Annotated in this window: 51 protein-coding genes and 2 tRNA genes (1 of these 53 running past the window's edge); 18 read left to right on the forward strand and 35 right to left on the reverse strand. The window is 51.3% G+C overall.

Translation table 11 applies throughout. From position 1 onward, the window contains the following. The first annotated feature begins 14 nt into the window (after positions 1-14). Positions 15-91: transfer RNA gene (locus AC2VLR_RS06355), tRNA-Asp, on the forward strand. A gap of 141 nt (positions 92-232) precedes the next feature. Then, the gene (locus AC2VLR_RS06360) at positions 233-1789 is read left to right on the forward strand and encodes a peptidylprolyl isomerase (RefSeq protein WP_486881367.1); all 1557 of its coding nucleotides are present in this window, start codon (positions 233-235) and stop codon (positions 1787-1789) included. A 104-nt stretch (positions 1790-1893) separates the two neighbouring features. Here the strand turns inward: AC2VLR_RS06360 and AC2VLR_RS06365 are convergent, their stop codons facing one another. From AC2VLR_RS06365 to AC2VLR_RS06440, 16 genes are all read right to left on the reverse strand, one after another. After that, on the reverse strand, positions 1894-2889 hold the full coding sequence (locus tag AC2VLR_RS06365; protein ID WP_486881368.1) for a L,D-transpeptidase family protein: 996 nt from the start codon (positions 2887-2889) through the stop codon (positions 1894-1896). A gap of 148 nt (positions 2890-3037) precedes the next feature. Then, a complete protein-coding gene (locus tag AC2VLR_RS06370; RefSeq protein ID WP_486881369.1) occupies positions 3038-3958 on the reverse strand; it encodes a sulfotransferase family protein in 921 nt (306 codons plus the stop codon). Positions 3959-3969: 11 nt separating this feature from the next. Next, on the reverse strand, positions 3970-4785 hold the full coding sequence (locus AC2VLR_RS06375; RefSeq protein WP_486881370.1) for a septal ring lytic transglycosylase RlpA family protein: 816 nt from the start codon (positions 4783-4785) through the stop codon (positions 3970-3972). Further along, positions 4782-5930, reverse strand: coding sequence for a succinyl-diaminopimelate desuccinylase (dapE, locus tag AC2VLR_RS06380; RefSeq protein ID WP_486881371.1), 1149 nt, complete (start codon positions 5928-5930; stop codon positions 4782-4784). The genes AC2VLR_RS06375 and dapE overlap by 4 nt, the downstream gene beginning before the upstream one ends. A 14-nt stretch (positions 5931-5944) precedes the next feature. Next, positions 5945-6769, reverse strand: coding sequence for a 2,3,4,5-tetrahydropyridine-2,6-dicarboxylate N-succinyltransferase (dapD, locus tag AC2VLR_RS06385; protein ID WP_215843634.1), 825 nt, complete (start codon positions 6767-6769; stop codon positions 5945-5947). 34 nt (positions 6770-6803) lie between these two features. Then, complete coding sequence (gene dapC / locus AC2VLR_RS06390; protein ID WP_486881372.1) at positions 6804-8021, reverse strand: succinyldiaminopimelate transaminase; 1218 nt, start codon at positions 8019-8021, stop codon at positions 6804-6806. A gap of 47 nt (positions 8022-8068) precedes the next feature. Beyond that, positions 8069-8551 (reverse strand): GNAT family N-acetyltransferase, encoded by a 483-nt coding sequence (locus tag AC2VLR_RS06395; RefSeq protein ID WP_486881373.1) that lies wholly within the window; start codon positions 8549-8551, stop codon positions 8069-8071. Between the two features lie 4 nt (positions 8552-8555). Then, on the reverse strand, positions 8556-9539 hold the full coding sequence (locus tag AC2VLR_RS06400) for an arginine N-succinyltransferase (protein ID WP_486881374.1): 984 nt from the start codon (positions 9537-9539) through the stop codon (positions 8556-8558). A 26-nt stretch (positions 9540-9565) separates the two neighbouring features. After that, positions 9566-10903, reverse strand: coding sequence for an N-succinylarginine dihydrolase (astB, locus tag AC2VLR_RS06405; protein ID WP_486881375.1), 1338 nt, complete (start codon positions 10901-10903; stop codon positions 9566-9568). Positions 10904-10908: 5 nt separating this feature from the next. Continuing rightward, positions 10909-11307 (reverse strand): ExbD/TolR family protein, encoded by a 399-nt coding sequence (locus tag AC2VLR_RS06410; protein ID WP_486881376.1) that lies wholly within the window; start codon positions 11305-11307, stop codon positions 10909-10911. Positions 11308-11337: 30 nt separating this feature from the next. Beyond that, complete coding sequence (locus AC2VLR_RS06415) at positions 11338-11985, reverse strand: MotA/TolQ/ExbB proton channel family protein (RefSeq protein WP_215843629.1); 648 nt, start codon at positions 11983-11985, stop codon at positions 11338-11340. A gap of 36 nt (positions 11986-12021) precedes the next feature. Beyond that, positions 12022-12723, reverse strand: coding sequence for an energy transducer TonB (locus AC2VLR_RS06420; protein ID WP_486881377.1), 702 nt, complete (start codon positions 12721-12723; stop codon positions 12022-12024). A 69-nt stretch (positions 12724-12792) separates the two neighbouring features. Continuing rightward, positions 12793-13065 carry an ACT domain-containing protein gene (locus AC2VLR_RS06425; protein ID WP_215843627.1) on the reverse strand — a complete coding sequence of 91 codons (273 nt, stop codon included), beginning with the start codon at positions 13063-13065 and terminating at the stop codon, positions 12793-12795. Next, entirely contained in the window at positions 13053-14120 is a 1068-nt protein-coding gene (locus tag AC2VLR_RS06430) for a malate dehydrogenase (protein WP_486881378.1), read from the reverse strand. Before AC2VLR_RS06430 ends, AC2VLR_RS06425 begins: the two co-directional genes overlap by 13 nt. Before the next feature lie 14 nt (positions 14121-14134). Continuing rightward, a complete protein-coding gene (locus tag AC2VLR_RS06435; RefSeq protein WP_486881379.1) occupies positions 14135-14767 on the reverse strand; it encodes a MarC family protein in 633 nt (210 codons plus the stop codon). Positions 14768-14845: 78 nt separating this feature from the next. After that, a complete protein-coding gene (locus AC2VLR_RS06440) occupies positions 14846-17317 on the reverse strand; it encodes a TonB-dependent receptor (protein WP_486881380.1) in 2472 nt (823 codons plus the stop codon). Positions 17318-18244: 927 nt separating this feature from the next. Here AC2VLR_RS06440 and AC2VLR_RS06445 point away from each other — a divergent pair. The 12 genes from AC2VLR_RS06445 to AC2VLR_RS06500 all read left to right on the forward strand — a co-directional run bounded on the left by AC2VLR_RS06445 (position 18245) and on the right by AC2VLR_RS06500 (position 32097). Then, positions 18245-19888: a peptide ABC transporter substrate-binding protein gene (locus tag AC2VLR_RS06445; RefSeq protein ID WP_486881381.1), complete on the forward strand. Its 1644-nt coding sequence runs from the start codon at positions 18245-18247 to the stop codon at positions 19886-19888. 42 nt (positions 19889-19930) lie between these two features. Next, the gene (locus AC2VLR_RS06450; protein ID WP_215843623.1) at positions 19931-20893 is read left to right on the forward strand and encodes an ABC transporter permease; all 963 of its coding nucleotides are present in this window, start codon (positions 19931-19933) and stop codon (positions 20891-20893) included. Further along, positions 20886-21797 carry an ABC transporter permease gene (locus AC2VLR_RS06455; RefSeq protein ID WP_486881382.1) on the forward strand — a complete coding sequence of 304 codons (912 nt, stop codon included), beginning with the start codon at positions 20886-20888 and terminating at the stop codon, positions 21795-21797. Before AC2VLR_RS06450 ends, AC2VLR_RS06455 begins: the two co-directional genes overlap by 8 nt. A gap of 1 nt (position 21798) precedes the next feature. Continuing rightward, positions 21799-22872: an ABC transporter ATP-binding protein gene (locus AC2VLR_RS06460; RefSeq protein ID WP_486881383.1), complete on the forward strand. Its 1074-nt coding sequence runs from the start codon at positions 21799-21801 to the stop codon at positions 22870-22872. After that, a complete protein-coding gene (locus AC2VLR_RS06465; protein WP_486881384.1) occupies positions 22869-23852 on the forward strand; it encodes an ABC transporter ATP-binding protein in 984 nt (327 codons plus the stop codon). Before AC2VLR_RS06460 ends, AC2VLR_RS06465 begins: the two co-directional genes overlap by 4 nt. Positions 23853-23868: 16 nt before the next feature. Then, entirely contained in the window at positions 23869-25326 is a 1458-nt protein-coding gene (locus AC2VLR_RS06470; RefSeq protein WP_486881385.1) for a TldD/PmbA family protein, read from the forward strand. Then, positions 25323-26633 carry a metallopeptidase TldD-related protein gene (locus tag AC2VLR_RS06475; protein ID WP_486881386.1) on the forward strand — a complete coding sequence of 437 codons (1311 nt, stop codon included), beginning with the start codon at positions 25323-25325 and terminating at the stop codon, positions 26631-26633. Before AC2VLR_RS06470 ends, AC2VLR_RS06475 begins: the two co-directional genes overlap by 4 nt. A gap of 82 nt (positions 26634-26715) precedes the next feature. Next, a complete protein-coding gene (locus AC2VLR_RS06480) occupies positions 26716-28278 on the forward strand; it encodes a peptide ABC transporter substrate-binding protein (protein ID WP_486881387.1) in 1563 nt (520 codons plus the stop codon). Between the two features lie 25 nt (positions 28279-28303). After that, positions 28304-28738, forward strand: a complete 435-nt coding sequence (locus AC2VLR_RS06485; RefSeq protein ID WP_486881388.1) for a GNAT family N-acetyltransferase — start codon at positions 28304-28306, stop codon at positions 28736-28738. 62 nt (positions 28739-28800) lie between these two features. After that, a complete protein-coding gene (locus AC2VLR_RS06490) occupies positions 28801-30636 on the forward strand; it encodes an ABC transporter ATP-binding protein (protein WP_486881389.1) in 1836 nt (611 codons plus the stop codon). A 1-nt stretch (position 30637) separates the two neighbouring features. Next, complete coding sequence (locus AC2VLR_RS06495; protein ID WP_486881390.1) at positions 30638-31177, forward strand: GNAT family N-acetyltransferase; 540 nt, start codon at positions 30638-30640, stop codon at positions 31175-31177. A 32-nt stretch (positions 31178-31209) separates the two neighbouring features. Continuing rightward, on the forward strand, positions 31210-32097 hold the full coding sequence (locus tag AC2VLR_RS06500) for a DMT family transporter (RefSeq protein WP_486881391.1): 888 nt from the start codon (positions 31210-31212) through the stop codon (positions 32095-32097). Here the strand turns inward: AC2VLR_RS06500 and AC2VLR_RS06505 are convergent. The 5 genes from AC2VLR_RS06505 to AC2VLR_RS06525 all read right to left on the reverse strand — a co-directional run bounded on the left by AC2VLR_RS06505 (position 32059) and on the right by AC2VLR_RS06525 (position 36662). After that, complete coding sequence (locus tag AC2VLR_RS06505) at positions 32059-32733, reverse strand: HAD family hydrolase (RefSeq protein WP_486881392.1); 675 nt, start codon at positions 32731-32733, stop codon at positions 32059-32061. The two genes, AC2VLR_RS06500 and AC2VLR_RS06505, sit on opposite strands and share 39 nt — an antisense overlap. 18 nt (positions 32734-32751) lie before the next feature. After that, positions 32752-33426 carry a bifunctional 2-polyprenyl-6-hydroxyphenol methylase/3-demethylubiquinol 3-O-methyltransferase UbiG gene (gene ubiG / locus AC2VLR_RS06510; RefSeq protein WP_486881393.1) on the reverse strand — a complete coding sequence of 225 codons (675 nt, stop codon included), beginning with the start codon at positions 33424-33426 and terminating at the stop codon, positions 32752-32754. After that, complete coding sequence (locus tag AC2VLR_RS06515; RefSeq protein WP_486881394.1) at positions 33423-34769, reverse strand: TRZ/ATZ family hydrolase; 1347 nt, start codon at positions 34767-34769, stop codon at positions 33423-33425. Before AC2VLR_RS06515 ends, ubiG begins: the two co-directional genes overlap by 4 nt. A gap of 106 nt (positions 34770-34875) precedes the next feature. Further along, the gene (locus AC2VLR_RS06520) at positions 34876-36039 is read right to left on the reverse strand and encodes a lytic murein transglycosylase (RefSeq protein ID WP_486881395.1); all 1164 of its coding nucleotides are present in this window, start codon (positions 36037-36039) and stop codon (positions 34876-34878) included. A gap of 41 nt (positions 36040-36080) precedes the next feature. Then, the gene (locus AC2VLR_RS06525; RefSeq protein WP_486881396.1) at positions 36081-36662 is read right to left on the reverse strand and encodes a C40 family peptidase; all 582 of its coding nucleotides are present in this window, start codon (positions 36660-36662) and stop codon (positions 36081-36083) included. A gap of 151 nt (positions 36663-36813) precedes the next feature. Here AC2VLR_RS06525 and AC2VLR_RS06530 point away from each other — a divergent pair. Then, a tRNA-Val gene (locus AC2VLR_RS06530) sits at positions 36814-36888 on the forward strand. A 51-nt stretch (positions 36889-36939) separates the two neighbouring features. Here the strand turns inward: AC2VLR_RS06530 and mutS are convergent. Both mutS and AC2VLR_RS06540 read right to left on the reverse strand, forming a co-directional pair. Then, entirely contained in the window at positions 36940-39492 is a 2553-nt protein-coding gene (gene mutS / locus AC2VLR_RS06535) for a DNA mismatch repair protein MutS (RefSeq protein WP_486881397.1), read from the reverse strand. A 129-nt stretch (positions 39493-39621) separates the two neighbouring features. Next, on the reverse strand, positions 39622-40317 hold the full coding sequence (locus AC2VLR_RS06540) for a Bax inhibitor-1/YccA family protein (RefSeq protein ID WP_486881398.1): 696 nt from the start codon (positions 40315-40317) through the stop codon (positions 39622-39624). 233 nt (positions 40318-40550) lie between these two features. On the opposite strand from AC2VLR_RS06540, the gene AC2VLR_RS06545 reads away from it, so the two are divergent. Next, positions 40551-41213 carry a 3'-5' exonuclease gene (locus AC2VLR_RS06545; protein ID WP_486881399.1) on the forward strand — a complete coding sequence of 221 codons (663 nt, stop codon included), beginning with the start codon at positions 40551-40553 and terminating at the stop codon, positions 41211-41213. On the opposite strand, the gene AC2VLR_RS06550 is transcribed toward AC2VLR_RS06545, so the two are convergent. The 12 genes from AC2VLR_RS06550 to AC2VLR_RS06605 all read right to left on the reverse strand — a co-directional run bounded on the left by AC2VLR_RS06550 (position 41186) and on the right by AC2VLR_RS06605 (position 54584). Continuing rightward, entirely contained in the window at positions 41186-41827 is a 642-nt protein-coding gene (locus AC2VLR_RS06550) for a class II aldolase/adducin family protein (RefSeq protein WP_486881400.1), read from the reverse strand. The two genes, AC2VLR_RS06545 and AC2VLR_RS06550, sit on opposite strands and share 28 nt — an antisense overlap. A gap of 5 nt (positions 41828-41832) precedes the next feature. After that, positions 41833-42252, reverse strand: coding sequence for a Smr/MutS family protein (locus AC2VLR_RS06555; RefSeq protein ID WP_486881401.1), 420 nt, complete (start codon positions 42250-42252; stop codon positions 41833-41835). After that, a complete protein-coding gene (locus AC2VLR_RS06560) occupies positions 42249-42911 on the reverse strand; it encodes a YoaK family protein (RefSeq protein ID WP_486881402.1) in 663 nt (220 codons plus the stop codon). Before AC2VLR_RS06560 ends, AC2VLR_RS06555 begins: the two co-directional genes overlap by 4 nt. 14 nt (positions 42912-42925) lie before the next feature. Further along, entirely contained in the window at positions 42926-46759 is a 3834-nt protein-coding gene (locus AC2VLR_RS06565; protein WP_486881403.1) for a DUF3683 domain-containing protein, read from the reverse strand. Further along, positions 46756-47595: a pantoate--beta-alanine ligase gene (gene panC, locus AC2VLR_RS06570; RefSeq protein ID WP_486881404.1), complete on the reverse strand. Its 840-nt coding sequence runs from the start codon at positions 47593-47595 to the stop codon at positions 46756-46758. Before panC ends, AC2VLR_RS06565 begins: the two co-directional genes overlap by 4 nt. 1 nt (position 47596) lies before the next feature. Then, positions 47597-48382 carry a 3-methyl-2-oxobutanoate hydroxymethyltransferase gene (panB, locus tag AC2VLR_RS06575; protein WP_486881405.1) on the reverse strand — a complete coding sequence of 262 codons (786 nt, stop codon included), beginning with the start codon at positions 48380-48382 and terminating at the stop codon, positions 47597-47599. A 1-nt stretch (position 48383) separates the two neighbouring features. Continuing rightward, positions 48384-48989 carry a deoxynucleoside kinase gene (locus AC2VLR_RS06580; protein WP_486881406.1) on the reverse strand — a complete coding sequence of 202 codons (606 nt, stop codon included), beginning with the start codon at positions 48987-48989 and terminating at the stop codon, positions 48384-48386. Next, positions 48986-49558: a 2-amino-4-hydroxy-6-hydroxymethyldihydropteridine diphosphokinase gene (folK, locus tag AC2VLR_RS06585; RefSeq protein ID WP_486881407.1), complete on the reverse strand. Its 573-nt coding sequence runs from the start codon at positions 49556-49558 to the stop codon at positions 48986-48988. Before folK ends, AC2VLR_RS06580 begins: the two co-directional genes overlap by 4 nt. Continuing rightward, positions 49516-50820, reverse strand: a complete 1305-nt coding sequence (locus AC2VLR_RS06590) for a CCA tRNA nucleotidyltransferase (RefSeq protein ID WP_486881408.1) — start codon at positions 50818-50820, stop codon at positions 49516-49518. Before AC2VLR_RS06590 ends, folK begins: the two co-directional genes overlap by 43 nt. A gap of 24 nt (positions 50821-50844) precedes the next feature. Continuing rightward, positions 50845-52263, reverse strand: coding sequence for a polynucleotide adenylyltransferase PcnB (pcnB, locus tag AC2VLR_RS06595; RefSeq protein ID WP_486881409.1), 1419 nt, complete (start codon positions 52261-52263; stop codon positions 50845-50847). A 187-nt stretch (positions 52264-52450) separates the two neighbouring features. Further along, on the reverse strand, positions 52451-53638 hold the full coding sequence (locus tag AC2VLR_RS06600) for a mannosyltransferase family protein (RefSeq protein WP_486881410.1): 1188 nt from the start codon (positions 53636-53638) through the stop codon (positions 52451-52453). Further along, the gene (locus AC2VLR_RS06605) at positions 53619-54584 is read right to left on the reverse strand and encodes a glycosyltransferase family 2 protein (protein WP_486881411.1); all 966 of its coding nucleotides are present in this window, start codon (positions 54582-54584) and stop codon (positions 53619-53621) included. The genes AC2VLR_RS06600 and AC2VLR_RS06605 overlap by 20 nt, the downstream gene beginning before the upstream one ends. A gap of 186 nt (positions 54585-54770) precedes the next feature. On the opposite strand from AC2VLR_RS06605, the gene guaB reads away from it, so the two are divergent. Continuing rightward, positions 54771-56231: an IMP dehydrogenase gene (gene guaB / locus AC2VLR_RS06610; RefSeq protein ID WP_486881412.1), complete on the forward strand. Its 1461-nt coding sequence runs from the start codon at positions 54771-54773 to the stop codon at positions 56229-56231. Between the two features lie 3 nt (positions 56232-56234). Then, positions 56235-57671, forward strand: partial view of a glutamine-hydrolyzing GMP synthase gene (gene guaA, locus AC2VLR_RS06615; protein ID WP_486881413.1) — the 5' portion only. 108 nt of this gene lie beyond the right edge of the window; the window shows 1437 of its 1545 coding nt (coding positions 1-1437); it begins with the start codon at positions 56235-56237; its stop codon lies beyond the right edge, outside the window.

Here is a 57671-nt window from a genome sequence, read left to right on the forward strand (position 1 = left end):
ACCACCAATTTATTGGGGTGGTAGTTCAGTTGGTTAGAATGCCGGCCTGTCACGCCGGAGGTCGCGGGTTCGAGCCCCGTCCGCCCCGCCAAATGAAAAAAGGCGCCCTCGCAAGTGGGTGCTTTTTTTATGTGTCATTTTTGAAGTTGGGAACTATTCCAGTGGATTTTTTGAGAAAGAATCCGGCCCGGTAAACTCATACCCGCCGCTCCTTTTTGTGAGGATTGTAATCATGATGGATGTATTCCGTAATATGGGACAATCATTTGTTGCCAAAATAATCATGGCACTTATTGCCTTGTCTTTTGTCCTCTGGGGAGTAAGCGGATATTTTATGTCAGGGAGCTCCGGCCCCACTGCGGTAGCCGCCGTAAATGGTCATAAAATTACCGCTGCCGTCTTTCAAAAACGCCTGCAGGAAACCCAGGAGCGTTATAGTCAGGTTTTCGGTCCTGCCACAGCGGCTAAAATGGCAGAACAGCCGGGTTTTTCCGAAGACGTGCTCAATGGATTGATTGGAAATATTTTATTGGGCACCGAAGCAGCCAGGATGAGTTTGCAAGTCCCTGATGCTGCATTGGCGAAGAAAATTGAAGCCATTCCTGCCTTTCAGAAAAAAGGGGAATTTTCCAAGGCCCAATATCAGGCTGTCTTGACAAGCCATGGTATGACGCCAGCTCAATTTGAAGGTATGTTACGGGAAAGTCTGCGACTGCAGCAAATACAGGTGATTCCACAGATTGTTGCCCATGCTTCTGACCAGGCCGCTCAAGAAGTGTGGGGGTGGTCTCAGGAATACCGCGACATCAGCACAGTTACGATAGCTGATGCCCATTTTGCGCAGCAGGCCAAGCCCGATGCCGCAGCGGTTAAAGCTTTTTATCAACAGCATTTAACTGAGTTCAAATTACCTGCCCAGGTGGAAGTGCAGTATATTGTTCTAGGGCCCCAGGATTTTGTGGGAGGAGCTGCGACTCCCGAGAGTGCTGCTGCCACTGCAGATACGGCTTCCGGGGTCCATAATCAAGCGGCTGAAAATGCCTTTCAGGCACAGGTGGAAAATTTCAAGGATCGGCTTTTCAGTAGCCCGGATGGCTTGCAGTCCGTCGCCAAGGCCTATCATCTGCAGATAGCCAACAGTGGCTTGTTGACCGAAGGGAAGGTGCTTGCCAGTGGCCCCTTTGCCGATCCCAAAGCGCTGGAACTGGCCTTTAGTAAAGCTGTGCTGGCGGGCAAAAACAGTACGGTCCTGACCTTGAAGAATGGTAATCTGCTCGCTGTTCATTTGTTGCACTATCATCCGGGAACGGTACAAGCCCTGCTTGCTGTTGAGGATCAGATCATTGCCCGCTTGACGGAAGAAAAAGCGCTGCAGTTAGCCAAAGCCCGGGCGCAAACACTCCTTGCCCAGGCGCGGAAAGCCGCCAAGGTTGCGGTTTTTAGTGATGATGGTCAGTATCCGCTTCAGGTGCATTTGAATGTCACCCGAAAAGATACCCAGGGTTTACCCCCGGCGTTGTTGAATGCGGCCTTTTTGGCGCCGGCACCGCAGCATCAGGTACCTTCCATGGGTATGATTCGCGGAGATAACGTTTATACCCTTTACGCGGTTACCCGGGTCATGGCGCCTGCTCCTGCCGCCATTAATCCCAAGGTGACCGCAGAAATTCGTGCTTCTTTAGAAGAACAAAGGGGTAGATTGTTGTCGGCGGCCTACTTGAGTGACCTGCGCCAACATGCCAAGGTGAAAATCAATGATACGCAGCTTGCTCAGGCAGCCCGCCAGTGATGCCGGAAGCTGCTGCCTTGCTGCGCCTGTCGCCAGCTTGCAGATGACCTGACCCTTTATGCTATGGGGAAAAGATACTTAATCTGGCTATAGCGCTCAGGAACTCAGGGTTGAGTGGGGACAGCAGTTTCCACTAATTGCAGGTCGACGCTGCGTGCCGATGATTTGCCGGGTACTTCCCGGTAAGTCAGATGCAGGTGTTTGATATTCAGCGGCGCATGCAGATTGGTGCTGCCGGGCGGATCCCAGGGACCAATGGCAGCATGGCTGACGGTAACCGGGGTTCCGTAGTGAATAAGTCCATATATTTTCCGGGCGGCACCTTTGGGAAGTTCTACGCACCCCGCACTTTGCGGAAAGCCATAACTTGCCCGGGGATAAAAATGCACGGCACGTCCTCGATCAAAATAATTGACCCAGCGAATATCCGGATCATCATAATGCTGATACTGCACCCAGTGATGATGATAACGCGCGTAATGTACCGATTGCAGGACGTAGCCTGCCGACTTGGCAGCTTCATAAAGCCGCACCTGTGCCTTGGGAACAGGAATGGGAAAGCGGCCGATCATGGCAGTATGGGTATCCCGGGCGTAAACCGGCCAGGTCCCGTCAGGTGTAGCATGCATGACCCCGGTATTGGCCTTGCTCTGAAAAATCCAGCCATGGCCACCCATGAATAGATGAATTTCTTCCGGTCGTGGAAATTTGGTCACCAATATCCAGGTCCAGGGGTCAGGATCCTTTTTGCGGGCATGGAGCAGGGCTTTTTCAATGTTGAGTGGCAAGCCACGTATGCCCATGCTTCCTGGAACCACGGGCAAATTATGGACCGCTTCAAACTGGTACAAGGCTCCCAGGACCAGCGGATTCCAGGGGTCCTGCCAGGAGTCGGAAGCCGCTAATGCCTGAAGTGCCCGGGGAATTTTGAAGCGCCAGGCATAGTTGCGGTGAATATGACCATGCAAACCCAGAAAATCCAGCGGGATGAGGGGAAGATAGTGCAGACGTATCAGGATTTTTCGGGTTTCCCGGGCGTGTAGTAATACTTGCGGTGCACTGGATATTGTTGCAGAGGTGGGGGGGGCCGATATCAGCATAATGGTCTTTTTCCGTCCTTGGTGCTTTGCTTATAGTGCGATTTTAATCCTGTTCCTGGTTTAGTCATCCTGCTAAGCGCATTAGTTCCGGTTATTCTCGCGCTGCAGTAATGCTGGATGGGAGGAGCTTTTTTTCATCAAGGAGCTGTCAGGGTACAGTTTGGGTGTCTATTTTCCATGATTTTCTGAGCTCGGGAAGCGCCCGACCCAGTAACTGTTCCAGTTGCTGGATTTCCGGTTCGTAAAAAGTCTGTAAAAACTGGCGCGCTTCGGGGTCCATAGGGGGTTTGGGACTTTCCATCAGGAAATAGTGACGCCAGATATAATCTCCCCAACGGCGCGGAAAAAATTGTTCGCCAATGCGGCGGCTGATGGGGTGGCTGGCGAGTCGGCGTGCCCAGTTTCCACGCGGCAAACGATAGGCATTATGGATGGATTTTAGATCCATGGTATGAATGGCCTGTGAATTAATGCCCAAAAATCGGGTGATGACCATGAGAGTCTGCTCCGGGTTTTTGTGGAGATCTTCCAGCAGGCAGACAAGTACGTTCGCAGTGCCAAAGCGTTGCTGGTATCTGGCAATTTGCCCGGCGTATTGGCCGAGTTCCAGATACAACTGGGATATTCCCCAACCCTTGTCCGGACGAGTCCAGTCTTTTTGCAGTGCTTCTAAAAAGGGCAGGTCGATGACGCCTTCATTATGATCCATGAGGTATTGGGCGTAGGCGCGCTGCACCGGATCGCGCAGAATGACGATAATACGTGCATCAGGCCGGACCTGATAAATACGTTCGGCAGCTTCGGGGCACCAGAGATAGGAAGGGCTGGCATCGCCTACGCAGGAAAAGTGTTCGGATCCTCGGTATAAATGCTGGTATTCCTCCAGGCTGGATACCCGCTGGATGAGGTGATCCTGTTCGGGGGCGGGTTTGATCCGGGTAAAATAATGCGGTTCTTTCATCTCCGGCAGAAAAACCTGGGGATGCTGTTTTAAATACGCATAAAGAGAGGTGGTACCGCTTTTCACCGCACCGACAATATAAAAATTCGGCCAGATGAAGTCAGGCATGAACAAACGCCCTATTGTTCCACCGGATAAAAATCATGGAATCCCATTTTTTTCATGGCAGCGACCGCTTTGACAGCAGCAATGTTATCGGGAAGCGGGCCTACCTGTACTTTGTAATAGGTCTGACCTTTGACCAGCCCGGGGACGATCAGTACATCCCGGAAACCTGCTGCATGGAGCCGGTTGCGTTCTACAGTGGCGTGATTCAGGGACTGGAAGGCCCCGGTTTGTAAATAGGTTTGGGTCGGTTGTTCCTGGCCGTTCGGAGCCTGGTTGCCGGACGCCGGTGAGGAAACGGTCGTCCCGGTAACGATGCCGGAGGAGGGGGCCAGGGCAAAGATTTCTACCGGCGCCGTGCCTTGTTTGGTCATACCCAGAGCGGCAGCGGCACCGTAGGAGAGGTCCATGCTGCGGCCATCTACAAAAGGTCCGCGATCATTGACCAGCACCACAATGCTGCGGCCATTGCCGAGATTGGTCACCCGGGCACAGGTAGGCAGGGGCAGGACGCGACTGGCAGCCGTATAAGCTCTCGGTCGAAACGCCGTGCCCATGGATGTTGTGGATCCGGACTCCCAGCCATACCAGGAAGCTAGTCCCCGCACATGATAGCCAGCGGCACTTTGCAGTGGATGATAAAAGCGCCCATGAATCTGATACGGGCGGTTGTAGGCTGCCCGCAGGTTGGGCGCAGCGGCATTGCAGCTGGGTGCGGCGGAAGGAGATACTGCACCGGAAGGAGCCTGGTTGACTCCCGCACAGCCACCCATCAACAACGTGCCAGCACTCAGGAGAACATAACAGCTGCTTTTGACGTATTTACTCATTCAGCAATGCCTGTGTCGAGCAAATTCCGCATGATTTCCGTGTAAATCCGGGATAAGTCTTCCAGATCGCTCACTGCCACACATTCATTAAGTTTGTGAATGGTGCTGTTGACGGGACCCAACTCGACTACCTGTCCACCCAGTTGGGCAATAAAACGACCGTCGGAAGTGCCGCCGCCGGTGGATAGTTTGGCTTCATGTCCAAGGACTGTTTGCAAGGCTTGTTGAGTGGCCGCGACCAGCCGGCCAGGAGCCGTAAAAAAGGGGGGGCCGGATAGCTGCCAGTCAATCTGGTAATGGATCTGCGCAGCATCCAGAATCTGATGGACACCGGTCTGCAAGGATTCGGGGGTGGATTCTGTGGAAAAACGAAAATTGAAGTCAGCGCTGAGCTGCCCCGGGATCACATTATTTGCACCGGTGCCCGCATGAATATTGGAGAATTGCAGGCGGGTCGGTGGAAAAAAGTCATTGCCAGCATCCCAGGACTGGTCGACCAGGTCTGCGAGAGGGCGAAAGGCCCGATGAATAGGGTTGTCGGCCTTGTCGGGATAGGCCACATGCCCCTGGATACCCTGTACGGTCAGGCGTCCATTGAGGGAGCCGCGCCGCCCGTTTTTAATGACATCGCCTAGCTGTTCCTCGGAGGAGGGTTCCCCGACGACGCACCAGTCAATGTTCGTGCCCTGATCCCGGAGCCAGTCCACGACATGGCGGGTACCATGGGTGGCTATGCCTTCTTCGTCGGAAGTAATCAGAAACGCCAGCCGCCCGGTATGGTCGGGATGAGCATTTACAAAAGCTTCAGCAGCCACGAGCATGGCTGCAAGACTGCCTTTCATGTCTGCGGCGCCACGCCCGTAGAGCATGCCGTCGCGAATACTCGGGCTGAATGGATGGCTGTGCCAAGCGTCCAGGGGGCCGGCGGGGACAACATCAGTATGGCCCGCAAAGCAGAGGCAGGGGCTAGAAGTGCCGTGCTCGGCCCAGAAATTCTGCACCCCGCCTGCTGGCAGGCGAGTGATACGAAAACCCAAGGCTTCCAGACGGGCGATCATCAGGTCCTGACAGCCCGCATCTTCGGGGGTGACGGAAGGCCTGGAGATCAGGTCCTCGGCCAGAGCCAGCACAGTGCTTTTGGTCATGGATAAAACTTCCTTCAGATATCCCGCAGGATGGCGTTGATGCCCACCTTGCTCAGGGTTTTGGCATCTACCTGTTTGACGATAACTGCGCAGTAAAGACTGTAGCTGCCGTCTTTAGCCGGTAGACTGCCGGAAACCACGACAGAGCCGGCGGGAACCCTGCCATAGCTGATTTCGCCTGTGGCACGGTTGAAAATTTTGGTACTGGCGCCGATGAATACGCCCATGGAGATGACTGATCCCTCTTCGACAATAACGCCCTCGACGACTTCGGAACGCGCACCAATAAAGCAGTGATCTTCAATGATGGTAGGATTGGCCTGGAGTGGTTCCAGAACACCACCAATGCCGACACCGCCGGAGAGATGCACGTTTTTACCGATCTGGGCACAGGAACCGACCGTAGCCCAAGTATCCACCATGGTGCCTTCGTCCACGTAGGCGCCGATGTTGACGAAGGAGGGCATCAACACGCAGTTGCGGCCAATAAAAGCACCGCGACGGGCGGTAGCGGGCGGAACTACGCGAAAGCCGCCAGTACGGAAATCATTACTGTTATAGTCGGCAAATTTACCGGGGACCTTGTCATAAAAATTGGTTTCAGCGCCGGGAATGCGGCTATTGTCATGCAGCCGGAAGGACAGGAGCACGGCTTTTTTGATCCATTGATGGGTGACCCATTGCCCGTCCCGTTTTTCGGCAACCCGGAGGACGCCTTTGTCCAAACCCTCAATGGTCTGATGGACCGCATCGCGTACGTCGGCCGGGGCTTGTTTGGGGGAAATTTCCGCACGGTTTTCCCAGGCAGCATCAATAATGGTTTCAAGACTCAGGCTCACGACAACTCCTTCATAAGTGATTTTCATAAGTGATTCAAATAGAAAATGAGGATAGTGGATGGGTTTCCAGAAAATGGCGAATTCTCTGCAGTCCTTCCACACAATCTTCATGACTGCCCACCAGGGCTATCCGCACCCGCTCCTGACCCGGGTGGCAGCCCTGGGCGTCCCGGGATAAATAGGCGCCGGGCAGACAGCGCACATGTTCTGCGGCGTAGAGAGCTTTGACAAAAGCTTCGCCATTACCAACCTGCGGCCACAGGTAAAATCCACCGGCAGGGATATCGACGGGCAAGTGACCACCAAGAATACTTTGGGCAGCGGCAAATTTTTCGGTATAGCTGGCACGGGTCTGGACGACATGGGTTTCATCCTGCCAGGCACTGATGGAGGCTGCCTGAATAAAAGGCGGCATGGCGGCACCCAGATAAGTCCGGTACAGCACAAAGGCTTTGAGGATGTCGGGATCGCCAGCCACAAAACCACTGCGCGCCCCCGGAATACTGGATCGCTTGGAAAGGCTATGAAAAGCCAGCACATTGCTGAGTCTGCCGGTCTGGGCGGCTGCCTCCAGAATCCCGGAAGGGGCCTCATTCCCGGTATATAATTCGCTGTAGCATTCGTCCGCAGCCAAAACAAATCCATGATGACGGGCTTTATTGATCAGCCAGCGCAAGGTTTCGAGGGATAGCGTGGCTCCCGTAGGATTATGGGGCGAGTTGATATAGAGCAGCGCACATCGAGACCAGACGGTTTCGTCAATATCCTGGAAATTCGGCTGGCCGCTTTCCCCGCAGTTCAGATAATAGGGTTCTGCTCCGGCTAACAAGGCCGCACCTTCATAAATCTGATAAAAGGGATTGGGCAGCAACACCAGCGCTTGCGGCTTGGCACAGGCAGACAGCACGGCTTGGGCGATACTGAATAATGCTTCACGACTGCCGTTGGCCGGTATGACCTGGGTTTCGGGGTCGAGAAAACCTGCAGGTAAGTGAAAGCGTTGGGTGGCCCATTGGGCAATGGCCTGACGCAGGCGTAAATCTCCCAGAACCTTGGGATACTCGGTCAGTCCATGGAGATGGGCGATAATGGCTTCACTGACGATCGCCGGCGCGGGATGGCGGGGTTCGCCGATGGAAAAATCAATGGGCTCCCTGTCTGGGGGCGTGATGCCAGCAAGCAAGCGCCGCAGCCGCTCAAAAGGGTAAGCCTGCAGGGTATCCAGCAATGGATTCATGGTCGTGGTCGTCATGGTATTTGATTCTGGGGCATGGATGGCGGTGATGACAAGTCCAAGGGTCAAATGAGATATTTTTGCCAGAATTGGGCGACACCACCACTTTCATTGATAGTGTAAGGCTTGAATCCGAAAGATCGATAGGTTTCTTGTGCAGGCAAGTTACCCTCCAAAACTTCAAGTGTTAACTTACAAAATCCTTGTTTGCACGCATGATTCTCAATATGGGTAAAGAGTTTGCGGGCTATACCGTGACGGCGAAACTCCGGGATTACATAAACATCATGGATATTCAACAAGGATGCGCCATTGAAAGTGGAAAAGCCCTCAATACAAACAGCGATGCCGACTATTGCCTGTCCATCAACTGCCATGAAAATATGAATCCACGAACGAATCGCAAGATTATCTATCAAATTATCATAGACTTCTTGGCGTAGGGGGGCTCCTTGTCCCATATCATCTCTGGCATATTGATCAATGAGCTTGCGAATAGCTAAACAATGATGTGGGTTGTGGTAATCTGCAATGCAGATTTCAATCATGATTTTACCTCTGATGAGCAGCGTTTTTGGGAACCGCGCGAACAAGATCATCTGGATCTAATTCTAAAGCAGCAAGTGTCTGTGGGTGAACATATAGTTGACCAGAGCGATGTGCGGCTGGATATAAACCAGCGCGAAATCCGTTTACCTTAATATTGGATATCATCCATGTTTCAGATATTTTTTCATTTTCGCGGTTGGTGCTTACAGAAAAAAGTTTGCTTTTTTTAATGGAAAAGACATTTTTTAAAGTGGACTTCAGGATAGGTCCTCCATCAAGTATGTCTACACAATCTGTGTGTGTAAAACCCTCTTTTTCCAACATTCTTTTGGCATTTTCAGTATCTTTATGTACCGTACCTATCACTTGTTTCACATCATCTTCAATTAGATAAAAAGGAATGTTATGCGCGGCAATATGGCTTTCAAAAAATATTTCTGGATGAGTCCCACGATACTGATCAATGCTTGAGAAGCTTCCATCATAGAATGAACTACTGATTTTTTCCCAAAAAGGGCTCCTACCATTATTGTCTACCCAACCTCTAAGTTCAGCATGAATGTGGTCAGCAATGGGATGTGAAAAATTGGCAAGATACAGGAAACGAGCTTTTGAAAGTAATCCACCAAGTCCATAATTGCGATATTTTTCATGAATAAGCAAAGATCCTAGTTTTATGGGGCTGACTGCTGATGTTGAAATTCTGAGGCATTTATTAGTTTGATCTATAATATAATGTGGAGCACATGATTTCTCACGCTCAAGACCGCTAATGCCAGCTATAGTATCATTTACAGGATCATAAAGGACCATTAAACATCGATGCCAATCGGCTAACTCCTGACATTTTTCACTGGCGCTGGATTGCGCTATTTTTTCTGCAAGAGAATTTTTGTTTTTTGGAAGACTGGTAAGCTCAGTTTTTGATTGATGCAAGAATAAAAAAAGCGCATCTAAGTCGTTTTCTTTCACGGGACGTATATACATAAAATGTTGTAAGTTAAAAATAAATATTAAAAATCATAAAGAGCATTTGTTTGCAGTATGGTTCCTAGGGAAAAGAGCGCTTCTTGCGTTTCTTTAAGCAATAAAGGATCAGCAAGATCTTCGATATGAAGTCGATCACGATAGTATTGATTTACCCATGATCTTAATTTTTTATCAAGTTGCGCACTAAAAAGTATCCCAGGATGTACTGTTTTTAAGGCTTCGGTAGTTAAGGGTATTCGGAGTCTCAAGCAGGCAGGTCCTCCTCCATTTCGCATGGATTGACTCAAGTCAATAGTTTTAATTTCAGTAAAAGGACAGTGGTGGTCTAAAATTAGTTCGTTAAGATAATTCCAGACTTTAATGTTTTCACGGCATTCATTCGGAACAATTAAAATGATTTTATTATCTGCTGTGATTATTTGACTATTAAATATATAACTTTTAATGGCTTCTGCCAGAGTAATACGTCGTGCTGGAACCTCAATCCAATACAACTTCTCTTCGCGAGTAGCAAAAATATCCGTGAGCTGTTGCCGTAGATTGCTTTGCCCCTGAAACGCCTGTTCATGACAAAACATAATATTTTTATGAGTAACAGAGACTACATCGTTATGAAATGCGCCCTGATCGATAGCTTCTGGATTTTGTTGAACAAAAAAACACAGGTCTGGATTTAGGCAATGTGATCTGGCAATAGCCTGGGAAGCTTCAAGAGTCTGGCGAGCAGGAAATTTTTGTGGCTGACTTGTTAATTGATTAAACGAAGAACGTCCATAAATAAAAAGAGATATTCCTGGCGCATCATTTTCAAACCATAATCGACAATGATTAGCCGCACCTTCATCTGCGAAATTAGGGTGATTTGGCAGGCTTGAATGATGTACAAAAAAATCCTCGCTAGAAAAAAACATTTTAATAAATCTAGAAGTATCTATTGTTTCTAATGATCTATGAAATGTGCTGCTGAGGTTGGCTGGTGTAAAGTGAGTTTTTCGATCCCGGGTGTCTATTGATGATGAGACGCATGCCGCATTTGCAGCCCACATCGCAGATGATGAATAAATTGAGCTAAGTAATTCAGGTGAGGCTCGCGCGCAGTCGCCAATGATTTTAGCGTTTGATCCTGAAAATCCCAGAGCTTTGAGTAAATAGAGTCTAGGTGCTGAGGAAGGAGGTAACACACACTGGACCAAACCTAAGTCGGACAAGTAGCGCATCTTGTCCAAACCCTGTAATGCAGCAGCCCTGGGATTGGCTATTTGATAAGCATTGTGGGTAGAGGCGAGGTTTCCATGGCTGAGCCCAGCATAGTGATGACTGGGCCCTACCAACCCGTCCATGTTCATTTCGACCATGGGCATATTGATTATGTAGCCTTTGTGGCTATGCCAATTTGCGTTACGCCGGCTTTTTGGCACGTATCCATCACATGCACAAATTGCTGGAATGGCACCACTTTGTCTGCGGCTATAGTCACTTGGGTATGCTCTACATCACCATCAGCACTAAGAAAACCCTGCAATTGATCCAGAGACATCTCTTTACCTTTGACAATAACCTTACCGGTTTTCTCTATATTGATCACAAAATGCGGGTGTGGCAACTCTTTTGCCGTACTAGAGGTCGGTAACTGAAGTTTGAGGCCTTTGTCAGTGATCATTTGTAAAGTGATCATAATAAAAAAGACCAGTAAAAAGAGCATAACGTCGATCATTGGAATAATTTCGACGCGACCTTTTTTACTATTTCTTCGACGTGGAATCATGATTAGCTCCTGAATATTTCAAATGACTGATCAGCTTTTATTTGGGGCCCCGTCCAAGCGGTTAATCAGTAATAGCTTTATAGACTCCAGCTGCTGGATGGTTTTGTCGATAGCATTGTTAAATGCATTGAAGGTGATCAAGCCAACCATGGCAATAAACAAGCCTGAGGCAGTAGCAATCAGCGCATCTGCGACACCACCAGTGACCTGTGTAGGTGCATGGCCTGGAGCTGCTAAAATTGAAAAGGCATGGAACATGCCAAGAATGGTACCAAACAACCCTAACAAAGGAGCTAACGTAACTGTTGTGTCAAGAATCCACAATCGTTTATCCAGAAATGGTGTGGTCATAAAAATAGCTTCATCAAGACGATTATCAAAGGCTTCGCCTCTGGCACTTCCATAATGGTGCACCAAATCCATATGTCGATAAGCTGCGGTGATAATTTGTTCTTCTGGTTGGCCCTTGGCTTCCTGCATCAACTCTTCCAATTTTTCGCTGCTAAGCTTACCTACCTCTGAGAGTTGATGAATAATGCTTTTTCCCTTGCGTAAGGCCGAACGCATAAACCACGCGCGATCAAAAATAACTGCCAATTCGATCAGAAACAGAATGGCAAGTACATAAAGAACTCCATCAGAGTAATTGGCGAGATGGATGATATATTGGAATGACATGGAATTAAGTTCCTCTTAATGGCAAATTCAATAAATTCACGTAATGTCTATTGGGACAGTGAAGGATAGGGTATGTGGAGGCATATGGCTGGTAAAGGCCGGAAAAGTGCTATTAGCTACTGCTGCAATAGCCGCTTTCCGCAATAGAGGGTTTTGTGAACCTCCCACGACTTGAACATCCAGAGCCTTGCCACCGGACGGATTCAGCTTGAAACTAACGATGACAGTTCCCTTCAACCCTAATCTCTTGATTATGGCTGAAACATGTACGTTGTTTCTCACCTGTGCCCTCGCTCCAGAGCCATAAACTCCCACCCCACTATATACTGGTGCAGGGGGTGGTGGAGGTGGAGGTGTTTTAACCGGCGGTGGCGGCGTCTTCACGACCTGCTTTGGCGGAGGCGGAGGTGTTGGCGGAGTCGGCGGTTTAACAGGTAGAGGAGCCGGATGATGCACTACCGGAATCGGCAACTTTACCGGTTTTGGCGGGTGCGGCACAGGCTTCACTTTAGGCTTGGGTGGTGGAGGCGGCGGTGGAATGTGCACAATCTGTACGCTAATCACTTTAGGTGGTTTCTTGGGTTTTACCTGCTGGTGGGAGAGCAAGATGAGTCCTGCCACCAAGGCAACTTCAACAGCCAGAGCGCTGATAATGGCATATCGGAAACTTTTGGATTGTCCTTGATAGCTCCAGCGTGAAGGTTTCTCAGGAACCTGGGGGGGGGTAGCTTCACCCACTTAATCACCTCTATTGTTTTGTTTAGTATATGAAAAATATGAAAAGTCGAAATTCGTAAACTTTGTCAGCTAACCAGAATCGTCAGATTCTAACACACAGTCAAGCCTTGAAAGCAAACGAATGATGATTTTTTTTCGACTCTCTTCACCGAAGAAACGTATGATCAAGCGAGTACAGCGTTTGCCGTTGCATGGAATAGACTCCTCATGGAGCTGAATACTACTCATGGATATGCCACGATTAGAGAATACAGCAGAAATCTGGAACAAGGTTCCTGGTTGATCGCGAACGATCAATATGATCACTTGTTCCGGGAGTGGTTCATTTTCTAGACTTTCCATACTTGCATTTTCTCCTGTATGGATCGTGCGGTTTCAAGAAATAGGTATTGTTCACCATCAGACAGAGAGATAGGGTAAACGGCATCCCATCCCTTAGGGCTGATAATTACCGGGGCACCTATAGGGGCGGTAACGTTCATGAATTCTCTGTCCAATGATACTTGAGCTGCAATCACAGTATCTTTACCACTGAGCATGGATTTAATAAAATCAATAGTAGCATTTGCTGTTGCAATATCGGTTTTTGTGCCAGAAAATAGGGTTAGAAATGGACCTACCATAATTCGAATGTCTGGAGGAAGTTTATCAAAAAACTGAAAAGCTTCGGCTAAGTCGCCTTTTTGTGCGATTTTTATGATCTCATTACGCATGCGAAGTAAGGTCTGTGGAAAATCTATACTTTTGATGCTGCTACGAACTGTGCGAATTGCACGTTGCGTTTCATTGTCGGAGAAACCTTGAATGGTGACGCCGCTCCATACGGGAACAATACCGTCACCATGCTCACCCAGGACCATAGCATGAACAGCTTCACGTGATACATTAACAGAGCGAGCCACTTCTCGACGGAAGCGTAGGCTATCCTGATATGCACCCATTCCAACCACTCTGTGTCGGTCATAACGCTGCGAAAAAATTTCAACAATCAATTCGACAGGGTTGGTGACGACTATAACCACCTCATGACCATGACCATATTTTGCTATTGCTTCGGCATAGGGGATAGCAATTTGTTGATTATATATGGCCAATTCGTCTCGGCTGGGTGGTGGGGCGTCCGGATTATTATGGGCTTGAATGGTCGATCCGGCGGTCATGATGATAATATCTGCAACCACTTCTTCGGGATGTAATGCAATATCAATAATGGGACAACGCTCTGCAAATGCATCTTTCAGATCCTGTCGAAATCCATACAATGCTTGTCCGCTGGTTCCTTTTGCCCTACCTACTAATTGTAATCGATCAGTAGGCAGAAGAATTCGCTCCAATAATATGCGATTGGCTATGTGTTTACCCGTACTGCCATTGGCTCCAATGATGGAGATATCCATTAATAATTATCCCGTTAGTTGAGTCCAGGTAGCAACTGGATTAAGCCTTGACAAATAAAACGTATGGCGATTGCTCCCAGAATAAGTCCTGCTATCTTTGTAATAATTTCGATGCCGATCTCTCCTAAAAAGCGCGCAATATGATGGGCATTTGCCATAGCAATATAAGCTGTAAATGAAGCAATTAAAACATCTATCAATATTAATCCGTAACTCAAAAAGCTGTGTGCATTTTGACCATAAATAATCACTGTACCAATGGCCCCAGGACCTGCAAGTAGAGGGATTCCCAAGGGGGTAACCAAGCGACCACTATTATAGGATTGTGATGCGCCTTTAGCAAAAACCGTGCTGATATTGTCAGTAGTTAACATCTGTATGGACATGAGTAAAAGCAGAAGCCCGCCACTGACTTTAAATTCTGCAATACCAATGTAAAAGTATGAAAGAATATCATTGCCAAATAGTGTGCTTATAATCAATACTAAAACTACAACCAAAGAAATATGTTTAGCTGTCGATTTTTGTTGTTCGCTGCTTTGGTCTTTAGTAAGTACCACAAATATAGGAACAATACCAATGGGATCCATCAGCACAAACAGAGTTACTAGTGTTTGTATAAATATTTCTATATTACTGGAATTCACATCTATATCTCGGATTTCTGAGTACTAAAAAATGACCCGGATAAAAATCCGGGTCAAAGGCAATCTTAAGATGCAGAATTATGAGAAGCGTCCGGAAAGACCTAACTCAATAAACCTCGGCATCCCTGGGTAAGCTTCGGCATAGGGGTTTCCAACTGCCTCAAAAGCATATTCCTTATATGCCTGATAGTAGTGCAGGTAGTAGTGATTGTCCAAAAGATTATCAATATTCAAACTAACAGTTACTGACGATAAATGATCCTTGTGGATAGGCACTTTATAACTGGCCTGCAGATTGGTGAGGAAATAAGGAGCAAGCTTGACACCGGGGTTAGGAGTGGTTGCGTCTTGCAACAGAGGATTCGATTCAGTCGGCGGTAGGTCATAAGTGGTTACTTGCGGCCCGGTGTACGACTCAATCAAAGCCGCGTGGAAGTTGTGCTGATGATATCCAACGCGCAACCCCGCCAGCCAGTTGGGCACGGAAGCGAGCGGGTCTCCTGCAAATACATAACCATATTGCCCTTCAAATGGGGTCACATTGGCAGAGAAACTATTCATGTATTGGGCATTAGTATAGGAGACATGGCCTGATACTGTCCACTCAGGATTGATTTCATATTTGCCGGCAAATTCTAAGCCTTTCATCTGCTCTTCACCTACGTTGGCATATTGCGAGAAGCCAGTAAGGTAGTTGGTGTAAAACGAAAACATCCCATGCATATTTTGCAAGAAACCATCAAAATTTAGATAGAGATGTTTCCCCACATAGCGCAGACCAGCCTCATAAGCGTTTACCGTTTCAGGACCTGGTGCAACCGTGGTACTACCTGATGGACCAAGAATATAGTCGTCTACAGGTGCAAAACGAGCACCCTTACCATAACTGGCATAAGCAATGATCTTGTGCGTAATGTCATAAGATAAACCAAGGTAGGGTAACACCTCTTTGTCGTAGTTGGACAAAGTGTAAGCATTGGGTGGCGTGCCGTATTGATTAACAGGAACGTAATTACTGGTACTTACACCTGTTAGCGTTACGCCAGGCTCTATATGTAACTTATTATCAATCAAATTGATTTTGTCAGATAGATAACCGCTGTAGACTGTTCTTTGCTGCTTGGCATTGGTTGGCGAGGAAGGATTTCCATAGGAGTTATACCCATAAATTTGTGGCATGTCTAATGTACCATAAAAATAATTTCCTCCTCCTGGTCCCGCAGTCTCCTGCGCTACTAGACCACCGATAGTTATGTCGTTATGAGGAATGAAAATATTAATTTTAGGCGCTATACCAATTGTAGTGTCCCCACTAATGTTGATTTGTGCGGCTTCACCAGCGTGATAACTACCAAATACAGCAACAGGATTATATGTATGAGGAATAACACCAGGTGAAGCTGTGGTGGGAACTAAAGGTCCATATCCTGAATATGGATTATTGAAGTTTACTTGATAAGGATAGTCAGGAGTAATGTAATTCGGAGCCAAATATCCTGCTAAGTAGTTATGTTTGTGTATAAAAAAAGCTTTTGCACCAATGACCAGATGACTATTGATATAGGTGCTGTCTCCCAGTATTGCTGTAAGATAGCTGTTTCTCTGGAAAGTGCTGGCCTCAGACAAGGGGTAGTTATAAAAAATACCGTATTTATCCAGCTGGGCTACCGCATTAGGCGCACTGACCAAGTAACCGTGGGCCGTATTGTAGATCACCGTACCGGTTACCTTTGATAAACCGTAGTCATAGGGCTTGATAGCGGTAAAGAGAAAATCCGTATAGCGGGCGGGTGTATTCTGGATATAACCGTCTGTCTGGGTTTGGCTCAAACGGGTATAGATGCGGAGCCCATCCGTGCCAGGAATTTTACCAGTGCTGGCATCAAAACCATAGGTATCTGTGGAAAATGACCCCACTTTGGTGAATATATCCGCATAGCGTTTTTCGGGCGGTGTTTTGGTATTGTAGGACACTGTTCCGCCTACGGTCGCAAAACCACCACGATCAGGTGGGGCGACGCCAGGGTAGACATGAATGCCCGATATCTGGCCGTTACTGATGATGGTGCCAACGTTGTTGCTGAGATAGGCTCCTTGTCCCCCTGACAGCAGGTCGGTCATGGGAATGCCATCCAGGGTCTGTGCCAGCTGACTCATACGGACACCACGAACCGTCAACACTGGGGTACCAGGCCCAACATTCTGTTGGTATTCGTTCACCGAAGGCGTTTGCTTCAGAAGACTGTAGATACTTTCAGCAGAGCTTGAATGCTTGATTTGGGTAGGCCCAATGACGGACATGGCTGATGCAATGTTGCGTTCGCCAACTAATAGCCGTTCATATTTCTTTTTGATTTCCTTGAGCTTGACAACTGTATCCTGCTTTGACGGGCTGCTGACAGTAGCGTTGTCTGTGGCCGCAAAGGCTGCGGTGCTCAAGCTAGGATAAAGGGCTAACATAGTTGCAACTAGTATCAGCTTGCTGCTTTGTGGCATGCGCGTTACAGACTGTCTAACTTTGCTTTGAAGGTTGCTCGGGTTTGAATGCATAGTTTTTCTCCAATGAATAAGAGTTTTCTAATGTTTAACAGTGGACTGCGAAACAGTAAAAATGTGCAGGCTGATAAACTTAGACCTTTGAGTATAGCAACTGTTGTGCCATTACGACAATAGCTATGTCTTTTATATTTAAAAATAATGATAATCTTTATCAAAAAAATTTCAATCTTATGATAAATAATGAGAAAAACATTTTATATGTGAATTTTTCTAGGAGGTCTCGTTGTTTTTGAGCTATACCAAAGAGAATGACTGTACGATTTGTTGTCTCTTTTGGTGCATACCAAGATGCTGCTGCTTTCAAATGGTGCATCAGTAGTATGTCGAGTGAGCCGGTCATCAAAAATTAAGGTATATATTGCTTAGAAATATTTCCAACTGACTGAATATGAATTAATTGTTTGATATGTAAGCCTCTTGATAGCTGGTGGTAGCATTAAATGGCAAGGCTTGAATATATACTAAGTCTATATATGGTACTGGCATTAAAAATAACATACTAGCATGATAATAAATGATAAAATGCTTTTGTGCAGTTTGGGCCGAGCTTGTTAAAGCTCGAATAAGGTGCACTATAGTGGTGCGAGAATTAAATTTCGGGCAGAATGCTGTCCTTGAGTAGGCGGTAACAGCAGAAGGGATTCTTTGTATGTTTTTATTATAGCTCCCAACATCTTTTCTATCCATCTGAAAGAAAAAGGTTAGTTGGGTTTTGCTTGAGTGCTGATAAGCATGCAACCGCCATTGCAGGTATGAAGTTTGCTTTATGTTGGTCCGGCACAAATGGTCTACGGAGTGTAGTCAATTGTTCATTATTAAGAGTTTTTATAAATATTACATTATTTTTTATGGATATATGATGTCCGCAGGTTTTGTCCATAAGAATATACTTCTGTTGTTAGAAGAGAGTGCCTCTTCGTGAATAAAATCAAAGTTGAACAGTTGGTACTGTTTTTCGTCATCTTCATCGTGGCGATTGACTGCTATGCAAGTGTTCCTGCAAAGATTCAGAATGGTGGTACTATTGTTACTGTTCCAGGAGTAGGATTGGCTCCCCCTGCTGCGATGAATGGTTTTAATCCCTTCCTCACATCTTCTGCCTATGATTCCGAGGCAGAGGGCTTGATGTACCAGTCTCTGTTTTGGGTGAATCGTGATTTCAAGATCAACTTCAAGTTGAGCGTTGCCAAAAAGGTTGTAGTGGGTCCGAAGCACCGAAGCTTTACCGTATATCTGCACAGGCATTGGAAATGGTCTGATGGTGTAACGGTTACTACAGCGGATATATCATATACTTATAAAATGTTAATGAAACTTGGTCCATTGTATCCAGGATGGGACAGTGGTGGTTTTCCAAATGATATTAAATCTTTTAAGGTGTTGGGTCCTTTTTCCTTTAGAGTGATTACCAAGCAATCGGTTAATCCCCGTTGGTTTGAATTGTCGGGATTGTCCTATTTCAATCCTTATCCAGCACATAGCTGGGAGCATTATTCGGTTAAGCAGATGAACGATAATATGACCAATCCACAATTTTACTCTGTTGTGGATGGTCCTTTTCGTTTGCAAAGTTTTCATCCTGGGAGATATGCCAGTTTTGTTCCTAACAAAGCCTATAGTGGACCTGACAAGGCACATATTAGTCGTTTGATTTTCCAGTTTCTGAACTCTAATGCCAGTGTATTTTTTGCATTGAAAAGTAATGCAGTACAATTGGGTAATTTGCCGGCCTCATTGTATCCAGCGCGTAAACAGTTAACGAATGACCATTTAACGATTGTTGGTCCGATATGGGGATTTAACTATCTGGGATTCAACCTTTTGAACCCAAAAATTGCATTTACTAATAATCTATTGGTTCGTCAGGCTATGATGCATGCCGTTAATCAAGATTTGATGATTGATGTGATGAATTACGGTTATGGTTCGCGTGCTTATGGTCTGATACCCGGTAATCCACCCATTTATTTGTCTCCTGAAGCTAAGTCCCTGCTCAAACACGGCGCCTACAACCCGGAACTGGCTGACAAGCTGTTAGACGAAGCAGGCTGGCATCGTGGTCCTGATGGTATACGTGAAAAAAATGGTCAAAAAATGGCTTTCACCATGTATATGCCGCCCTCCATGGTTCGAGGACCTACATTATTGGCAACCATGTTTGCTAAAGTGGGCATTCAGGTACGACTCAGAGAGATGCCATTTAATGAAGTTTATGCACAAATGATTGATCCTCATAGTAAGAAATGGCAAGCTGTCTATCTGGCTTGGTCACAAACCGGCTTTCCCACGGGTGGGTCTATTTTCAAATGTGGCGGGGTTCAGAACAGTTATCATTATTGTAACCATGAAATGGATTCACTTATGGCTAAAATTCGGGTGACTCCAGGATTGAGTGCCCTCTACAAGTTTCAAAACTATTTTACCGAGCAACAGCCGGTTATTGTCCTTCCTAACATGAAAATTTTTGTAATGGCTGCTAAAAACATTCATGGCGTTAGTCGCGCCATAACGCCTTCTGGTGGTTTTAATCCTCAATATCTATGGGTGAGTCATGCTAAATAATGGTTTTTTGCTCATCCTGATCAAGTCCAGGAGTAACTTCTGATGCTGCGACGCATGATTTTCAATCGCTTGCGGACCTCTGCATTGTCCCTCATTCTGCTGGTGACGATCGTATTTTTTCTGATTCACGCGACTCCCGGGGGGCCGGCATACAGTATTCTCGGGATGCATGCGACTCCTGAAGCGGTGGCGGCCTTGAATAAGGAAATGGGTCTCGATCATCCCCTCTGGCAGCAGTATGCCATCTGGTGGGAGCACCTTTTCGAGGGGAATTTGGGGTATTCATTCACCCAGCATGCGCCTGTGGCCTCCCTGATGGGATCCTATCTTGCCAATTCCATCATTCTTTATGTGCTGGCGACGGTGATTGCGATTTTCTTTTCCGTCTTGATTGGCATGTTTCAGGGCTATTGGGCAGAACGCACGCCGGGTGTGCTGATAGGCGCCGGTCAGATCATTGTCTATTCCATTCCTACGTTTTTTATTGGCGTCATGCTGATTCTGTTTTTCGCTATTTATGTGAGTTGGTTCCCACCTGGTGGTATTGGCGGCGATCAGAGTGCCGGGGGAGCGCTCAACATTGGCAGTTATTTTCACCATATGGTCCTGCCTGCCATCACGATTGCCTTGCCGTTGACGGCTGGATTATCCCGTTATTTCGGGCATCAGGCCCGGAGTGAATATCGCTTGGACTATGTGCGCACGGCACGGGCCAGGGGCGTGCCGCCTCTGCGCATCGCTGTGAATCATGTGCTCCGCAATGCCATCCGACCTCTGGTTACGGTGATCGGCATGATGATTCCCGGCATTTTTGTCGGTGGGATTTTGACGGAGAGTGTGTTCAATTACCCCGGTCTGGGCTGGCTGTTATGGCGTTCGGCGCTGGAACAGGATTATCCCACCCTATCCGCCATCGTGCTGCTCATCGGCGTGCTGACGATTCTCGGCAATCTGGCAGCAGATCTTACCAACAGTATTCTCGATGTACGGGTGCGTTATGAGTAGTAGTCCAACTGATATGAATGTGAATAACAGCCTGGTCGCACGTCCCATACCGGGCATGTTTACGCGAATTTGGACGGACTCCTTGCGTCATTGGGTGGGGCAGTACAGTCATCCCATGACCTGGACCGGTCTGGGCTTGTTTGTTTTTTTGCTCTTGTTTTCCTGGGTGGGTCCGTTACTTTACCCGGTGAGCCCGTTGGCCATTCATGCCAATCACTTATTGTTGGCCCCTTCCTGGCAATATCCCTTTGGCACCGATAATCTGGGGAGGAACATGCTCGCCCGGATGATGGACGGAGGCAAAGCGACGCTCGAAGTCGGTTTGCTGGGTGCTGTGATTGCCATGTTTTTGGGAATTTTGTATGGCATGATCGCTGCCATGAGTCCACGCTGGCTGGATAAGGTATTGATGCGTCTGCTGGATGCACTACTGGCCCTGCCGGGCATCGTCTTGATGATTTTTTTCGCGGCGATTATTCCGCTCAACACCTTGAGCCTCATTTTGGTCCTGGGTTGTTTGTCCTGGCCGGGGCTGGCCCGCATTGTGCGCAATGAGGCGCTGGCCTATAAAGAAAGAGACTATGTGCTGGCCGCCCGGCAGTTCGGGGCGAGTACCTTGTATATCGCCCGCGTGCATCTGCTGCGCTCCATGTTGCCGATTCTGATTGTGAATGGCACCTTTATGGTCGCGGATCTGATCTTGGCACTTTCCGGATTGTCCTTTCTAGGGCTGGGGATACAGCCCCCCCACGCATCCTGGGGTGGCTTGCTCAATGATGGACTGCAACTGGTGATTATTGGCCCCTGGTGGCTCATTGTCTTTCCTGGGGTGGCTATTTTCCTGGCGATTGTGGCCATGAATGTGCTGGGTCAAGGACTGCTGGCACGATTGGAGGGCCGTTAACATGACAGACAAAGCGCTCCATCGTTCCCATATCCCGTTGCGGGAAACGGACATGCGCAGTGACCGAATAGTGCATCATCACGAAGAGCGATCCTATTCAAGCGCAACGACAGGCTTGCAGGTGCGAAATCTGAGCGTGACGTTCGGGCGCGGGCGTAAAGCTTTTCAGGTGATTGAAGACCTCAGTTTTGATATAGCTGCGGGTGAAACCCTGGGGTTAGTGGGGGAGTCAGGCTCAGGCAAATCCATGACGGCTGCGGCACTGATGGGTTTGTTACCGTGGGGTGGGCGTGTAAGTAGTGGTTCCGTCCGCTTGGGGGAGACAGAAATGACCCGCTTATCCAACGCTGCCTTGCGGACAGCCCGTGGTCGAGAAATCGGGATGATTTTTCAGAATCCTTTATCTTCACTCAACCCGAGCCTCACGATTGTCCAGCAGATTGCCGAACCTTATCGCTTGTATTGTGGTGCGTCGGTATCGGCTGCGCGAGATCACGCGCTGAAATTACTCAAAGAAGTCGGTGTTCCTGATGCCGAAAAACGACTGGATGATTATCCTCATCAGTTTTCCGGGGGAATGCGGCAACGCGTGATGATTGCCATGGCCCTGGCCTGTAATCCGCGTTTGCTCATTGCCGATGAACCGACCACCGCTCTGGACGTAATCAATCAGGCCCAGATTTTGCGGTTGATCCAGCGCATACAGAAAGAGCAGGGAATGGCCGTCATTTTTATCACCCATGATCTTTCACTGGTGGCGGAGTATGCGCAGAAGGTGATGGTGCTTTATGCAGGGAAAACGGTTGAACAGGGTTCGGCGGAGGAATTTTTTCAGGCGCCCCGCCATCCTTACAGTCAGGCCCTATTGAATGCCATTCCCCGGCTCATAAGTGCGGGGAAGCGACTCACGGATATTGATGGACTACCGCCCCGACCCCAGGAGTTTCCCCGAGGTTGTCGATTTGCGGAGCGCTGTTCGGCCATGACCCCCGAATGTTTGACGGCGTATCCAGAACGAACGGGCACAGATGCCCACCATTTTTTCTGTATTCATCCGGTGGGAGGTGCAGCATGAGCCACTGGCTGGAAGTCAAAAATCTGGATGTGCGCTTTCAGCTGGGAGAGGGTGGTCTACTTCGACAGAGCCAGGGCACCATTCATGCTTTAAGTGATATCCACTTTGGTTTGGAGCAGGGACAAACTATCGGACTGATTGGGGAATCGGGATCCGGGAAGAGTACACTGGGGCGGGCGATTCTGCACTTGGTGCGTCCCAGTGCCGGAGAGGTGTGCCTCAATGGTACAAACTTGACCACACTCAGTGAAAAAAAGATGCGGCCTTACCGTCAGCAGATGCAGATGGTTTTTCAGGATCCCTTTGATTCCATGAATGCGCGCATGACGGTAGGGCAGATCATCATGGAACCCTTGTTGCTGCAACGGCTGGGCAACAGCAGTACCCGGCGGCAGAAGGCCGAAGCGCTCCTGGAAAGGATGGGTTTGGACCGACGGGCGATGAATCGCTATCCAGGGCAATATTCGGGTGGGCAGCGCCAGCGTATTGCCATCGCCCGGGCGTTGAGCACGGAACCACAGCTGCTGGTCTTGGATGAGCCGACCTCCGGGCTGGATGTTTCGATGCAGGCCCGTATTTTGAATCTTTTACAAGATTTGCAGAAAGAAATGGGGCTCAGTTATGTGTTTATCAGCCACGATCTGGGGGCCGTGTCCTACCTGGCACAAAGCATTATCGTCCTGTACCTGGGGCGCATCGTCGAAGTGGCCCCGACAGCTACCCTCATTGCCAATCCGGCACATCCCTATACCGCTTCTTTAATGGATGCCTTACCGCCAATGGTGCGGCAAAATACGGCCACCCATCTGCCCATGCCCGTGGGTGAGCCGCCTTCACCCGTCAATCCACCATCAGGTTGTGCCTTTCATACCCGCTGTCCCAAGGCCGAGGCCCGCTGCAGTAGTGAGAGACCATCGCTTCAATCCTTGAGCACGGGCCATCAGGTCGCCTGCCATTTTCCTTTGCTGGTAAGGCAGTAAAATATGGAGTGCGTTCATGTCAGATCATAGCTTTTCGCCGGCAGAAAGTTTACGAGCGAGTGCATATCGCGCTGCGGACTTGCTGAGGTCATGTGCTTATTGGTCGGTTTTGGTAGAAGATCGCTCGCAATTGAGCGTCTCACTCCGGCGGGGTGTCGCTACTGCCCCTCAGCGTGAAACACGAAAAGCTGCGCTGATAACCTTGGGTTCAAAAGATAATGTGAGTTATGCATCAACCACCGATCTTACCGACGAGGGTTTGCATAGAGCTATCATCAGTGCAAAAAAGCGTGCTGAGCAGCTCGCAAACTATCGTCTCATGGATACGGCAAATTGGCCTCAACCCCATAGCAAAGGGCAATGGCAATCCCCACGGGGAGAACATATGTCTTTGCAAGAGCGCTTCGATTATATGCAATGGCTGGATGATGCGCTGATGATTGATGAACGGATAAAAGATCGTCATATTGTCATGGCAAGCATGGAAAAACGGCGTTTTTTTCTTCACTGTGCTGGTGCAGAACAGGATCAAGAAACGCATTTGTGTTTGCCTTTTATGGAGGTCACCGCTAGTGACGGTCACGAAGTTCAGTCACGCAGTTATAGTCCATATGTGCAGGGTGCGCTTCATCATGAAAACTTGAAGGCATTGGCCTTCACTCCAGAAACGGCTGCCTTACTCTCTGGTGAAGCATTGGAGCTGTTAGCTGCACCAGATTGTCCAACCGGGGTTATGGATATTCTCCTATCGCCGGCACAAATGACCTTGCAAATTCACGAGAGTATCGGACATCCCTTAGAGCTTGACCGGATTCTTGGTGACGAAAGAAATTATGCCGGTTGGAGTTTTGTAAAACTCTCCGATTTTGGCACACTTCAATATGGTAGTCCCTTACTGAATGTTTTGTTTGATCCGGATGAAAAATCTGAGCTTGCCGGATATGCCTATGATGATGAGGGGACTCCGGCATTATCCACTTACCTGGTCAAAGAAGGCATTTTGCAACGTCCATTGGGTGGAGCACGCTCTTCTGCTAGAGTCGACATGGACGCAGTTGCCTGTGCCCGCGTCTGTGACCCTCTGCGGCAACCCATCGATCGCATGGCCAATATTAATTTAGAGCCGGGCCAGAGTAGTTTTCAGGATATGCTGTCCCAGATCGAAAAGGGAATCTGGATGGATGTCAATAGGTCTTGGTCCATCGATCAGCGTCGCGATAAGTTTCAATTTGGTTGTGAATGGGGACGTCTTATTGAAAATGGAGTTGTCGGCCGCTGGGTTAAAAATCCCAACTATCGAGGGCGCACTTTGAATTTTTGGAATTCCTTGGCGGCTGTGGGAGACCGCAGCACCTATCGTGTTTCAGGAACGCCTTATTGTGGGAAAGGTGAGCCTAATCAGGTCATCACTGTGGGCCATGCCTCACCAATTTGCTTGTTTCGTAATATTGAGACATTTGGTGGTGAAGTATGATTGCTCAGTTGAATACCTATATTCAATCATTGCCGGCCTGGCTATGTGAGGTTGTAAACGGTAACGAGCTTCTTTATGCTAAGGTTTATGGAGAAGAAACCCAATATGCGCGTTTGACGCAGTCGCGAGTGAATCAAAGTGGTGGTATATTCCAGCAGCAAATAACCTTGTATCTTTCAAATGGTCAGTCTTTGGTCAGTATAACCATTGAAGGGGAATTGCCTTCGTTGGCACAAATGAAGGGATTAGTTCAGTCATTACGGGAAGATTTAAAGTTTACACCCCAGGATCCATGGCTGAACTTAAACCAAAATCCAGAGAAAAAAGAAACTGGAAATGCGCAAGTACCCCAGTACTTCGAGTCACTGGTGAGCAGTCTCTGTGAATCCGCAGCGAGTGATGATCTAGTTGGTTTGGTTTTGAGCGGTCCACAGGTAATGGCGGTCTGCAGTAGTTTAGGCCATTGCCTAGTCCATCGAGGCGGTGGTGTAAGTATTGATCTAAGTTTTTTTGATGCGGATTATAACGCTATAAAACGAGTCCGCAGAAATCCCAGCTTGAGCGATATTCCCTCTATGATGAGCGGGATGGCACAGGAGTTGAAAGTATTACAGCGTCCAACCATATCTCCTAAGCCTGATATTTATCGAGCCTGGTTATCTGCAGAAGCTTTAGGAGAATTGCTTGGTATCATCAGTTGGAATGGTTTTTCAGTAGATTCGGTACGTAGTGGGAGTAGTCCACTCAATAAACTTTACAGAGCCGATAAGCAGCTCTCAGCGCAAGTTTTTTTGTATGAGAATCGAGAAGCAGGAGATGTCCCATTATTCACTGATGAAGGTTTTTTGCTGCCATCTCAAGTACCCTTGATTCAACGCGGCAAAGCCACTATGTCTTTGAGTGGACCACGCTCGGCCAAGGAGTTTGATGTACCCATTAACAGTGATGACGGGGCTCCGTCGGCGCTCTTCCTGCAGGGGGGGGATTTGCCTGACAATGAAGTGCTCCAAAAAATTGGGACAGGACTTTATATTGGGCGCCTGTGGTATACGAATATTTCTGATCCGGGAAGTTGTCGTCTCACCGCCATGACACGATATGATTGTTTTTGGGTGGAAGATGGGGTTTTGGTCGGACCTCTTGCACCAGTGCGGATGGACTCCAGTCTTTTTGATTTGCTTGGCACAAACCTCGAAGCACTTGGAAAGGATGTTTATCAGATCCCTGAAACTCAAAGTTATGGGCGCCGCTCTTGGGGAGCCTCAAGTTTTCCTGGTGTTTTGACCGCTTTGAAAATTACTTTGTAGGTTACCAAATTATATGATACGAATTTATCGGATAGTTTCAACGGTTATTGGTTTTGTTTTGTGTGGTTATAGCTTGAGTAGTATGGCATTATCTGATACTAATTCAATGACAACAGTGACATCTGTGGGATTATCTCCACCCATGAATGTAAATTCGCTATTACCTGTGGTCAATAATGACTCCAGCGCCAATATTCAAATAATAACCTTGATGTTTAGGCCGTTATTGTGGATAGGTACCAATCTTAAAATCAACTGGAATCAGTCAATGGCTAGTAGTATTGCTGTGTCAGCAGATGGAAAGCAATATATTATTCATATAAAGCCGTGGCGCTGGTCAAATGGTAGGCCAGTAACCGCTAAAGATGCGCTAGCCTGTCTCAAAATGATCGAGGAATATGGATCCAGATATCCTAATGCAGGTATGGGTGGAATGCCGGAACTGATTAAGACGGCTGCAGTTATAAATAAAGACACTCTGCAAATAACTTTGAAGAGGTCGGTGAATCCCACGTGGTTTGAACTCAATGGATTATCGCAATTATTTCCTGTGCCATCTTGGCGGTGGAACCGGTATGATATTAATGAACTCTATAAATTGCAGGATAATCCCAGCCTAGTCTCTGTAGTGGATGGTCCCTACAAGCTTGAACACTTTACCCAGGGGCGAGGAATCAGTTTTGTGCGTAACGCCTCATACTCTGGAAAACCCGCAACATTGAAATATTTACGCTTTAAAATGTATACCTCAGATGCTAGTGCATTCTGGGCTCTCAAGACCGGAGTTCTTCAAGCCGGTATGATCCCGCACTATTTGTTTGATGCGCGCTGGATGGTCAAGAACTTGCAAACATGTATCAGCAATGGAGGATATGGTTTTAATTATGTGACCTTAAATCTCGCTAATCCGAAAGTAGCATTTTTTCGTGAGGTAAAAGTTCGTCAGGCTCTAGCCCTCGCGGTTAATCAAAAGCAAATCATTCAAACGGCTTTCCACGGTTTAGGTGTGCCTAGCTTTAATCCGGTCCCAACTAGTCCGGACACCTATCTTTCCCCAGAAATGAAAAAACTTGTAGCAAATCCAGCGCTTGCATACAATCCTCGTGCGGCCAATAAATTGCTTGCGGATGCAGGCTGGAAGTTGGGACCCAAGGGTATACGTATTCATGACGGGCAACGACTTCAATTCACTATGATGGTTCCCGATACCAGCCAGACGCTTATTGCCGTAGCTGAATTATTAAAAGCAGACTGGCAGGCTATTGGTGTGGATATGCGCTTACGTGTATTACCTTTCAATCTGGAACTTGCCAGATTGCAGCCTAATGGAAACTGGGATGCGTCTATGATTGTCTGGTCGTATAATCCTGATTTTTATCCTAGTGGAGATGGGTTGTTCAATACTGGTGGCGGCAGTAATTATGGACGGTATAGTAATCCGAAGATGGATAGGTTAATTCATGAAAGCACTCAAAACGAAAATATCAGCTATTTGTATAAGTATGAAGATTATGCCTACCAGCAGCAACCAGTAATTTTTTTGCCCTATCCAGAATATGTTGTAAAATATTCTCAAAAACTGAAGTATAAGCAGTTGATGGAAGGGGTTTATTCTGTTGATTGTAAGCCTACTTTGTTGTATTAATTTTTTAAAATCTAATGGTAATCTTATGGATAAAGAAATTCAGATTCATTCTGTGGAATTTTTAGATGAACGACCATTGCTTGAGCGCATCCGAATACAGGTTTTTGTTGACGAGCAAGGTGTGCCAGAATACTTGGAAATGGATGATAGGGATGAATTCTGTTTACATTTTTTGGCGTTTTGCGATGGATTAGCTGTTGGTACTGCACGACTGGATCTGGGTTTGAATGGTAAAGTGGGGCGATTGGCAGTTTTACAACCATATCGGGGGCGTGGAGTAGGGAAGAGTTTGATGGCTTTTTTACACCAAAGTGCATGGGATCTGGGGTTAACGGAAGTTTGGTGCCATGCTCAACTTTCTGCCAGGGATTTTTATACTCAGATGGGATATACTGGTGAAGGTGAGGTTTTTAAAGAAGCTGAAATTGACCATATTACTATGCGTTATATCAAGCATTAAGGCTTAAATTATTTTTTTATGTTTCAAAATGGGTAGGTTTAATGTATAAAATTTTCGAGAACATGATCGATATATTTCGAGATCATACAACACATGAAATTTTCGATCATACGGCTCGTTCTTCAGTTTGGACCTTTTATTGGAATTATATATCTCAGGTAAAGGGCTCAATGATTTTGCTTTTTTTTGCAGGATTTATTACTGCCATTGTTGATCTTTCAATTCCTATTTTTATTGGTAAGATAACTGGTTATGTTGCACATGCAAAAACTGATGTTTTATCTGCGAATGAACTGCGTAGCATACTCATCATGGCATTAGTGATAATAGTGTTGCGTCCTTTTATTCATTTCTTACATGATTTGGTTACAAATCAGGCTATCGCTGCTAATTTTACTAATTTAATTCGTTGGCAGAATCATCGTGGTCTTGTGCGTCAGGGATGGAGTTTTTTTCAGAATGATTTTGCTGGGCGCATCGCCAATAGAGTTATGCAAACAGGGCCTTCTTTAAGAGAGAGCACCGTGGCCACGCTGACTGCTGTCTGGTACCTGCTAACATACGGTATCAGCTCAATAATCATTCTTGCGCAGCAAAGTTGGGCACTATCCACTCCAGTTTTTTTGTGGTTTTTTCTTTATGGCTTATTGATGTGGTTTTTTATTCCGCGTTTGACACAACGTTCAAATTTGCTATCTAAGGCGCGTTCAGGTCTTACCGGTTCCATCGTGGATAGTTATACGAACATTCATACGGTTAAACTTTTTGCAAAATCAGAAGATGAAGATCAGTTTGTTCGCGATGCCCTTATCAAACACACCTCTGCATTTCGGGCATCATTACGAATGGTTACCACCTGGATGACGTCTTTAACTATGTTAAATGCCCTGCTTCTTAGTGGAACTACAGGTGTTGGTCTTTGGTTATGGCATGATGGAATGATTTCTGTCGGAATTTTGGTGACTGCTGTGCCTCTGGTCTGGCAAATAGCAAATATGTCGGGATGGGTAGCGAATAACCTCTCGGCAATTTTCGAGAATATTGGTACTGTGCAGGATGGTATGCGCTCCGTTGATCGTCCGCGCTTGATGGGCGACAGCGAAATGGCAAAACCTTTTGTATTCAAAGCTGGTAAAATAGACTTTGACAATGTTTCATTTAGTTACCATCAACAGGATGGAACTGTTGATGAGATAAAACATATTGATAATGTGTCAATACATATTGCTCCAGGCGAAAGAGTCGCTATTGTAGGGCCATCGGGATCAGGTAAATCTACTTTGGTAAGCTTGTTGTTACGCTTCTTTGACGTAAATCATGGACGTATTCTAATTGATGACCAAGATGTCAGGGATTTAGAACAGGAAAGCTTTCGTCAATATATTGGGGTGGTCTCACAGGATACCTCTTTATTACATCGATCGATTTTCGATAATGTCAGATATGGACGGCAAAGTGCAAGTCGGCAGGATGTTGAGGAAGCCTTGCGAAAGGCCCGCGCCGATGCATTTGTTATGGATTTAGTGGATTCGTTCGGCCGAACTGGTCTAGATGCTCAAGTTGGTGAGCGCGGTATCAAACTCTCAGGAGGGCAAAGACAACGTATTGCTATTGCTCGAGTTTTTCTGAAGAATGCACCAATATTAGTTCTCGATGAGGCGACATCAGCTTTGGACTCTGTTACCGAGCAGGAAATTCAAAGTGAGCTGGATGCGCTTATGACCGGGCGAACGGTGATTTCAATTGCGCATCGCATTTCTACCATCGCGCACTTTGATCGTATTATTGTTATGGCTAATGGGCAGATCATGGAAATGGGTAATCATCAGCAGCTGTTGCAGGCTAACGGGCATTATGCTGAGCTATGGGCGCGACAAAGTAAGCCGATGAATCGATGATATGTCCGAATATACTGAACAGGATAGACCATTTATTATTCGGCTGATTGACGAAAACAGTTGGTCGGATTATGCTCCTGATATTAAACGAGTATTTAATTTCGAGATATCTCAAAGTTCTTATATTTATCGGGATGAAATATTTGATGATCAGGAAATTCATCAGTGGTTTTTATCTCGATTGCAAGAAAAAGGTTTGCTTCTGGCTTGTGTGCATGCGCATAGTGAAAAATTTTTAGGTTTTGCTTCTTATGGGCGTTTTCGTAATTTTGCAGGAAGTTTAGATACTGTCGAACACTCAGTTTATGTCGATTCTGTAGCGCGCAGAAAAGGGGTGGGTAGTTTTTTGCTCAATGAGATAATTTCTGCCGCACAGGTCGCCGGAAAGAAGTCCATGGTTGGTGTTATTGATGCCGATAATTTAACAAGTCTTCATCTCCATGATAAAGCTGGGTTTATCCGAGTTGGGTGCATGAAAAGTCTGGGCCTTAAATGGGGGGGTTATCGGGATGCATGGTTTGTTCAGAGGATGCTCTCCTGATTCGCAATTTTACATCACGATATCATCGTAGTATGCCCGTCATGGCCTTGCTCTTTGGCTCTAGCCTTTGGGGGTTTTTGTGGCTCCCTTTACGTTATTTTAATCAAAATGGACTGCACGGAGCATGGCTGATTCTGATCATCTATTTGCTTTTGGCATTACCAGCGGGGCTGTGGTCCTGGAAGCGGCGTTTCGAGTTACTTGGGCATCATTGGACTCTGCTTGGGCTACTGGTTTTTGGCGGATGGACCAATGTGGCCTTCATGATGTCGTTGGTGCATGGCGAAGTGGTCCGGATGCTTTTGCTGTTCTATCTCTCGCCCGTCTGGTCGATTTTTGCGGCACGGATTTTTCTGCATGAAGCAGTTGGCTGGCGTGGAGCTCTTGCAGCAACGCTTGCGGTTGGTGGTTCAGCGCTGGTGGTGAGTCAGGGGCAAGGCTTATCTTTGAATGATTTGAGCACGAATGATCTTTTAGCGATTTCTTCAGGTTTTGCTTTTGCCCTCAGCAATGTGGTGTTGCGTGCGGATGAAGCTCTTGGCGATATGCACAGGGCTACTTCGGTGTGGTGGGGCTGTGTGCTGCTGGCTATCCCTTTCACCTTTTTTCAGCCTTGGCCCATTCTTTCTCCAGCGCACTATGTTTATCTGCTGGGGTTTTCCTGGTTGTGGATTGCCGGGGCGACTTTGGCCATTCAATATGGAGTGGCGAGAATGCCCGTAAGTGTTTCCGCCGTGATCATGCCTTTTGAGGTGATTGTCGGCGCACTTTCTGCCTGGTGGCTGGCAGATGAAAATCCGGGCTTGCTGGAGTTGCTGGGTGGCATATTGATTCTGGCGGCGGCCTTGTTGCAAATCACCCGCAGCCAGCAGCATCCGGTTTCATTGGGCGGCGTGGAAATGGAAAAGGGCGAGTTCTAGGGATTCGCTGCGGGGAATGATCTGGTTTGCGCCCCAGTTTTCCAGCGGATCGTTGGATTCTATATAGCCCCAACCGGCTGCCCAGCATTGGGTACCCGCTGCACGACCGGCAAGAATATCGCGATAATCGTCGCCAATCATGATGCTGTGCTGCGTCTGTGCATCCAGTTTTCGTAAAGCATGAAGAAGCGGAAGGGGATCCGGCTTGGCCCGCGCCGTACTATCGCCACTGACCACAACTCCGGGAGCAACCGGCAAGGATAATGCTGTGAGCAGGGGGGTGGTCAGGAAACCCGGCTTGTTGGTTACGATTCCCCAGGGTATTTTTTGCTCTTCCAGCCAGCGCAAAACCTGTTCCATGCCTGGAAACAGGATGCTTTGCTGACAAATGTTGGACAGGTAACAATCCAGAAACGCCTGACGCAAAGCCGGAAATGCCGTATCTTCCGGTTGCAGGCCCAGAGCAACCCGCAATAGCCCTCTGGCTCCCTGTGAGGCTACCGGGCGTAAAATCGGCAAGGGCAGGGCAGGTAATCCTTGTAAGGCCCGCAGATGGTTGGCGGCGGCTGCGAGATCAGGAGCGGTATCTACCAGGGTGCCGTCCAGATCAAAGAGGACTGCGCCGCCCTTAGGCATCTTGTTTACGGGTATGCATCAAATAATGACGGTCACGTCATCATTGAGGCGGGCCTGATGACGGATGGGATCATAATGCATACCTTTGAGGGCGAGGGTCTGTAAATGGGCCTTGCGGGTCATGGCGATGAGCTCGCTAGGGCGAATGAACTTCTGGTAATCATGGGTGCCGCGTGGCAATAGGCCCAGAACATACTCTGCGCCGAGAATGGCCAGCAGATAACTTTTGGGATGGCGGTTGAGGGTTGCAAAAAATGCTTCGCCGCCAGGCTTCAGCAGTTGCGAGCAGGCCGCAACAATGCCGGTGGGATCGGGAACATGCTCCAGCATTTCCATGCAGGTGACCACATCATAGGATTGGGGTTCTGCTGCGGCCAGGTCCTCGACAGCGACTTTGCGATACTGTATTGATAAATCGCTGAGCTGGGCATGGGCCTGAGCTGCTTCGATACCATCAGCGGCCAGATCGATGCCTGTCACTATTCCCCCCTGACGGGCCATGGCTTCCGCCAGGAGTCCGCCGCCCGTACCCACATCGAGAATGCGTTTGTCGCGCAACCCCTGGCAACCATTGGCAATAAAATCAACCCGCAAGGGATTGATTTCGTGGAGCGTCCGGAAAGGTCCGTGGGGATCCCACCAGGTGCTGGCGAGTGCATCGAATTTGCTGACTTCAGCCTGATCCATATTCATGGGTTCTGATCTCTTTCGCGAATGCGCTTTACCCACTCCTGGGCGCGACTGAATAATGCCGAAGTTTCCCAGTCCACGGCCTGTCCCTGAGAGATACGGATTTTACCCTCTACCCAGACATGGGTGATCTGGTCACGTCCCGCACAATAGGCTACCTGGGACACCGGATCATACACGGGGAAGGTGGCAGGATGATCTAGAGAAATGGCGATGCAATCGGCGGCCTTGCCAATTTCCAGGCTACCGGTCCGGTCCCCCCAGCCGATGGCCTGGGCACCACCCAGGGTGGCGGCTTCCAAGGCTTCCCATGCGGGAAACGCCGTAGGATCGTTACTGATGCCTTTGGCGAGCAGAGCCGCCGTGCGCAGCTCACCGAGCATGTCGAGATCATTATTGCTAGCCGCACCGTCAGTACCAATGGCAAGGCCAATGCCCTGCCGGCGAATCCGGGCTATGGGAGCAATACCCGAGCCCAGCTTGAGGTTGGACTCCGGACAGTGGGCAATATGCAGACCACTTTCCCGGCATAGGCTCAGATCATCGTCATCCAGTTGGGTCATGTGTACGGCCAGAAAGCGTGGACTGAGCAGGCCCAGGGCTGCGAGACGGGCCAGTGGGCGTTGCCCGTGCTGAGCAAGGGCTTCATCCACTTCATAAGCGGTCTCATGGACGTGCATGTGGATGGGCAGTTGTTCGGCCTCGGCCAACTCCCGGGTACCGCGCAAACCCGCATCGGCAACGGTGTAGGGGGCATGGGGCGCAAGGCTTTGCCGAATCAGAGACAGTTGGCGCAATTGTGGCAGAAGATCAGCGGCGGCCTGCAAGCAGGCGTCGGCATTGGCCGCATAGGCCGTAGGAAAATCAATGATGACATGGCCGATATGTGCCCGCATGCCCATGTCTTGGGCGCTGAGAGCGGCTGCTTCCGGAAAAAAATACATATCGTTGAAAGTGGTGGTGCCACCACGCAGCATTTCGGCAATGGCCAGCTCTGTGCCCATGCGCACAAATTCCGGACTGACAAAGCGTCCCTCCACCGGCCAGATGTGTTCGTTCAGCCAGGTCATCAGGGGCAGGTCATCGGCAAGGCCGCGCATCAGGGTCATGGCTGCGTGAGTATGGGCATTGACGAAGCCGGGCATCAGGACGTGCTGATCCAGGGTTGTACTCTCGACGGCCATGTACGCGTTCAGAATATCTTCTTGAGGGCCGATAGCGACTATGCGCCCCTGGGCGATGGCCAGAGCGTGGTGATGCAGCACGATGCGGGGACGGATAGGAATAATCCAGCGGGCACTGATAATGTGATCGACCTGGGTTTTTGCAGCGCTTTGAGTGGGCACACCGGACCTCATGGCAAGGGATCAGGAATGCATTATCTTAACACAGTGGCGATGATCTGAGGCAATTCGTCTGAGTGGCCCATCCCGGTAAATGCGCCACTCATAATCAGCCGTTCAAAGCACGCTGAATGGCCCGGGCATAAGCCCAGACGGTTGCCGAATAATAGACGCTGGGGTTGTAGCCCATGATGGCGTAAAAATTGGGGTAGGCGATAAACAAGGTCGGTCCCTCGGCGGTTTGCAGACGGAGTAGTCCGACGGGGGTGTCAGCGGGTAAAGCGGATGGTGCTTCAGGCTGAATGCCGGCGGCCAGCAATTGCCCCAGGGGATGTTTGCCATGCAGGAAGAAATCTGCATTTTCTCCACCGCTACCGATCACTCTGGCCAATACCGGTTGACCGGGTTGCCAGCCGTGGGCCAGAAAAAAGTTGGCGGTGGAAGCCAGGACATCGGCTGGTGAATTCCAGAGATTAGGCAGTGGCCCGCCGGGGGGATCATTCCAGACAATACCGTAGCGCAGATAACTGCTGGCCAGGAATTGTGACATACCCATGGCCCCCGCCTCGGAGCCCATCAGGCTAGCAGGCGAGACGCCGAGTTTTTGTGCCAGTTTCAGGGTTTCTGCCGTCTCATGCAGAAAAAAATGTCGCCGACCCGGCAAGGCCAATGCCAAGCTGAGGTTGCTGTTCAGCACCGAAAAATTGCCCATGAAAGAGCCAAAACCAGTTTCGATATTGAGAATACCCATCAGGATGGGGCCCGGAACTCCGTATTTACGGCTGACCTGTTCCAGCAGGGTACGGTGCGCATTCCAGAACTGCAAACCCCGTTGAATGCGGTCGGGGTGAAGAAAACGGTCGCGATATCGCCACCAGGGATAGGGAGCGACGGGCTTGTTGCTGGGCGGTGCCGGAGTCATCAGCGCCACGGCGCGGGCGTTGAAGCGCGCATTCTGCAAGGCGGGAATCACATAATTGGCGGGTAGGCCGTCATTTTCCTGCAGATGGCAGGCAATCTCCCGGAGTTGTTGTTGATATTGCTGAGGAAAATTGGGGAAGTAAACGTCTCGAACGCAGGATTCGGAAATGGCCGACGGTGGAATCTGCCGGGCAGCGGGTTGCGGCAGCGTTTGGGCGCGAGGTGTAACTGCAGGCAGATTGGCCGGAACAGGGGGCGAGACAGGGCTGCTGACTTCAGTCGCGCATGCGGAAAGCAGAGTGGCCGTAATGCTGATACTCAGCAGTGTTCTGATATGGATTTTAGGGGGCATCAGCGCAGTCTTCCGTTCAAAATCAATAAGTTTTTGGATTTTTATTCATCACGCATGGCGAGCAATTCTCTGGGCATGGGTCGGCGTACCCCATCCAGACGCTCCGCCCAGTAAGGAATTTGCAGGCTTTGCACGGCAACTCCCTGACGCCGGTTCAGGGCGCTGACGAATTGTTGTCCGCCGATATAAATACCTACATGGGAAAATGGCTGTCCCATGGTGTTGAAAAACACCAGATCGCCGGGACGGATGCGGCTCAGGGGTACGGCGGGTAAAGCGGCTGCCTGGGCAAAAGAGGTTCTGGGAATGTCCACCCCGGCCTGTTCCAGCACATATTGAATAAGGCCGCTGCAGTCGAAACCGGTTTGTGGCGATTCACCACCCCAACGGTAAGCCTTACCAATTTCAGAAATGGCATGCACTAGGACGGCGTCCAGCGTGGTGGCCTCGGCATGCCGGGAATAGTCTGCGCTCTGGGCCGGGGGTTGATAGGGCGTTGGCGTAGTGAGGCTGGGGCTGGGTGCCATGCTGGCGCAGCCGCTCAAGGCCAAGCTCCCTAACAGCAGGGCGATTCCGGTCAACCGCAGGGGATTTTTACTAAACGTAAAGTAATGCCTTGACATAGGCGCCTTCCTCTTTCTTTTTTCTAAGGAAAGTAAATAGCCTAATTATCTTGATTTGGCAAGTGAGGGTGTTGGGGTGGTTTTGGAATGGTGTTGGTTGACCTGAGCGGCCTTGATTGGTATTTTACGCGCTCTCTGAATGGTTCATTCAGGGCGGTTAGCTCAGCGGTAGAGCACTGCCTTCACACGGCAGGGGTCACAGGTTCGAACCCTGTACCGCCCACCAAATTCTGCAATAGTATTTTTAGATTTAATTTTCCGTAACGGAAATCGGAAATCACAGCATATTCTTCATTTCATAAAGAAAATCCAGGGCTTGTCTGGGGCTGATCGTGTCGGGATCCAGTTGCTGCAGACGCTCCAGGAGTGGATGCGCTGTTACGGCAAACAGGGGTATCTGTGCTGGTGTCGGGGCTTGACGGGATGAAGTTGCTGGCTGCTCAGAAGCAGTATTCTCCAAAAGGTGCAGGCGCTTGCGGGCGGCGGCCACGACACCCTCGGGGATGCCGGCCAGGCTGGCAACGGCCAGTCCGTAACTCTGGGTAGCCGGGCCTTCCTCGACGCGGTGCAAAAAAATCACCTGCTCATTCTGAGCGACGGCATCCAGATGGAGATTGGATAACCCCCGGTTTTCGAGGGCGGTCAGCTCAAAATAATGGGTAGCGAAAAGCGTGAAAGCACCGCGCTCCAGCAAGGCTTCTGCCGTAGCCCAGGCAATGGCGAGGCCATCGTAGGTGGCCGTACCACGCCCGATTTCATCGAGAATCACCAGGCTCTGCGCCGTAGCCAGATGGAGAATCCGCGCCGTTTCACTCATTTCCACCATGAATGTGGAGCGCCCACCGGCGAGATCATCTGCCGCACCAATGCGGGTGAATATCTGGTCAATGGGACCGATGACCGCCTCCCGGGCAGGCACCCAACTGCCGATATGGGCCAGCAGAACGATGAGTGCGCTCTGGCGCATATAGGTGGATTTACCACCCATATTGGGACCCGTAATCAGATGCATCCGTTGTTGGCCATCAAAATGCAGATCGTTGGGCACAAACTGGCTACCGATTTGCGCTTCGACCACGGGGTGGCGCCCATCTACAATGTGCAGCGCATTTTCTGCCACTAGCTGCGGGGCGGACCAGTTCAGGGTGATGGCGCGTTCGGCCAGATTGCTCAGCACGTCCAGTTCGGCAATGGCCGTCATGGTGTTTTGCAGTGCCGCCACTTCTGGCAGCAGCGCCTCCAACAGACTTGAAAACAACAGGCGCTCGCGGCTAAGAGCCAGACTTTCAGCGGAGAGGGCCTGATCTTCGATGACTTTGAGCGCGTCGTTGATGTAACGCTCGGCATTTTTGGTGGTCTGGCGGCGACGGTAATCATCGGGGATGGGACCCTGATAACTGCGGCTGATTTCAATATAAAAGCCGTGGACGCGATTATACTGAATTTTGAGCTGGCTGATGCCGGTACGTTGGCGCTCTTCCTGCTCCAGATGACGCAGCACATCCTGGAGGTTGTGGCTCAAGGCCTGCAAACGGTCGAGTTCAGCGTCATAGCCTGAACGGATATAACCCCCATCTCTTTGAGTTATGGGTGGCTGGTCAACGATGGCATTTTCCAGGAGCTGGGTCGTGGCGGTGAACAGGCTGATTTTTTTCTGGTAAGTCGCCAATGCGTCAGCTGTGAAATGCCCCAGGCTGTCGCGTAAAGCGGGTAGGGCCTGCAGGGTGTGGCGCAACTGGGCGAGGTCCCGGGGATTGGCGCTGCGCAGGGCGATGCGGGTGAGAATGCGCTCGGCATCGGCAATACCTTGCAGGGTCTTTTGCAGAGGGCCTGGACCCTGGCCTTCTATGAGCGCGCTGACGAGCTGCTGGCGCTGCCACAAATCCGGACCCTGACGCAGAGGGCGCAACAACCAGCGGCGTAACAGCCTTGCGCCCATAGCAGTACGGGTTTTCTGGAGCAGGGACAGCAAGGTCGGGCCTTGCCCCTGAAGGCTTTCCACCACTTCCAGGGCCCGAAAAGCCGTAGCATCCATGTACAGTTCTTCTTCAGCGCGCTCGGGATGCAGACGCTGGACTTGCGCTAGGCTGCCACGCAGCTGCGTTTCAGCATAATGCAGGAGCGCCCCGGCTGCACGCAGACCCAAAGGCCAGTCATTGCAGCCAAAGCTGTCGAGACGCTCGCCAAAGTAACGATCGAGCACGGCCTGACTGCGGCGTGCCTGGAAGATCTGTTTGTCGAGACCCTGGACGGGGGTTCCCTGCAAGTAGGGCTGCAGGTCTGCGTCCTCAGGCAGGATGATTTCAGCAACAGGGCGTCGGCCCAGCAGGTCGGCCAGATGAATCAGCGGAATTTCCCGGAGCATCAAGCGTCCTCCGGCGGCGTCCAGCCAGGCAAGCCCGCATTGTTCTCCTTCCGGACAGATGGCCAGCAGCAGCGGTTCCTGCTGACTGTCCAGCAAGGCTCCATCGACGATGGTGCCGGGGGTCAGTACCCGGACAATAGCTCTTTCGACGGGACCTTTACTACTGGCCGGGTCGCCAATCTGCTCACCAATGGCTATTTTTTCACCCAAAGCCACCAGTTTAGTCAGATAGCCATCGACACTGTGAACGGGAACACCAGCCATGGGAATGGGCTCTCCCGCACTGTGCCCGCGACTGGTAAGAGTGATACCGAGCAGGCGCGAAGCTTTCTGCGCGTCTTCATAAAACAGCTCATAGAAATCCCCCATCCGGTAAAACAGCAGGGCATCCGGACATTCTGCCTTCAGTCCGAGATATTGCTGCATCATGGGGGTGTGCTTCGCGGGAGATTCAGCGGCACTCATGGGCGATTCAATTCAGGAATAGGGAACTTATTCATCGCCGCGAGGATAGCGCAAGGGCGTATTCGCCGCCATATCCGCCGCAATTACTGAGCGTGGCGGATATGTGGCGGTTGGGGTATACGGCGAAGTTCAGCTGCGGTTGCCGCCGCCGAAAATCTCCAGCAGAGCCATGAACAAGTTGATGATGTCTAGGTAAAGCCCCACCACCAGCAGCACCGGTTCCTGAATGCCGCCCCGGACCATGCGCTGGGTATCAAACAGAATCAAACCGCTGAACACCAGGACGAGTACCCCGGCAATAGCCAGCTGCAGGGCCGGCAGATGCAGGAAGAACATGTTCAGCAACGACACCACAATCGCCAGAATCAGCCCGGTAATGAGAAAACCGCCAATGTTGCTGAAATCCCGGCGGGTCGTCATGGCATAGGCAGAAAGGCCGATGAACATGGCAGCGGTGGTTCCCAGCGCTTCGGCAATGATGGTTGCGCCGTTGGGCATGCGCAGATACATCTCGATGGCCGGTCCCATCATCATGCCCATGCCGGCAGCAAAGAGGAACACCAGGGGAATGGCAAAGGGACTGCGATGGGCGCCGGTATATTGCACGGCAAAAAGCAGGGCAAAAGATCCGATCATCAGGATGATGGGATGTTCATAAGCAAAGGGTGAACTCATCCCGTACACGGCAGCGATGGCCGAGACCACGAGGGTGGCTGCCAGCAGGGCGTAGGTTTTCCCCAGCAGGGCGCCGATGGATGTCCCGGCACGACTTCCCTGGGGATTCATGCTGTCGGGAAACTGATAGGGATTTTGATCCTGATTCATGTACAGACTCCTTCAAACAAGCAACACGCTTGGTATAAACGAAGAATGGGGGTTTCTATTTAATAAATCAATGGTCAAATCAACGCAACTGGCGAAAAATTGGCGATATTTGCAGCGCGGTAATCCGGTGTAGGAGTCTGACGGAAGGGGAAAGTTCCGCAAATTGTCTCTTGCCCATTGGCAGGCACACCATTAACCTGCAGTTCCTTTCTCTGATCCACACTGGAGCCGGTATGCGCGCACTGATTTTTGATACGGAAACGACAGGACGGGTGGAGCCCGATCTGATCGAGGCGGCCTGGCTGGCGGTCAGCGATCTCAAGACCCTGGAAGTGGAAGAACAGTTTGTGCAGCGTTACCGGCCGGACAAGCCCATCGAGATGGGTGCTATGGCGGTCCACCACATACTCGAAGAAGATCTGCTCGATTGTCCGTCGGCGCGGACCTTTACCCTGCCGGAGAATACCGCCTATCTGGTAGGACACAGTATTGATTATGACTGGGGGGTGATCGGCAAGCCTGATGTCAAACGGATCTGCACCTATGCCATGACTCGTAAGCTCTGGCCGGAGGTAGACAGCCATTCCCAGTCGGCGTTGATGTTTCATTTCAGCAAGGATCGCAAGAAAACCCGGGATAATCTTAAAAATGCCCATTCAGCGCTGGCGGATGTGAAATTTTGCCGGATATTGCTGAATAAGGTCATTCTCGCCGTGCGCCCTTCCTCCTGGGAGGATCTCTGGGAGTTCAGTGAGCGCGCGCGGATCCCTGAGACCATGCCCTTCGGCAAGCACAAGGGGGTCAAAATCATTGATCTTCCCGATGACTACCGCAAATGGGCACTCAATAATCTGACCGATATGGACTTTTACCTGCGCAAGGCGCTGGAAGGCTGAGCCCTTTGCACCGCTTCCAGCAATAACGCCCCGCACTGGGCAGCAGTCTGGCCGGCGGCGATGATGCCGTCTTCGTGCCCTGCCATTTGCAGCAGCAGGGGAAGACGGGCATCCCGGACAATGGCACTGATGGCCTCGGCCATGGCCGGGGTGCCATATTCCGCATCCATCGGAGTCGCCGCTATGCCCAGCCGTTCGGCTGCCTGCCAGAGTACCGGACTGTGGACGTGAAACACCCAGTGGATGTCGGGATGGGCGGCATAACAGGCGGCATGACTCAGAGCTTCGGAGGAGGGTGCTTGTGGCCCCCTGGCATGAATTTGATTGCCCGTAATATCCCAGTCGGTCACGGTGCAGAAATGTGCCGTCGCCAGAGTCGGCAGCGCCCCGGTTTGGGTGGCGCTGATCAGAAACCCCTGGGGGCTGCGGCAACTCACATTGCCAAATCCGATTCCGCCGTAACGCTGCGGATCGGCACCAATGAGCTGGCGTGCGAACAACACATCGCGCCAGTCCAGCAAGGTGGCAATTTCCGCCTGACGGGGGGCTGCAGCGTGTTCCCAGTGCAGAGTAAATTTGGTAACGCCTTCTTCAGGTAGATTAGTTGTGCTCATGGGTTTTAGCGCCGCGCAAAAATTTTCTGGAGGAGGCGATACCAGCCGGGGAGCGTCACCGGGCCGGAACGAGCTGGTTGGGTACAGAGCTTGACCGCCGATTTGCCGGAATTGGCCGGTGGTTCGGGTAACGGGACGCCCGGAGGATAAATATCCACCAGGGTAGCCCCCCAGCTACTGCGATCATTGGCCAGGCGAAAATGTTTGACCATGGGTTCGCGGCGCAGCAGGGCATGGACTGTCTCGCGAAGCACCCCACGACCTTTGCCGTGAATAATCCGGATTTCGGTAATGCCGGCAGCCCGGCAGGTTTGCAAGTATTCGCGGACCAGATCGGGGACTTCTTTGGGGCGAAAAGCGTGCAGATCCAACACTCCGTCTATATGGCTTTGAAAAATTGTGTTTTGTTCAGGATGCTTGGTCATGTGCTGCTGCCTGCCCAATGAGTGATCAGAGCAATGCTGACCAGACATACAGGCAAAATCATGGCCAGCGCCGGGATCTGAAACAGGAAAAAAGCAAAGACGATCGCCCCTGTCAAATAGGCGAAAAGGGCGGCGACCTGCTGACGCCAGGCAAAGGGCAGAGCTTGTTTTTTGCGCAGACTTTCTACCAGGGTGATGATGATCGTGGTCAGGGTATTGGTGAAAACCACCGAAGGTACGCCGGCGACATTGATGAGGCGGGCAGCCACACTTTGCAGGCCCATACTCAGCGCAGAAAAAATAATCAGGGCGTAGAGCACAACTCCGTCCGTCGGAAACCCCCAAAGGATCCAGAGCAAGGCGTAAAGGCCGAGAAAAGCTGCTTCCAGGGCGAGAACCATTCTCAGCGCCCGGGGATGGTCCTTCCAGAGCGTGGCCAGCATGATGCCAATGATGAAACCGAGCAGGGCAGCCAGAGAATGGGTGGCGGAGAGCAGGTGCCCTTGGCCTACGGCAATGCCGAAAAGCGCCAGATTGCCGGTCATGGCCGAGGTGAACACCATATGAAACTGGAGAAAGGCGACAATATCCGCACCGCCGGAAGTCGCCGAAAGCAGGTGCATGGTCCGGTCGGTTTTGCCGAGCCGTGGGGATGACATTGCGGGAGTCCCGCTCAAAGCAGTATTCTCTCAATGCCCCCCTGCCGGGTCGCATCAATAAAGCCCTGCTGCCACTGCGCACCGAGAATTTTCCGCGCCAGTTCCACGACAATGTAGTCCGTATCCAGGCCGGTATCTTCCCGGTAGCGCTCCAGGCCCTGCTGGCAGGCGGGACAACTGGTCAGCAGGCGCACGTTATTGTCCACGGCCTTATCGCTGCCCGTCAGCTGGAAGACGCCTTCTTTCAGTACCTCCTCCTTACGGAAGCGCAACTGGGTGGCGATATCCGGACGACTGCTGGCCAGAGTCCCGGCTTCGCCACAGCAACGTGCGGACTCGGTCACCTCCTGGCCGAGCAGGCGGCTGGCAACAGCCTGGGGTTTGTGGGTTTTCATGGGACTATGACAGGGATCGTGATAGAGATACTGCACTCCCGCCACACCATCCAGAGCAACCCCCTTTTCCATCAGGTATTCATGAATATCCAGCAGACGGCAACCGGGGAAAATCTGCTGAAACTGATATTGCAGTAACTGATCCATGCAGGTGCCGCAGGATACGATCACGGTTTTAATATCGAGATAATTGAGGGTGTTGGCCACCCGATGAAAGAGCACCTGATTGCGCACGGAAATTTCCTGGCCTTTGTCCTCCTGGCCCCCGGCTGTCTGCGGATAGCCGCAGCAGAGATAGCCGGGAGGGAGGACCGTTTGGGCGCCTACATGATGGAGCATGGCCAGGGTCGCCAGTCCGATGTCGCTGAACAGACGCTCACTGCCGCAGCCGGGAAAATAAAACACGGCATCACTGTCGTCATTGACCTTGGCGCTATCACGAATGATGGGCACGGTTTTGTCATCGACAATGGCCAAAAGCTGGCGCATGGTCTGGGCGCCCATTTTGGTGGGCAGGGGTTTGCGCAAAAAGTGGATGACTTCCGCTCGCACGCTGGCCTTGCCCGTGGTGGCCGGAGGTGGTCCTTTGGGTAACAGGGGCTTGACGACATCATGGGCCAGAGCCTGGGCCTTGAACATAGTCTGCAGCACCCCCTGACGCAGAAAATGTACCTTTCCGGGTTCCGTAGCGTTCAGGTAGCTCATGGCCAGCCGTGTTCCCATATTGAAGGATTTCTCGCCCCGCGCCCGGAGAATGTTGCGCATGTGGATGGAGACCTTGCCAAAATCAATATCCACCGGGCAGGGAGTCATGCACTTGTGACAGGTGGTGCAATGATCGGCCACATCATTCATGGCCTCGAAGTGTTGCCGGGAAACACCCCTTCGGGTTTGCTCTTCATACAGAAAGGCCTCGATCAGCAGGCCGGTAGCGAGGATTTTGTTGCGCGGTGAATAAAGCAAATTGGCGCGGGGAATATGGGTCATGCAGACAGGTTTGCACTTACCGCAGCGCAGACAATCCTTGATTTCACGGTTGAGTGCACCGAGTTCACTGGCTTCGAGGAGCAAAGCTTCCTGCTCCACCAGTTGCAGGGAGGGTGTGTAGGCATTGTCCAGACCCGAACCCGCCAGCAATTTACCCGGATTGAAGAGATCGTCAGGGTCAACCTTGGTTTTGTAACGGGCAAAGGCAGCAATTTTTTCCGGTTCCAGCCAGCGCATTTTGGTAATACCAATGCCGTGTTCGCCGGAGATCACCCCGCCCAGTTGCTGGGCGATAGCCATGATCCGGTCCACCACAGCGTCGGCTTCATGAAGCATGGTCTGATTGCTGGACAGTACCGGGATATTGGTGTGAATGTTGCCGTCACCAGCGTGCATGTGCAGGGCCACAAACAGCCGGGAGCGCTTGTATACTGCATGGATGTCACGAATCTGCTCGCGCAGGGCGGTGAAAGCATCGCCGGCAAAGAGCGCCTCCAGCGGCCGTCCTACCCGCTCCCGATAGCTGATCCGCAAGACCCCGCGCAGGAGCAGATCCATGAGGGTTTCCTCAGCATGCATGAGTGGCGCTGACTGGGCATCCAGCAGCTCCGGGTGCAAAGCAGCAGCATCATCCAGATGCTGAAGCAAGGCTTCCCAACGCTGACGGGTATCCTCAATCAGGGCCAGGGCGGCGGCTCTTTTGGCCGCCACAATGGCCTGATCTTCGCTGCAATCCTCATAGTCTTTGGCTTTGCGGATTTCTGCCAGATCACCGTGAAAATATTCGTCCAAGGCCTTCAGGCTGCGCAATTTGCTGTTGATGGACTGTTCGATATTGATACGTTCCACCGCTTGGGTATACGCCCCCAGTTGTTCCAGAGGAATGACCACATCTTCGTTGATTTTGAAGGCATTGGTATGGGCGGAAATGGCAGCGGTGCGGCTGCGGTCGGCCCAGAAACGGCGCCGGGATTCGGGGGTGGTGGCCACAAAGCCTTCACCTCCCCGGGCGTTGGCAATGCGCACCACCGCTGCCGCCGTAGCGCCCGCTGCGTCCGGGTCATCGCTGGCGATGTCCGCCAGGAGCAACATTTTCGGCCGCTCATGACGGGGCGCCTTATTACTGTATTTGATGGCCTTCAGATAGCGTTCGTCGAGATGCTCCAGCCCGGTGAGCAGAACATGGTTCTGGCTTTCCACAAAGGATTTGACTTCGACAATGGCCGGCACGGCGGCATTCAGATCCGTGCCGTAAAATTCCAGGCAGACGGTGCGAATATGGGCGGGCATACGGTGCAGCAGAAAACGCCCGGATGTAATGATGCCATCACAACCTTCTTTCTGGATGCCGGGCAGTCCGCCGAGAAACTTGTCGGTCACATCCTTGCCCAGGCCGGCCTTGCGCAAGCTGGCCCCGGCAAGCGTCAGGATTTCTGGTTCGCCCAAGGGAGTCTGACCGTCGCCAGCGAAACGTTTGAGCAGAAAATCGACCTGGGGCTGATCATGGATTTTGCCGAGATTATGGTTCAGCCGCTCCACTTCCAACCAGTTGCCATCGGCGGTCACCATGCGCCAGGAGAGCAGATTATCCAGGGCGGTGCCCCAGAGGACAGCTTTTTTACCGCCGGCATTCATGGCGATGTTACCACCGATGGTGGAAGCATCCATGGAGGTAGGATCGACGGCAAAAACAAGGCCCGCCGCATCAGCAGCGTCAGCAACCACTTTGGTCACTACCCCCGCACCAGCGGAGATACTGGGCACCGTTTGGCTCAGACCGGCTGGTGTGACTGGTTCTATGGCCGAGATGTGCTCCAGTTTTTCGGTATTGATGACTGCCGTATGGCGCCGGAGTGGAATGGCCCCACCAGTATAGCCGGTGCCGCCCCCCCGGGGAATGATGGACAGACCGAGTTCGCGGCAGGCCAGCACCATGCGTTGAACCTCGGACTCATCGGCGGGGTATAGCACCACAAAGGGAATTTCCACCCGCCAGTCGGAAGCGTCGGTAATATGCGCTATACGCGCATAGGCGCTGAAATCCACATTATCCCGGGCGGTAATTTTGAGTAAACGTTTTTCGGATTTTTTACGCAGCTGGAGATCTTCGTCAAACTGCCGGGTGAAAGCCTTTACCGCTTCCTGGGTATTATCCAGGAGCCGCAAAACCAGGGCATTGCCTTCAGCCCGCGCACGGATATCCTTGAGGCGATGGGCCAACGCATTCCACAGGGCTTCACGGCGGCCCTGGTCCCGGGCGAGATCATCCTGAATGTACGGATTGCGTTCCACGACCCAGATATCGCCCAGGACTTCAAAAAGCATCCGCGCCGAACGGCCGGTGACCCGTTGGTCGCGCAGATCTTCGAGGATCCGCCAAGCTTCCGCACCGATCAGGCGACTGACAATTTCGCCATCGGAAAAGGACGTGTAGTTGTAAGGAATTTCTCGGAGACGTGGGTTCATAAGGGAATCATAACATTGTCGATGAGCCGGGTCTGCCCGAGATATGCGGCGGCAAACCAGCGCGCACCCGGTAATCCATGATCCACCAGCTGCAAGCTCTGGCTATCGCGCAACTCGAGATAATCCACGACAAAACCCGCCTGCTCCAGGCTCGCCCGACCCACTTGAGCGAGTTCGGCAATGCTGGATTCTGGCTGACTGCGCTGCGCCAGATCTACAAGTGTAGCGGCCAGGAGCGGTGCCATCTGGCGCTCGGTGGGGCTGAGCAGGGAGTTGCGCGAACTATAGGCCAGTCCGTCGGCTTCCCTTTGCAGCGGGCCGGGGAGCACCTGCACGGTCATGTTCATGTCGGCCACCATTTGCTGCACAATCCGCAATTGTTGATAGTCTTTTTCACCAAGAATCAGAATCTCCGGCTGAATCATCTGCAGCAGTTTGTTGACGACCGTGCAGACCCCGGCGAAATGTCCCGCACGGTGCGCACCACAAAGGGGTTTGGCCAGGCTGTGAGGCGGCATGATGATGGAGAGGTCCTTTCTGCCCCGAGGATACATCAACGCATCGTCCGGAGTAAAAACAGTGGAACAACCCGCTGCGTGGAGTTGCTGTAAATCCTTGTCGAGACTGCGCGGATAGCGCGTGAAGTCCTCCTGCGGTCCGAATTGCAGAGGGTTCACGTAAATGCTGACCAGCACTTGCTCAGCGCGGGCAGCAGCCAGACGGACCAGGGCCATGTGTCCCTCATGCAGGTTGCCCATGGTGGGGACAAAAGCCAGGGTGCCCTGCAGACTTTGCCGCCACTGCCGCAAGCTGGCGATATCCTTGAAGATGGGCATCTCAGTGCGGACGCCTTGGTGGAAACTGCCCATTGCCGACGTCCTCGACATAATGGGCCAGGGCGTCCTGCATCTGCTGGCCGGCTTCAAGATAGCGACGGGCGAAGGGCGGACTTTCGGCTTCCAGGCCCAGCAGATCATGGACAACCAGCACCTGGGCGTCGGTATCCGGACCGGCGCCAATGCCAATGGTGACCGCCTCTATTTCCCGGCTGATGCGGGCAGCGACGGCATCGGGCACGGCCTCCAAAACCACAAAACGTGCTCCGGCTGCACTGAGCGCCGTGGCTTCATGCTGCAGACGTTGCGCTCCGGCATCGCTGGTGCCCTGACGCTGAAAGCTTCCCCATTGCCGGACCCGCTGCGGGGTCAGACCGATATGGGCGCAGATATTGATGCCACGCTCTGCGCAAAAAGCGACTGTGGCGGCCATTTCTGCCCCGCCTTCCAGTTTGATGACGTCGGCTCCGGCACGCAGCAAGGCCCCGGCGGACTCCCAGGCCTGCTCGGGACTTTTTTCATAACTGCCAAAAGGCAGATCGGCGAATACCAGGCAGTCTCCGGCACCACGCTGCACCATCCGGGTGTGGTAGCACATTTGCTCCAGGGTCACATTGAGGGTGTCCTGATCGCCGCACACCACCATGCCCAATGAGTCTCCAACCAACACGCCATGCATGCCGGCTGCGGCCGCAAAGCGCGCCATGGGATAATCATAAGCAGTCACCAAGGCTCTTTTGTGGCCCTGTTGTTTGTCTTTCACCCAGCGGGATATTTTCTTGTGCATATCACTCCTCAATGATGTTCAGGTGATACTTGACTGTTTTAATCAAGTTCTCATTGTGCCGTGCTTCCCGGACAAAATCCAGTTGCTCGGTATTGATATCCAGGCAGGGCGCTGGATAAAGACGACGCCAGTCCTGATAAGCCTGCTGGACTTTGGCCAGATAGCTGCCATCCAGCTTTTGTTCATAGGGGCGGGCTCGGGACAAAATGCGTTCCTGGAGGGTTGCGAGGGGGGCATCAAGAAAAATCAGCAGATCGGCAGGTGTCGGCTGATAGTGCAGCCCCGCCTTGATCTGCTGGAATAACTGCAGCTCATGGGAAGACAGGGTCAGGGGGGTGAATATTTCATCTTTGTGGACACTGTAGTCGCTGATGATATAGAGATTATCGGCGGGAGCCGCCTGCCATTGGGTCTGACGCTGGAGCAAAAACTGCAGTTCGGTCGCCAGTGCCCCGCCAGTCTGGCGGTAGAAGTCGGGCAGGAAAGCGTTGTCTTCGGGCTTTTCCAGTATCAAACTGGCTTGCAAAGTCGCAGCAAGGCGTCTGGCCAGGGTGGTTTTGCCAGCGCCGATGGGCCCTTCAATGCTGATGATGCAGGGGCGGGTCATGCGCTGACTCTGCGGCTGTTAGTTTTGATGGCCGGGGATAGGGCAGCTTCAGGGAGACGGGTAACTGACTGGGATTGAACGGCCTCCAGATAATCGGCAATGCACCCGCATCCGGGCAGCACCAAGCCAGGATCGTATTCTGCCAGAGGAATCAGCACAAAAGCTCTTTCAGTCAGGCGGGGGTGAGGAACGCGCAGGGCCGGATCAGTGGAAATCAGATCGCCATAGCTGAGTATATCGAGGTCGAGGACGCGTGGACCCCAGAAGATTTCGGTAGTACGCTGCCGGCCTGCAAGGGCTTCGAGATATTGCAGGCGAGCCAGCAATGCCCCGGCAGTCAAGCGGGTGTCCAGGCGGGCTACGGCATTGATGAAAGCCGGTTGTTCAACCCCACCCACGGGATCAGTGCGATACAAAAGGGAGTGCCAGAGTAGTTCGGAATCCGGCAACCCGGCCAATGCTGCCAGAGCCTTCTGCACCTGTTCAACCGGCTGCTCCATATTGCTGCCGATACTGATCCAAGCAATTACCGAGGGTTCGTTGGCAGAATGCCCTGTTTGATCAACCATTGTTGCGCTGTTTCCTTGTCTGCTATGTCCCTGTCCAGTTGGGCGTCCCGTAGGCGTTTCAGAATATCCCCCAGTGACGGCCCTGCTGATAGTCCCAGTGTCTGCAGCTCCTGTCCGTTGAACACCGGCTGGAGAGACTTTTGCTCTTGCAAATAAAGGCGGGCACTGTCTGTGACTGCGCGGTCATGGGGATTTATCGCCATGGCCGCCAGTATGCCCGCGAGCGAGCAAGCTTGCCAGATATTTGCTCTCTGACTGGGGCGAATGGCCTGTGCAATGCGCCGAGGCAGATCAGGGAGGATGCGCAGGTCGGCCTCCAGTCGGTTCCGATCCGGGATGGGCCATTGATCAAGAGTGCGTTGTATCTCGGTCCAGGACAAATCCTGCCAGAGCAGGATGAGCATGAGGGTAGAGACCGCTATGTTTTCCTCGGGAAATTGTTGTTGCAGCCACTGGATTTGCTCCTGACCCCGTCCAAGCAAAGCCTGCATGGCGTGAATATCCATCGGCACGGGACGCAGCAAAAACCAGAGATTCCATTCGGATAACAGGGATAATGCCTTGGGTAAAGCATCCAGTTCGAGCAGATAGCGTATCTCCCGCCACAGTCGCGCCGCACTAAGCCGGGCAAAAATGTCGTCTTGCAAGGCATCTTGGAGCTGTTGCCGGCTCTCCGGAACGAGGTTCATCTGAAATCGCGTCGCAAAGCGCAGACCGCGTAAAATCCGCGTCGGATCATCCCAAAATGAACGGGAATGCAGGGTGCGCAGCTGCCCGCGTTGCAGATCTATCCGTCCCCCATAAGGGTCAAGCAGTGTAGCAAAATTTTCGGGATCCAGTGGCAGGGCCATGGCATTGATCGTGAAGTCACGCCTGATCAGATCTTCGTCGATGTCGCCGGGTCGAACTTCCGGCAAAGCGGCCGGTGCAGGGTAGTGTTCCACCCGGCATTGGGCCAAATCCAGGGAAAATCCCTGGGAATCTTGCAGGGTGGCCGTGCCAAAACGCGCATGATATTGATAATCGCCGCCGGGGATCTGTGCCTTGCAGGCTTCCGCCAGGGACCGGACATCGCCCTCAACGGCCACATCCAGATCCGGCGCATCACGCTGCAGGAATAAGTCCCGGACTGCACCGCCGACCAGATAGGCCGGCGTGCCCAGTTGCTGCGCAATATTACCTATCTGCTGCAGATATTGCAGTCTGTCGGTACCCCACTGTTTTTTTAGCAGGGGGAGAAGGTTGAGGCGATGAGCTTCCATGACATGCACAGGGGGCGCGACCCGTCAGTCGTTGTCCGCCACTCTCTCCGTGCTATCTACACTCTGGGTGGCAGCGTTGTCGTTGCGCGGATTCCGGCGCCGACGCCGTCTGGGACGACGGCTGCGGGTCGCTGGCAATGGACCGAGAGCAGTTTCCTGACCGTTTTCTTCGAGCCGCGCAGCTTCAATCAGAGTGCGCCGACCCTCATGATCTGCCGCCTGAAATTGCTCCCACCAGGCGGCCAGTTCGGCAGGAATTTCTCCAGCCTGACTGCGCAGCAACAAAAAATCATAGGCTGCCCGGAAACGTGGATGGGCCAGCAATGCGTGCGGACGTCTGCCGCCTCTGCGCAGGAAACGCGCCTGCAGATCCCAGATCTCGCGCATGGGCAAGGAGAAACGCCGGGGTACCGCAACCCGTCCCAGACAATCCTGGAGAATATCACCGGCGGCTTGCTGCAGGGCAATGGCAGCCGGTTTGCCTTGCTGTTCCAGCACCTGACTCTGTTGCTGCAAAACGGGCCAGAATAGCGCGGCAAACAAAAAGGCCGGGGTCACGGATTTGTTGTCGCGGACCCGCTGGTCGGTGCCTTCTAAGGCACCTTGCAATAAAATTCGCGCAGGTTCAGCGTTATCCATATCCAGGATGGCATCCACTTGCGGGAACAAAGCCGCAAACAAGCCATGCTGACGAAGCTGTTCAAAGCTGGAGCGGGCATTGCCGTTGAGAAACAGCTTAAGGGTTTCCTCAAAGAGCCGCGCTGAAGGTACTTCCTGCAAACAATCCCGACAGGTATGAATGGGCGCGCGGGCGGCTTCATCCAGAGAAAATCCGAGTTTGGCAGCAAAGCGCACCGCCCGTAACATACGCACCGGATCCTCGCGATAACGTTGTTCGGGATCACCAATGATGCGCAGGCGACCTGCGCGCAGGTCTTCCATACCGGTGGAAAAATCCAGAATGCTGCGATCGGCAATATTGTAGTACAGAGCATTGGCGGTGAAATCCCGGCGGCGGGCATCTTCTTCTAGGGAGCCGTAAACATTGTCCGCGAGAATGCGCCCGCTTTCGCTGCGCTCGCTGGCCTGGTTCCGTTTGCCGTCGCTGGCTCCGCGAAAGGTAGCCACCTCAATGATTTCACTGCCAAACTGTACATGCACCAGGATAAAGCGCCGGCCGATCAGGCGGGCGTTGCGGCGAAACAGCCTGCGTACCTGTTCGGGATGGGCATCCGTAGCCACGTCAAAATCCTTGGGTTCGCGGCCGAGCAGCAGATCCCGGACCCCGCCACCGACCATATAGGCCTGGAAGCCTGCCTTGTGTAAGCCGTTCAACACCTGCAGGGCACCGTCGCTGATGTCCCGGCGGGAAATGTTGTGATCGGCACGCGGGGTGACGGTGGCACCGGGAATCTGTACTGGCAGCGGAGTCGATACATCCACCGCAGTGTCCGAAACCGGCTCTGCAAGATTTAACTGACTGGTTATAAATGATTTTAAAGATACCAAGCTGGGTCCCTAGTGCGGGTGGTCTGTCCATCTCGGCGACAGTGTACCTGAAATTTTCAGGAAAAGCAGTGGCTAGAGTTACTACTTATGGTGTGCAAAGCTAAGCCCTATTTTTGAGAACCTATATCACCCAATAGCCACTCACAAAGAAAGCAACTTGGATAATCAGTGCAATAGCAGACAAGCTGAGAAGGGTGAAGCTCGTTATTTTGTGTTCATTGTTTTGATAATATAACCCGGCGGCAATGAAAATGGGTATATCAATATAAAGCAGCCTTACTGTTGAAGATGGTCCCTGAACAGAGCCAATAAACCACATATAAGCCGATATAACCAGAAAGCTATACATGGATAATAAATATTGTTTGCTTTTATAAAGTATCACGGTTGAAATAATTGCCATGATAATGGTGAAAGAATTGGCAAAATACTCAACCGAGCCTTGTGGTATTTTACCGACCGGTTGCAAGAAGAAAATAGAACGAATGAAACTGCTATACCCCCCTCCAAAAATTGGCGAGAGGACAACTACGTTTATGATTCTTTGAAGGTTGGATTGATATCCCCATGCTTTCTGAACCTCAACAAAGGCAAAGGCATTTCCAAAAGCAAGATGTTGATACAGTATGAAAAAAACGATACCGAAAATGGACAGGATAGCGAATAAAATAAGTTGCGCTATACGCGAAATCATTCCTTTTTTAATCTGCACCATGAATTCTTTGGTATAAGCTAATATCATTGTTGCACTCAAAAATACTAATAGCGCGCCCGCAGCAGTGCTGATACCTGTGGCTATCGCGGCCATGAAGTACTTTTTCCTGTTTAGTGACAGAAATGCAAGGATGACCAGTAGATTCATGATTGAAGTAGGGTAAGCTGACACAAAAAAAGTCGCTCCAGGGTACAGTGCGTATGCCGCTGTGGCAAATAATGAGGCGTTTTCTTTCAATATCGTGCTGGCGAGTGCATGAAAAGCATAAATGGACGTGATTCCAATGAACAGCGCAGGAAGTACAGTAGCAATACCGTTGCGTAATCCGAAAAATTGTCCAAAAAATTTCATGATAATCGGATATAAAGGGAAAAAGGCGATATTTTGTTGCATCAAATCATTGCCATTATATTTATAGCCGTGCTGAGCAATATCCAAGTACCAACCAGCATCCCAGTGAATCAGTGCTTGTAAGACGTTTGCCGTATGAATGTATGTAAAACCAGGAATAAAAAAATAATAACCTAACCACACGCCAATCCAAATGGTTAGTAGAAATGCAATTACAATTTTATCAATGGGTCTTATTTTCAATGTGGTTATCATGATGTTGTGTGTGTCTTTGCCATGTCTGCCGCACCAAATAAATCGGTCGATGTTTGCTTTCTTCGTATATGCGCCCCAGATACTCTCCGATTACCCCCAGGGCCATGAGTTGTACCCCTCCCAGGAAGAGGAGGGTGACCATCATGGAGGGGTAGCCTTTGACGGGGTTGCCGTAAACCAGGGTACTGATCACCAGCCAGATGGCATAGAGAAAGGCCAGCAAAGAAACCGCAAAGCCCAGATAGGCGGCCAGTTGCAAGGGTATCTGGCTGAATGAGGTGATGCCTTCTACGGCAAAATTCCAGAGTTTCCAGTAGTTCCAGGTGGTCTTGCCGCCATGTCGGGGAGCGCGATGATAGTAGACATTGGTGCTGCGAAAACCGACCCAGGCAAACAGTCCTTTCATGAAGCGCCGCCGCTCCGGAAGACTGTGCAAGGCGTCCAGAACCGGGCGTGACAGGAGCCGGAAGTCACCGGTATCAGCGGGTATGTCTACTTCGCTCATGCGGTTGATCACCCGGTAAAAGAAATGGGCAGATGCGCGCTTGAGCCAGGATTCACCGTCCCGGGACAAGCGCACGGCGTTAACCACATCAAACCCTTCTTTCCAGCGTTTGATGAGCTCGGGGATGACTTCTGGAGGGTCCTGAAGATCAGCATCCAGGGGGATGGCGGCATCTCCCCGCGCCGCGTCCAGTCCGGCAGTCAACGCCGCTTCCTTGCCGAAATTGCGTGACAAGTCAATGACCTGAATGCGCGGGTCACGCTGGTGCAGGGCAATCAGTTGCAGGAGGGTGTCATCCTTGCTGCCATCATTGATGCAGATCATTTCCCAGGGTTCCTGGCAGGCATCCATGATACTGCAAATGCGCGCGTATAACGTCGCCAGATTGGCCGATTCATTATGACAGGGAACAATGATGGAAACGGTCATGGGCAGTGGGTGGTTATAATATCTCTGAATTCTCTCGAAAGCTACTGTTGATTACTGAGTAAGTCAATTTTTTAGCCAGACACCCTCTGGAAAAACACCGATGCTTTGGCTATATTACGGGATGCCTTTTATCATAGGGCTGGGATGCCAAACCCGGCCCTTTTTCTGTTTAGGGGTGACTCAACTATGCAATTGATCGGCGAAGCTCTCACCTTTGATGACGTATTACTGGTTCCTGCCCACTCTGCTGTACTCCCCCGCGATGTCCAGATTGCGACACCGTTGACCCGGCGTCTGCGGCTCAATGTGCCGCTGCTTTCCGCTGCCATGGACACGGTGACTGAAGCCGCCATGGCTATCGGTATGGCCCAGGAGGGAGGCATCGGAATTATGCACAAGAATATGTCGCCGGATCAGCAGGCGGCATTGGTTCGGCGGGTCAAAAAGTTCGAAGCCGGTGTCATCAAGGACCCCATCACCACACGTCCCGAGGTGAGTATTCGGGAGGTCCTGCAAGTCATGGCCCTGCATGGTATTTCCGGGGTGCCGGTAGTGGAGGATGAGCGACTGGCAGGGATTGTCACCCATCGGGATCTGCGCTTTGAAACCCGCATGGATGCGCCGGTGAGCAGTGTGATGACACCCCGTGAGCGTTTGGTGACGGTGGCCGAAGGAACCAGCCTTGATGCGACCAAGGCTTTGCTACATCAACATCGTATTGAAAAAATACTGGTGGTGAATGATCGCTTTGAGTTGCGGGGTTTGATTACCGTCAAGGATATTCGCAAGGCCACGGAACATCCACTGGCCTGTCGGGATGCCCAGGGGCGCTTGCTGGTGGGCGCGGCAGTGGGCGTCGGCGAGGGTACGGATTTGCGGGTGCAGGCGCTGGCTGAAGCTGGAGTGGATGTCATCATCGTCGATACAGCCCACGGCCACAGTCAGGGCGTGCTGGATCGGGTACGCTGGATCAAGGAGCATTATCCCGACGTGGACGTGATAGGCGGCAACATTGCTACCGGAGAAGCGGCCCTGGCGCTGGTGGAAGCCGGTGCCGACGGGGTGAAGGTCGGGATTGGTCCCGGTTCCATTTGTACGACCCGGATTGTCGCCGGGGTCGGCGTGCCCCAGGTAACGGCCATCAGCAACGTCGCCGATGCCCTCGCTCATACGGGAGTTCCCTTGATTGCCGATGGAGGCATTCGTTTTTCCGGAGATTTTGCCAAAGCACTGGCAGCCGGCGCCCATTCGGTGATGGTCGGCGGGCTTCTGGCGGGTACCGACGAAGCACCGGGAGAAATCGAACTTTACCAGGGGCGCTCATACAAAGCCTACCGGGGTATGGGATCATTGGGCGCCATGCAGCAGGGATCGGCAGACCGCTATTTCCAGGACGCCAGCCCCGAAGCGCCTAAACTGGTGCCTGAAGGCGTGGAGGGCAGAGTACCTTACAAGGGGCCGGCCGGCCAGGTGATTCATCAATTGCTCGGGGGCCTGCGTTCCAGTATGGGTTATTTGGGAGCCGAAGATCTGGCCGCCTTGCGCAGCCGCGCGCGCTTCATCAAGATCACGCAGGCGGGCGTCCGCGAAAGTCATGTCCACGACGTCAATATCACCAAAGAAGCCCCTAATTACCGGGTGGAGTAGCTCATGCAAGAACGCATCCTGATTCTCGATTTTGGTTCCCAGTTCACCCAGCTGATTGCCCGGCGGGTGCGTGAAGCCCATGTGTACTGTGAAATTCATCCCCACAGCATGTCTCTGACGGACATTCAGAATTGGGAGCCCCAGGGAATCATTTTGTCGGGAGGCCCTTCTTCGGTGCATGATCAGGATGCGCCTATGGTTGATCCGGGTATTTTTGTGCTGGGACTGCCTATTCTCGGTATTTGTTATGGTTTGCAGCTGATGGCCCATGTTTTGGGCGGCAAGGTAGCCAAGGCGGAACACCGGGAATATGGTCGGGCACATATACAGATTCACGATGCCCTGGGCCCTTTGCTGCCCTTTAAAAGCAGTGAAAATACGGAAGAAGTCTGGATGAGCCACGGCGATCGTATCGAAAAAATGCCCGATGGTTTCCGGGTGCTGGCCAGCAGCACCAATTCACCTCTGGCGGCCATTGGTGATCCCATCCGGCATTTTTATGGTGTGCAATTTCACCTGGAAGTGGTGCATACCCCCCGTGGTGCGGAAATGCTGACGGCTTTCGTCCGGGGGGTATGCGCCTGTAACGGGCAATGGACCATGCATTCCTATGTGGAAAGCGCCATCGTCAGTATTCGTGCTCAAGTGGGCAAGGGCAAAGTCATTGCTGCCCTGTCGGGCGGAGTGGACTCGGCGGTGGCCGCAGTGCTGATTCATCGCGCCATTGGTGATCAACTCACCTGTATATTTGTGGATAATGGCCTGTTGCGCTTTGGCGAGTCAGAAAAAGTCCAGACGGTGTTCCGCCACTATTTTCAGATTCCCTTGCAGGTCATCGATGCCCGTCAGCGTTTTCTGGAGGTGTTGGCGCAGGTCACGGATCCGGAAAAAAAGCGCAAGGCCATTGGCAATTTGTTTATCGAAATTTTTGAGGAAGAAGCCAAAAAGGTGGAGGGTGCTGATTTTCTGGCCCAGGGCACCCTTTACCCCGATGTGATCGAGTCGGTTTCCTTCAAAGGCCCCAGCGCCACCATCAAGTCCCATCATAATGTCGGCGGGCTTCCCGAGCGTATGCATCTCAAGCTGGTCGAACCCCTGCGCGAGTTGTTCAAGGATGAGGTCAGGGAGCTGGGTCGGGAATTGGGTATGCCGGAAGAAGTCATTCGTCGCCAGCCCTTCCCCGGCCCCGGTCTGGCCATCCGTTGTCTGGGAGCGATTGATGCACAACGCCTGGAAGTGCTGCGCCGCGCCGACCGCATTGTCATGGAAGAAGTCCGCGAGGCGGGTCTGTATGACCGCCTCTGGCAGGCCTTTGCCGTACTCCTGCCAGTACGCAGTGTGGGCGTCATGGGCGATGCCCGTACCTATGATGAGACCATTGCCCTGCGGGCGGTGGAGTCTTCAGATGGCATGACCGCAGACTGGGCGCACTTGCCCTAT

It is taken from the genome of Acidithiobacillus sp. TH-A117 (genome assembly GCF_057473465.1).

Coding starts and splice junctions, on each gene's coding strand:
- AC2VLR_RS06360 (WP_486881367.1), top strand. CDS start 233: ATGATGGATGTATTCCGTAATATGGGACAATCATTTGTTGCCAAAATA.
- AC2VLR_RS06365 (WP_486881368.1), bottom strand. CDS start 2,889: ATGCTGATATCGGCCCCCCCCACCTCTGCAACAATATCCAGTGCACCG.
- AC2VLR_RS06370 (WP_486881369.1), bottom strand. CDS start 3,958: ATGCCTGACTTCATCTGGCCGAATTTTTATATTGTCGGTGCGGTGAAA.
- AC2VLR_RS06375 (WP_486881370.1), bottom strand. CDS start 4,785: ATGAGTAAATACGTCAAAAGCAGCTGTTATGTTCTCCTGAGTGCTGGC.
- dapE (WP_486881371.1), bottom strand. CDS start 5,930: ATGACCAAAAGCACTGTGCTGGCTCTGGCCGAGGACCTGATCTCCAGG.
- dapC (WP_486881372.1), bottom strand. CDS start 8,021: ATGACGACCACGACCATGAATCCATTGCTGGATACCCTGCAGGCTTAC.
- AC2VLR_RS06395 (WP_486881373.1), bottom strand. CDS start 8,551: ATGATTGAAATCTGCATTGCAGATTACCACAACCCACATCATTGTTTA.
- AC2VLR_RS06400 (WP_486881374.1), bottom strand. CDS start 9,539: ATGTATATACGTCCCGTGAAAGAAAACGACTTAGATGCGCTTTTTTTA.
- astB (WP_486881375.1), bottom strand. CDS start 10,903: ATGCCCATGGTCGAAATGAACATGGACGGGTTGGTAGGGCCCAGTCAT.
- AC2VLR_RS06410 (WP_486881376.1), bottom strand. CDS start 11,307: ATGATTCCACGTCGAAGAAATAGTAAAAAAGGTCGCGTCGAAATTATT.
- AC2VLR_RS06415 (WP_215843629.1), bottom strand. CDS start 11,985: ATGTCATTCCAATATATCATCCATCTCGCCAATTACTCTGATGGAGTT.
- AC2VLR_RS06425 (WP_215843627.1), bottom strand. CDS start 13,065: ATGGAAAGTCTAGAAAATGAACCACTCCCGGAACAAGTGATCATATTG.
- AC2VLR_RS06430 (WP_486881378.1), bottom strand. CDS start 14,120: ATGGATATCTCCATCATTGGAGCCAATGGCAGTACGGGTAAACACATA.
- AC2VLR_RS06440 (WP_486881380.1), bottom strand. CDS start 17,317: ATGCATTCAAACCCGAGCAACCTTCAAAGCAAAGTTAGACAGTCTGTA.
- AC2VLR_RS06450 (WP_215843623.1), top strand. CDS start 19,931: ATGCTGCGACGCATGATTTTCAATCGCTTGCGGACCTCTGCATTGTCC.
- AC2VLR_RS06455 (WP_486881382.1), top strand. CDS start 20,886: ATGAGTAGTAGTCCAACTGATATGAATGTGAATAACAGCCTGGTCGCA.
- AC2VLR_RS06460 (WP_486881383.1), top strand. CDS start 21,799: ATGACAGACAAAGCGCTCCATCGTTCCCATATCCCGTTGCGGGAAACG.
- AC2VLR_RS06465 (WP_486881384.1), top strand. CDS start 22,869: ATGAGCCACTGGCTGGAAGTCAAAAATCTGGATGTGCGCTTTCAGCTG.
- AC2VLR_RS06470 (WP_486881385.1), top strand. CDS start 23,869: ATGTCAGATCATAGCTTTTCGCCGGCAGAAAGTTTACGAGCGAGTGCA.
- AC2VLR_RS06475 (WP_486881386.1), top strand. CDS start 25,323: ATGATTGCTCAGTTGAATACCTATATTCAATCATTGCCGGCCTGGCTA.
- AC2VLR_RS06480 (WP_486881387.1), top strand. CDS start 26,716: ATGGCATTATCTGATACTAATTCAATGACAACAGTGACATCTGTGGGA.
- AC2VLR_RS06485 (WP_486881388.1), top strand. CDS start 28,304: ATGGATAAAGAAATTCAGATTCATTCTGTGGAATTTTTAGATGAACGA.
- AC2VLR_RS06490 (WP_486881389.1), top strand. CDS start 28,801: ATGATCGATATATTTCGAGATCATACAACACATGAAATTTTCGATCAT.
- AC2VLR_RS06495 (WP_486881390.1), top strand. CDS start 30,638: ATGTCCGAATATACTGAACAGGATAGACCATTTATTATTCGGCTGATT.
- AC2VLR_RS06500 (WP_486881391.1), top strand. CDS start 31,210: ATGCCCGTCATGGCCTTGCTCTTTGGCTCTAGCCTTTGGGGGTTTTTG.
- AC2VLR_RS06505 (WP_486881392.1), bottom strand. CDS start 32,733: ATGCCTAAGGGCGGCGCAGTCCTCTTTGATCTGGACGGCACCCTGGTA.
- ubiG (WP_486881393.1), bottom strand. CDS start 33,426: ATGAATATGGATCAGGCTGAAGTCAGCAAATTCGATGCACTCGCCAGC.
- AC2VLR_RS06520 (WP_486881395.1), bottom strand. CDS start 36,039: ATGCCCCCTAAAATCCATATCAGAACACTGCTGAGTATCAGCATTACG.
- AC2VLR_RS06525 (WP_486881396.1), bottom strand. CDS start 36,662: ATGTCAAGGCATTACTTTACGTTTAGTAAAAATCCCCTGCGGTTGACC.
- mutS (WP_486881397.1), bottom strand. CDS start 39,492: ATGAGTGCCGCTGAATCTCCCGCGAAGCACACCCCCATGATGCAGCAA.
- AC2VLR_RS06540 (WP_486881398.1), bottom strand. CDS start 40,317: ATGAATCAGGATCAAAATCCCTATCAGTTTCCCGACAGCATGAATCCC.
- AC2VLR_RS06545 (WP_486881399.1), top strand. CDS start 40,551: ATGCGCGCACTGATTTTTGATACGGAAACGACAGGACGGGTGGAGCCC.
- AC2VLR_RS06550 (WP_486881400.1), bottom strand. CDS start 41,827: ATGAGCACAACTAATCTACCTGAAGAAGGCGTTACCAAATTTACTCTG.
- AC2VLR_RS06555 (WP_486881401.1), bottom strand. CDS start 42,252: ATGACCAAGCATCCTGAACAAAACACAATTTTTCAAAGCCATATAGAC.
- AC2VLR_RS06560 (WP_486881402.1), bottom strand. CDS start 42,911: ATGTCATCCCCACGGCTCGGCAAAACCGACCGGACCATGCACCTGCTT.
- AC2VLR_RS06565 (WP_486881403.1), bottom strand. CDS start 46,759: ATGAACCCACGTCTCCGAGAAATTCCTTACAACTACACGTCCTTTTCC.
- panC (WP_486881404.1), bottom strand. CDS start 47,595: ATGCCCATCTTCAAGGATATCGCCAGCTTGCGGCAGTGGCGGCAAAGT.
- panB (WP_486881405.1), bottom strand. CDS start 48,382: ATGCACAAGAAAATATCCCGCTGGGTGAAAGACAAACAACAGGGCCAC.
- AC2VLR_RS06580 (WP_486881406.1), bottom strand. CDS start 48,989: ATGACCCGCCCCTGCATCATCAGCATTGAAGGGCCCATCGGCGCTGGC.
- folK (WP_486881407.1), bottom strand. CDS start 49,558: ATGGTTGATCAAACAGGGCATTCTGCCAACGAACCCTCGGTAATTGCT.
- AC2VLR_RS06590 (WP_486881408.1), bottom strand. CDS start 50,820: ATGGAAGCTCATCGCCTCAACCTTCTCCCCCTGCTAAAAAAACAGTGG.
- AC2VLR_RS06605 (WP_486881411.1), bottom strand. CDS start 54,584: ATGACCGTTTCCATCATTGTTCCCTGTCATAATGAATCGGCCAATCTG.
- guaB (WP_486881412.1), top strand. CDS start 54,771: ATGCAATTGATCGGCGAAGCTCTCACCTTTGATGACGTATTACTGGTT.